The organism is Paraliomyxa miuraensis, from assembly GCF_026337845.1.
In the GTDB taxonomy this organism is placed as follows: domain Bacteria; phylum Myxococcota_A; class Polyangia; order Nannocystales; family Nannocystaceae; genus Paraliomyxa; species Paraliomyxa miuraensis.
In genome coordinates this window covers 1-57,671 of the sequence record NZ_JAOVZF010000125.1, presented here as the reverse complement: position 1 = coordinate 57,671, position 57,671 = coordinate 1, and the positions used below count along the sequence as shown (strand labels likewise).

Annotated in this window: 48 protein-coding genes (1 of these 48 running past the window's edge); 30 read left to right on the top strand and 18 right to left on the bottom strand. The window is 65.5% G+C overall.

Annotated features, from left to right (window positions below; translation table 11 throughout):
* The 3 genes from OEB96_RS02325 to OEB96_RS02315 all read left to right on the top strand — a co-directional run.
* A protein-coding gene (locus OEB96_RS02325; RefSeq protein ID WP_266213757.1) for a tyrosine-type recombinase/integrase crosses the window boundary here: on the top strand, positions 1-306 show its end. It extends 822 nt beyond the left edge of the window; only the last 306 of its 1,128 coding nucleotides appear in the window; its start codon lies off the left edge, out of view; the stop codon is at positions 304-306.
* A gap of 300 nt (positions 307-606) precedes the next feature.
* A complete protein-coding gene (locus OEB96_RS02320) occupies positions 607-1,326 on the top strand; it encodes a hypothetical protein (protein WP_266213756.1) in 720 nt (239 codons plus the stop codon).
* 147 nt (positions 1,327-1,473) lie between these two features.
* Positions 1,474-1,764: a hypothetical protein gene (locus tag OEB96_RS02315; protein WP_266213755.1), complete on the top strand. Its 291-nt coding sequence runs from the start codon at positions 1,474-1,476 to the stop codon at positions 1,762-1,764.
* 504 nt (positions 1,765-2,268) lie between these two features.
* On the opposite strand, the gene OEB96_RS02310 is transcribed toward OEB96_RS02315, so the two are convergent.
* Positions 2,269-5,511: a helicase-related protein gene (locus OEB96_RS02310; RefSeq protein ID WP_266213754.1), complete on the bottom strand. Its 3,243-nt coding sequence runs from the start codon at positions 5,509-5,511 to the stop codon at positions 2,269-2,271.
* 299 nt (positions 5,512-5,810) lie between these two features.
* Between OEB96_RS02310 and OEB96_RS02305 the strand changes: the two genes are divergently transcribed.
* Both OEB96_RS02305 and OEB96_RS02300 read left to right on the top strand, forming a co-directional pair.
* A complete protein-coding gene (locus OEB96_RS02305) occupies positions 5,811-7,364 on the top strand; it encodes a serine/threonine protein kinase (protein WP_323137322.1) in 1,554 nt (517 codons plus the stop codon).
* A 283-nt stretch (positions 7,365-7,647) separates the two neighbouring features.
* The gene (locus tag OEB96_RS02300; RefSeq protein ID WP_266213752.1) at positions 7,648-8,337 is read left to right on the top strand and encodes a hypothetical protein; all 690 of its coding nucleotides are present in this window, start codon (positions 7,648-7,650) and stop codon (positions 8,335-8,337) included.
* A gap of 388 nt (positions 8,338-8,725) precedes the next feature.
* On the opposite strand, the gene OEB96_RS02295 is transcribed toward OEB96_RS02300, so the two are convergent.
* The 3 genes from OEB96_RS02295 to OEB96_RS02285 all read right to left on the bottom strand — a co-directional run bounded on the left by OEB96_RS02295 (position 8,726) and on the right by OEB96_RS02285 (position 17,974).
* Positions 8,726-9,835, bottom strand: coding sequence for a tyrosine-type recombinase/integrase (locus OEB96_RS02295; RefSeq protein WP_266213751.1), 1,110 nt, complete (start codon positions 9,833-9,835; stop codon positions 8,726-8,728).
* An 812-nt stretch (positions 9,836-10,647) separates the two neighbouring features.
* Positions 10,648-13,929, bottom strand: a complete 3,282-nt coding sequence (locus tag OEB96_RS02290; protein ID WP_266213750.1) for a serine/threonine-protein kinase — start codon at positions 13,927-13,929, stop codon at positions 10,648-10,650.
* A 64-nt stretch (positions 13,930-13,993) separates the two neighbouring features.
* Positions 13,994-17,974 carry an SUMF1/EgtB/PvdO family nonheme iron enzyme gene (locus OEB96_RS02285; RefSeq protein ID WP_266213762.1) on the bottom strand — a complete coding sequence of 1,327 codons (3,981 nt, stop codon included), beginning with the start codon at positions 17,972-17,974 and terminating at the stop codon, positions 13,994-13,996.
* A 204-nt stretch (positions 17,975-18,178) separates the two neighbouring features.
* Between OEB96_RS02285 and OEB96_RS02280 the strand changes: the two genes are divergently transcribed.
* A complete protein-coding gene (locus OEB96_RS02280; RefSeq protein WP_266213749.1) occupies positions 18,179-18,841 on the top strand; it encodes an RNA polymerase sigma factor in 663 nt (220 codons plus the stop codon).
* On the opposite strand, the gene OEB96_RS02275 is transcribed toward OEB96_RS02280, so the two are convergent.
* Complete coding sequence (locus OEB96_RS02275) at positions 18,812-19,093, bottom strand: hypothetical protein (protein WP_266213763.1); 282 nt, start codon at positions 19,091-19,093, stop codon at positions 18,812-18,814. The genes OEB96_RS02280 and OEB96_RS02275 overlap by 30 nt on opposite strands.
* On the opposite strand from OEB96_RS02275, the gene OEB96_RS02270 reads away from it, so the two are divergent.
* From OEB96_RS02270 to OEB96_RS02200, 15 genes are all read left to right on the top strand, one after another.
* Complete coding sequence (locus OEB96_RS02270; protein ID WP_266213761.1) at positions 19,010-21,280, top strand: tetratricopeptide repeat protein; 2,271 nt, start codon at positions 19,010-19,012, stop codon at positions 21,278-21,280. The genes OEB96_RS02275 and OEB96_RS02270 overlap by 84 nt on opposite strands.
* Before the next feature lie 269 nt (positions 21,281-21,549).
* Positions 21,550-21,879, top strand: coding sequence for a hypothetical protein (locus OEB96_RS02265; protein ID WP_266213748.1), 330 nt, complete (start codon positions 21,550-21,552; stop codon positions 21,877-21,879).
* A gap of 87 nt (positions 21,880-21,966) precedes the next feature.
* On the top strand, positions 21,967-22,503 hold the full coding sequence (locus OEB96_RS02260; RefSeq protein WP_266213747.1) for an RNA polymerase sigma factor: 537 nt from the start codon (positions 21,967-21,969) through the stop codon (positions 22,501-22,503).
* A 418-nt stretch (positions 22,504-22,921) separates the two neighbouring features.
* Positions 22,922-23,452 carry a hypothetical protein gene (locus OEB96_RS02255; protein WP_266213746.1) on the top strand — a complete coding sequence of 177 codons (531 nt, stop codon included), beginning with the start codon at positions 22,922-22,924 and terminating at the stop codon, positions 23,450-23,452.
* Complete coding sequence (locus OEB96_RS02250; RefSeq protein ID WP_266213745.1) at positions 23,440-23,877, top strand: hypothetical protein; 438 nt, start codon at positions 23,440-23,442, stop codon at positions 23,875-23,877. The genes OEB96_RS02255 and OEB96_RS02250 overlap by 13 nt, the downstream gene beginning before the upstream one ends.
* Positions 23,878-24,436: 559 nt before the next feature.
* Positions 24,437-25,873: a hypothetical protein gene (locus OEB96_RS02245; RefSeq protein WP_266213744.1), complete on the top strand. Its 1,437-nt coding sequence runs from the start codon at positions 24,437-24,439 to the stop codon at positions 25,871-25,873.
* A gap of 265 nt (positions 25,874-26,138) precedes the next feature.
* Positions 26,139-26,531: a hypothetical protein gene (locus tag OEB96_RS02240; protein WP_266213743.1), complete on the top strand. Its 393-nt coding sequence runs from the start codon at positions 26,139-26,141 to the stop codon at positions 26,529-26,531.
* 220 nt (positions 26,532-26,751) lie between these two features.
* Positions 26,752-28,059, top strand: a complete 1,308-nt coding sequence (locus tag OEB96_RS02235; protein WP_266213742.1) for a carboxypeptidase-like regulatory domain-containing protein — start codon at positions 26,752-26,754, stop codon at positions 28,057-28,059.
* A 182-nt stretch (positions 28,060-28,241) separates the two neighbouring features.
* A complete protein-coding gene (locus OEB96_RS02230; protein ID WP_266213741.1) occupies positions 28,242-28,577 on the top strand; it encodes a hypothetical protein in 336 nt (111 codons plus the stop codon).
* Positions 28,578-28,582: 5 nt separating this feature from the next.
* Positions 28,583-30,379 (top strand): membrane dipeptidase, encoded by a 1,797-nt coding sequence (locus OEB96_RS02225; protein WP_266213740.1) that lies wholly within the window; start codon positions 28,583-28,585, stop codon positions 30,377-30,379.
* A gap of 208 nt (positions 30,380-30,587) precedes the next feature.
* A complete protein-coding gene (locus OEB96_RS02220) occupies positions 30,588-31,268 on the top strand; it encodes a hypothetical protein (RefSeq protein ID WP_266213739.1) in 681 nt (226 codons plus the stop codon).
* Positions 31,269-31,399: 131 nt separating this feature from the next.
* A complete protein-coding gene (locus tag OEB96_RS02215) occupies positions 31,400-32,356 on the top strand; it encodes a hypothetical protein (protein ID WP_266213738.1) in 957 nt (318 codons plus the stop codon).
* Positions 32,353-34,464 carry an SUMF1/EgtB/PvdO family nonheme iron enzyme gene (locus tag OEB96_RS02210; RefSeq protein ID WP_266213737.1) on the top strand — a complete coding sequence of 704 codons (2,112 nt, stop codon included), beginning with the start codon at positions 32,353-32,355 and terminating at the stop codon, positions 34,462-34,464. Before OEB96_RS02215 ends, OEB96_RS02210 begins: the two co-directional genes overlap by 4 nt.
* Positions 34,465-35,281: 817 nt before the next feature.
* Positions 35,282-36,343, top strand: a complete 1,062-nt coding sequence (locus tag OEB96_RS02205; RefSeq protein ID WP_266213736.1) for a radical SAM protein — start codon at positions 35,282-35,284, stop codon at positions 36,341-36,343.
* A complete protein-coding gene (locus OEB96_RS02200; protein ID WP_266213735.1) occupies positions 36,297-37,250 on the top strand; it encodes a ribosomal protein L7/L12 in 954 nt (317 codons plus the stop codon). The genes OEB96_RS02205 and OEB96_RS02200 overlap by 47 nt, the downstream gene beginning before the upstream one ends.
* Before the next feature lie 27 nt (positions 37,251-37,277).
* On the opposite strand, the gene OEB96_RS02195 is transcribed toward OEB96_RS02200, so the two are convergent.
* Together OEB96_RS02195 and OEB96_RS02190 are read right to left on the bottom strand one after the other, a co-directional pair.
* A complete protein-coding gene (locus OEB96_RS02195; RefSeq protein ID WP_266213734.1) occupies positions 37,278-37,706 on the bottom strand; it encodes a helix-turn-helix domain-containing protein in 429 nt (142 codons plus the stop codon).
* A 144-nt stretch (positions 37,707-37,850) separates the two neighbouring features.
* Positions 37,851-38,051 carry a hypothetical protein gene (locus OEB96_RS02190; protein ID WP_266213733.1) on the bottom strand — a complete coding sequence of 67 codons (201 nt, stop codon included), beginning with the start codon at positions 38,049-38,051 and terminating at the stop codon, positions 37,851-37,853.
* Positions 38,052-38,210: 159 nt separating this feature from the next.
* Here OEB96_RS02190 and OEB96_RS02185 point away from each other — a divergent pair, with 159 nt between their 5' ends.
* The 4 genes from OEB96_RS02185 to OEB96_RS02170 all read left to right on the top strand — a co-directional run bounded on the left by OEB96_RS02185 (position 38,211) and on the right by OEB96_RS02170 (position 40,324).
* A complete protein-coding gene (locus OEB96_RS02185) occupies positions 38,211-38,441 on the top strand; it encodes a hypothetical protein (RefSeq protein ID WP_266213732.1) in 231 nt (76 codons plus the stop codon).
* 488 nt (positions 38,442-38,929) lie between these two features.
* A complete protein-coding gene (locus OEB96_RS02180) occupies positions 38,930-39,286 on the top strand; it encodes a hypothetical protein (RefSeq protein WP_266213731.1) in 357 nt (118 codons plus the stop codon).
* A gap of 154 nt (positions 39,287-39,440) precedes the next feature.
* A complete protein-coding gene (locus OEB96_RS02175; RefSeq protein WP_266213730.1) occupies positions 39,441-39,797 on the top strand; it encodes a hypothetical protein in 357 nt (118 codons plus the stop codon).
* A gap of 20 nt (positions 39,798-39,817) precedes the next feature.
* Positions 39,818-40,324: an HNH endonuclease gene (locus OEB96_RS02170; protein WP_266213729.1), complete on the top strand. Its 507-nt coding sequence runs from the start codon at positions 39,818-39,820 to the stop codon at positions 40,322-40,324.
* A gap of 100 nt (positions 40,325-40,424) precedes the next feature.
* On the opposite strand, the gene OEB96_RS02165 is transcribed toward OEB96_RS02170, so the two are convergent.
* Positions 40,425-41,486, bottom strand: a complete 1,062-nt coding sequence (locus tag OEB96_RS02165; protein ID WP_266213728.1) for a site-2 protease family protein — start codon at positions 41,484-41,486, stop codon at positions 40,425-40,427.
* 172 nt (positions 41,487-41,658) lie between these two features.
* Between OEB96_RS02165 and OEB96_RS02160 the strand changes: the two genes are divergently transcribed.
* Genes OEB96_RS02160 through OEB96_RS02145 form a run of 4 tightly spaced genes read left to right on the top strand, consistent with a single transcriptional unit; the run spans position 41,659 to position 48,989 of the window.
* Positions 41,659-42,999 (top strand): hypothetical protein, encoded by a 1,341-nt coding sequence (locus OEB96_RS02160; protein ID WP_266213727.1) that lies wholly within the window; start codon positions 41,659-41,661, stop codon positions 42,997-42,999.
* Positions 42,999-45,056 (top strand): phospholipase D-like domain-containing protein, encoded by a 2,058-nt coding sequence (locus tag OEB96_RS02155; protein WP_266213726.1) that lies wholly within the window; start codon positions 42,999-43,001, stop codon positions 45,054-45,056. The genes OEB96_RS02160 and OEB96_RS02155 overlap by 1 nt, the downstream gene beginning before the upstream one ends.
* On the top strand, positions 45,053-48,595 hold the full coding sequence (locus OEB96_RS02150; RefSeq protein ID WP_266213725.1) for a helicase-related protein: 3,543 nt from the start codon (positions 45,053-45,055) through the stop codon (positions 48,593-48,595). The genes OEB96_RS02155 and OEB96_RS02150 overlap by 4 nt, the downstream gene beginning before the upstream one ends.
* A 52-nt stretch (positions 48,596-48,647) precedes the next feature.
* Positions 48,648-48,989 (top strand): HAD family hydrolase, encoded by a 342-nt coding sequence (locus OEB96_RS02145; RefSeq protein WP_266213724.1) that lies wholly within the window; start codon positions 48,648-48,650, stop codon positions 48,987-48,989.
* A gap of 310 nt (positions 48,990-49,299) precedes the next feature.
* On the opposite strand, the gene OEB96_RS02140 is transcribed toward OEB96_RS02145, so the two are convergent.
* Positions 49,300-50,448 carry a tyrosine-type recombinase/integrase gene (locus OEB96_RS02140; protein WP_266213723.1) on the bottom strand — a complete coding sequence of 383 codons (1,149 nt, stop codon included), beginning with the start codon at positions 50,446-50,448 and terminating at the stop codon, positions 49,300-49,302.
* A gap of 261 nt (positions 50,449-50,709) precedes the next feature.
* Complete coding sequence (locus OEB96_RS02135) at positions 50,710-50,976, bottom strand: hypothetical protein (protein WP_266213722.1); 267 nt, start codon at positions 50,974-50,976, stop codon at positions 50,710-50,712.
* Between the two features lie 651 nt (positions 50,977-51,627).
* Between OEB96_RS02135 and OEB96_RS02130 the strand changes: the two genes are divergently transcribed.
* Entirely contained in the window at positions 51,628-51,843 is a 216-nt protein-coding gene (locus OEB96_RS02130) for a hypothetical protein (protein WP_266213721.1), read from the top strand.
* A 40-nt stretch (positions 51,844-51,883) separates the two neighbouring features.
* On the opposite strand, the gene OEB96_RS02125 is transcribed toward OEB96_RS02130, so the two are convergent.
* The 8 genes from OEB96_RS02125 to OEB96_RS02090 all read right to left on the bottom strand — a co-directional run.
* Complete coding sequence (locus tag OEB96_RS02125; protein ID WP_266213720.1) at positions 51,884-52,978, bottom strand: hypothetical protein; 1,095 nt, start codon at positions 52,976-52,978, stop codon at positions 51,884-51,886.
* Positions 52,979-53,132: 154 nt separating this feature from the next.
* Positions 53,133-53,759, bottom strand: a complete 627-nt coding sequence (locus tag OEB96_RS02120) for a hypothetical protein (protein ID WP_266213719.1) — start codon at positions 53,757-53,759, stop codon at positions 53,133-53,135.
* Between the two features lie 112 nt (positions 53,760-53,871).
* Positions 53,872-55,197: a hypothetical protein gene (locus OEB96_RS02115; RefSeq protein ID WP_266213718.1), complete on the bottom strand. Its 1,326-nt coding sequence runs from the start codon at positions 55,195-55,197 to the stop codon at positions 53,872-53,874.
* Positions 55,197-55,868: a DUF6484 domain-containing protein gene (locus OEB96_RS02110; RefSeq protein WP_266213717.1), complete on the bottom strand. Its 672-nt coding sequence runs from the start codon at positions 55,866-55,868 to the stop codon at positions 55,197-55,199. The genes OEB96_RS02115 and OEB96_RS02110 overlap by 1 nt, the downstream gene beginning before the upstream one ends.
* Complete coding sequence (locus OEB96_RS02105; RefSeq protein ID WP_266213716.1) at positions 55,865-56,236, bottom strand: hypothetical protein; 372 nt, start codon at positions 56,234-56,236, stop codon at positions 55,865-55,867. Before OEB96_RS02105 ends, OEB96_RS02110 begins: the two co-directional genes overlap by 4 nt.
* A 106-nt stretch (positions 56,237-56,342) precedes the next feature.
* The gene (locus OEB96_RS02100; protein ID WP_266213715.1) at positions 56,343-56,987 is read right to left on the bottom strand and encodes a hypothetical protein; all 645 of its coding nucleotides are present in this window, start codon (positions 56,985-56,987) and stop codon (positions 56,343-56,345) included.
* The gene (locus OEB96_RS02095; RefSeq protein ID WP_266213714.1) at positions 56,984-57,427 is read right to left on the bottom strand and encodes a hypothetical protein; all 444 of its coding nucleotides are present in this window, start codon (positions 57,425-57,427) and stop codon (positions 56,984-56,986) included. Before OEB96_RS02095 ends, OEB96_RS02100 begins: the two co-directional genes overlap by 4 nt.
* A 19-nt stretch (positions 57,428-57,446) precedes the next feature.
* Positions 57,447-57,671: hypothetical protein (locus OEB96_RS02090; protein WP_266213713.1), on the bottom strand; the 225-nt coding region annotated here is incomplete at its 5' end.

Below are 57,671 nucleotides of genomic sequence, written 5' to 3'. Positions count from 1 at the left end.
CTCCGCACTCGAGACTGCGAGTCGAAATCCAAGGCGGTCAGGGACGACGGGCCGCTGGCGAAGGTGTGCCGCAAGGCCGGGCTGCGCCCGATCGGTTGGCATGGTTTGAGGCACACCTATGCGTCGCATCTGATGATGAAGGGCGCCAAGCCGGTGGAGGTGCAGGAGCTACTCGGCCACGCGTCGATGTCGATGACGAATCGGTACACCCACCTGTCGCCGATCGCCCGGAGGGCGGCGGCGGAGCTGCTCGACGACGAACCGCCTGGGCTGGATGAAGTGGAAGAGGAAGAAGGGCGCAGGTGACGGAATGGATCCAACCTGGCCCTTGCCCTCAGAATTCAGTGTGGACCCGCGGCGCCTTCACCACGACGCGCTGACGGGTCTGCAAACGCTCAACGTGCCGGTCGGTCGAGCACCTCGGCGCGGGCATGGCGGCACTGGCCGTTGGGTCGTGGCGGTGTCGGCGTGGGTGTTCTGGCTTGGTGCCGTGGTGGCGATCGTTGGTTGGCAACGACATCTCGTGTGTCAGATCGTCGGAGGTTTGGACCTCGACCACGACGATCCTCACCAAGGCCCCGGACCGGGGCTCGAATGGAGACCATCATGAGCGCGCGCGACACCCTGACCACCATCGCAGTCCTCTCCACCTTCCTCTCGGCCTGTGCGGAAGAACCGCTGGACGATGATCTCGCCTTCCTCCACGAACACGACGAGGAGTCACTCGCCGAAGAACAGGATGGTCTGCGTCCCTTCCACGTCGCCGTCTTCGACCACGAGCCGACGGAGGAGGAGATCGAGGCGGAATTCCGGGAATTCCAGGCATCCATCGGCGACCTCGTGGCCGAGAACGACCCCGTCGGAAGCGTCAATCCCACGGGCTACGTTGCTCCCGGGGTGGGTCAGAAGCTCGTTCGGCTGGACGCACTGACCTCGAACATCCCGGACGCGGGGACCGATGCCAAGGGGGCGATCCGGTTCACGGGAAGGTGGGACACCAACGTCGGCCCGGAGTATATCGAGACCTTCATCATGGACAATCCTGGCGTGGACGATCTCAACCGAAATACGACCAGTGTGTTCTATTATCTGATGAACCTCGGTGCCTACGTCGCTGGGACAACCCAGGACAAGTTCCTGCAGGGCCAGATCGCCAACGTGAGCACCGACGGGTGGCACTGCAGCCAGCTCAAGGTCAGGGACTACAACCGCTTCCTGTCCTCGCGGCTCCAATCGCTGGCATTCAATCAGTGGGTGGACTCGCCGACGGTTCCGGAGTCGGTATGGCTGCCCGCGACCGACTCGAGTTGGAAGAGCTACAACTAACGAGGTCACTGTGAACCGACGCTTGCTCGAGGTCCAGAGGATGGAAGTCCCTGGGCCTGTGCAAGCACCGCAACACACCTCCTCAGCGGCTGGGCGGCGAGGGTGACAATCGCCTCCATGATGGGCATCCGTCCTCATGCATCGCTCGTGACCTTCAACGACGAAGGCCGCCGCGACGAGGACGACGCCGACCTTGAGCTCCGCGCCGCCGTCGGCGGCCTCGGCCTTTCCCATCAGCCCTCGAGCTCCGGGCTGGTCCTCGCGGCCGCTCACTTCCTGTCCGCCGGCTTCCGCTGGAAACCCACGTGGACGGACATCGAGGCTGCGCTCGCGGTCCACCGCCTGCACCACACCGGCCACTATCGACGCTCGCCGGCCCCCCGGATTCGTGTCACCCTGCCCTCGGGATGGGGACGTTCAGCAAGTCCTTGTTCATGATGCTCGAGGACGAGCCGGACGTCTTCCACAAGCCCCCCGATGCTCCCGATCCGCTGGCCCTGGGCCTGCGGGTCGGCACCCACGATCGGCCCATCATCGGTCTCGATGGCGGGGACGGTGGCTCGCCCGTGATGGGTTCGTCTTCCATGCGAGCAAGGACTACGAGCCCGGGGTCGCCTACCGACTCAACTTCGCCCAAAACGAGCGCCCGAGTCTCGAGCGCTACCCCGAGCTCGACGCATTCGTCGACCGCTCCCTCCTCAACACCAACTGCGACCTGACCAACCCCGCGCTCATCCGCTACTTCCTCGACCAGCGCCCCCCTGTGATCGGCCGCTGCCCGTGAGCACGGGATGTGGTGGACACAGGCCCTACGCAACGAGCACGGCGTGCTCGAGCTGCCCTCCGGTAGCCGGGAGTACCTCGACGAGATCCGCCGTCCGTACCGCACCGGAGGGAGCTGACCCATGGCGCAGCGTCCATGGCTGGTTTCGGTCAAGACCATCAACGGTGGCAGATCTCGAACGCGGCGAGCACTCGCAGGCGCCGACCAGCCAGCGCTCGTGCATCGAGCCATGAGCGCACCAGCGCGTCGACCTCTGCGTCTAATGGCGTCCGCGGGTCGAGCACCGGGCTCCCGGGCTTCACACGTATTTCCATGAGCAGTTGCTCATGGGAGCATTCGCGGGGGGCCTCTCGCCAGGCCAACTCCCCCTCCGGGCGAAACAACGAGGTGGCTCGCCCCTCGTGCCTCAGCAGCACATAGAGCCCGGGTCGGTCCCCTGCGATCCGCGCCTGGATACCATCGGGCAGCGCCCTCGCCCGCTCAAGGGCATCCACGTCCGCGCTCCACAAGCGCTCGAAGAGCGTGGTGGGAGGCATCTGCGCCGTGGCCTGCTCGTACAGCCCCTTGGTGTCCAGCTCGCCCCGGTACAGGGTCTCCATTAGCTCGATGTCGGCTTGCGCCAGCTCCGTCGAGCGCCGCACCCGATTCCCCACGACGTTCGTTCCAGAGAACATCTCTTGCTGAGACGCACGTTCTTCGAGGCGGCCCCAGAGATCCACGATCTGCTCGTAGCAATCATCTCCCGGGAAGAAATTGCGGACCTTGACCCAACGCTTGTGGGTCGTGAACCGATCGACCCGGCCGACCCGCTGGATCAGACGTAGCGGAGTCCAACTCACATCGTAGTTGATAACGATTCTCGCATCCTGGAGGTTCTCTCCCTCCGCGATCGCGTCTGTCGCGACCAGAATCTCCACCGAAGCACCCGCCAGAGGCTCCTCGACCCGCTGAGCCATCGGGGCAAATCGGCGAAAGAGAGACTTGCGGTCGGCGTTGCTCAGCTCGCCCGTGATGAGGCCGACGAGGCGCGGCTCAACCAATTCGCCAATCGCGTCGTGCAGCAGCTCGGCAGTGGCACGATACTCCGTGAAGATCAGAATCTTGTCCCCCGGCCTTCGACGTCGTATCAAGTCCATTAGCTCGTGGAGCTTGGGATCCTTTCGGATGTCGACGGCTCGCATGGAAGCGACCAGTTCATCGAGCTGCGCCTCGAATCGAGGACGATCGACCGGCCGCAAGCGATGCTGGGCCAGCCCTTGCCGCAGGGACTCGAGTGTGCGGGAGAATGCGCTCGGGCTGCTCTCCGCGCGGCGAGCGAGCAGGGCACGGATCACGCCGTGACGGCCGCCGAGATCCTCGACGTCGTCATCCCCGACCCCCAACCATGCATAGTCCTGACTATCCCGCGCTAGCGAGAAGTCCATGTCGGCCAGCGCCCTGAAAATGGTGCTCATACAGGATCGATAGTGAACCGTGCGCACTTCTACATGAGGAAAGTAGCGCCACACTTCGCCGAAGCGCAGACGGATCCATCGTCCCTCCTCGACACCGAAGTCGCGCAGAATCGGCCCCAGGGCGATATTGACAATCCCGTCCGCGACCGCGACGTCCCCAAGCGCCTCGATGGAGTCGTCCCCGACGAGCGACGCGAGGGTCTGGAGGTTCTTGAGCCCGGTGCTGATGGGTGTAGCCGTCATCAACAGCGCCCTCGGCCCCGTCACGTCGGGGCGAGGACCGGCCAGGAACCTCCCGAGAGCTACCTGACGTTTCGCGGCGCGGCGCCGGAAGTGATGGCACTCGTCCACGATGATGAGGTCGCGCTCGTCGAGCGAACGAAAAAGCGAAGTAAGGTCGTCGCTGCTCCCTTCCCCTGGCTCTCCACCGTCTCGGGTCCGCTCCAGATCGTAGACCCGAACCCTATCCGCGGAGATGCCGAAGCTACGCAGCGCCTCTTGCCACATCTCGAATATCGAGCCGTTCTTGCAGGCAATCACGACTCGGCCAATCTCTCCTCGCTCCATCAAGGCGCGCGCGACATAGCCCGCCATGATCGTCTTGCCCATTCCAGTCGGTGCGATCAGCATCAGCCGCCGCCGACTCTCCAACCGGGCAAGCAGGGTCGCCACGATCGCGCGCTGGAACTCGGCGAGATCGTAGCGAATACGTTTAACCCTCGGAAGGTGGCCAAAGAGCGTGTCGAGGATCTTCAAGAACACCAGGTGAGGATCGCCAAACCCCCAGAAGGCCCACGAGCGCTCGATCTTGGCAATGATTGGTTCGCTCAGCGGCCGTGCCCGCTCGAAGTAGTGCTCGAAACGGCCGTGAAGATACCCTGCTTCGTCCGCATCCATGACCTGATATCCGCACTCGATATTGGTCCGCAGTCCACCCGAGGTGAGGTTTGAGGAAGTCACGTATGCCCGGTTTCGATCGAAGATGAAGACCTTGGCGTGGAGGCTCTCCAACTCCCTCGGCTCAAAATAGCGAACCCGGACGCGACCACGCACCAACTGACGGTGGAGGCGAACGGCGATCCCTCGCATCTGCGCCAGGCTCAGCTCGAAGTTTGCCTCGAGACTAGCCGCAAAAACCCGAAGTAACTCCGCGAGTTGGTCGCGTGCCTGGTCGTTGGCCCCGATCAGCAGACGAAGGTCGGCGCGCTCCAACTGCGACATCAGGTCGTGGTAGCCGTGCAGACTGAAATAGGCTGTGGCGACGTCGACGTGCGAAGCTCCCTTCGACAACGCCCGCACCACCGTCAGGGCAGTCCCGCGATCCAGCACGGCCGTTGTCGCGTGCGGTGGTGTGGGGAGCGGGGACTCACGGTGCGGCGGGTCCTTGAGAAGTCCGTCGTGCTGACGCCGGCACTGCTGAAATCGCTCGCACCAGAGACGAAGGGTCGTCGTTCGTCGCTTCCAAGTCGCGTTGTCGCTCTGGCCCTGCTGCTCGCGGATGTACGTCACGAATGCGGGTGCGCTCCCCGGCTCAAGCTGCTCTAGACGCGTCACCCTGGCCCACTGCATCCAGGCCCGGCCGACGTCAGAGCCCTCGAAGGCGTGCGACAGTCGCATGATCTTCTCGTCCGGGTCGAGACGCAGCAAGGCTCGGCCGGCGGGCGTGGGGACGTCGTTGTCGTCTGTCAGACGAAGGAGCCTCGCGTTGCGGCGGTAGTACATGACGTTGCGAGCTGTCGCCTCCTGCTTGGGACGTGCCCCCAGGCTAGCGATAGCTCGGCCGAGACTCACATCATCGAGGTGGGCCAACTCGACAACTCGAACGACCTTGCTCAGATCCTCCTGCTGAGGAAGGGAAATCGCGCTGACCTCTTGTCGATGCCTCGATCGACCGCGGCGGGGCCTTTGGATCTGCTCCCACGTCTCGTCTGCGGTGTCGTCGGTCATTGCGTCACCCAACGCTACCGGAATACGCGGCGCGCGCGACGGCGTGGCCGCTGCGGGCACCGAGGCCCACGATATGGGGGCCTACGTGGTCGACGGCCGACACGTGGGCCCGCTCGTGGTGGTGATGATCGCGAGCCTGCTGGGCCAGAACCTGCTGCCAGACTCATCGTCGGCGGCATTGCCCGCTGCGAGCCTGCCACGACCGCCGTTCGAACGTGAGCCCGCTTGGCCGCCGGTGGGCTTCGTGGTGCTGTTCTCGCACCGTGACCGACCGAGCCAAGTTACCATCGATCCTGCTCATGTCGCGCGAGGAAGATCCCCACGACGTCGTCGGCAAAAACCTTGAGCGCCTCGTCGAGATCATGTGCAGACGAGCTCCCGGCCAGCCCAGGGAGGCCGACCCATGGGCGGCGACCGACACACCGTCGGGGTCCGGAGCACGAGTCGATGGCAGGCTATTCGAGGTCCCGCGCCTGGGTACCGTGGTGCGCGAGATATGGGAGCTCAGGAGCGTCCTGGGGAAGGGGACCTTCGGTGTGGTCTATGGGGCGTGGCATCGAGGGCTGAGGCGAGAAGACGCAATCAAGGTCTTGCACCCTCACTTGGCCGACGACGATGAACTTCGCGAGCGCTTTCGTCAGGAGGCGATCGTCATGGCCAGGTTACGCGGGGAGCACCTGGTCCGTGTGTATGACTGTGGCGAGCACGCCGGCCTGCCGTTCCTCGTGATGGAGTACCTGAATGGGGAGACCCTCCACGATCGACTGCGCGTCGCAGGGCCGCTGGAGTTCGGGAGCTTTCGCCGAGTCGCCATGGGGCTCACCCGAGGTCTCACCGAGGTTCATGGCTTCGGCATCCTTCACCGCGACATCAAGCCCGCCAACATCTTCGTGCAGCGGGGATCGGACGAGGTGAAGCTGCTGGACTTCGGCCTGGCGAAGGGTTCGCTGCGGCTGACCGCGCGGGGCACAACGCTGGGCACCCCGCTCTACATGGCGCCCGAGCTCTTGGTATCGACGGGAGCGACCGCTTCGGAGTCCACCGACGTGTACTCGACGGGGGTCGTACTCTATCAGATGCTCACGGGTCGGCTCCCGTTCCAACTCCATCACGAGGAAGGGCTGGACACGCTCGTGCGTAGGATTCTGGCGGGGATCTTCCCGTCTCCGCGCGCCCTTCGGGGGGAGATTTCCCCGGGCCTGGACCGGATCGTCACCTGCACCCTCGCGCGCGATCCCAAGCAGCGTCCAGCCACGGCACGGGCGCTCTTGGACGCACTCGAGGCGTGCTGGCGCGCTCCTGTCAGTCGTTCGGCTCGTCCGGCCTACGATGTCCACCCTCCAGATTCTCCTCCTCGCGTCGAAGCGGAGCACCGCGCTCGGCAGGAGGGCGCCGCACATCCCCTCTTCGAGCTGGTCTGGAACCGGCTCGACGCGGATCTCCAGGATGCGTTCATGCTGGCGGCGACGGCCGCGCTTCGGGGCGGCAAGGACTACATCTCCACCACCACGTTGTTCGCGGCGATTCGGCGCCTGAGCCCCGAGCCCATGCCACGCCTATTCGAGCAGTTGCCACCGGCGGCGGTCGAGGACTCGATCCCCACTAGCCTCGATACCGACGCGGGGGCTCTTGGTGGCATACGTTCGTTCTCGCCGTGCGTGGACACGGCCCTCGAGCAACTGTCTCCGCTCGCCACGTCGGAACACCGGATCACGACTGAAGACCTCTTCCTCGACATTGCTCGGTATGGGACCGGCAAGTCGACCATGAGGCTGCGGACCCATGGAGTGAGCAGGGATCGAATCGACGAGATCATTCGCCAGTTGGGCTGGGTGATCTTGGAGCGCGCGTAGCCACGACGTCCCGCGGCGATCAATCGGGCCACCGTCGGAACCGGACCTACGCGATCACTCGGGGGCGGGTCGAAGCTGCTCGTGATGGACGAGGTGGTCGCAGAACGTGGAGAGACGGAGGCGCTCGACGGCCACCGCGCTCTCACCCGAGCGTTGCTCAACCCCTTGCGACGTAGCGGATCACCCAAGACTCGGACTCGTTACCCGGGATCGCCACGAACAGCGAGTCGCCCTTCGGGCTCCAAGACAGGCTGGTCGGAATATCGTCCAGGTCGATGCGAGCGTGTCGGATACCGTCTGGCGCGTAGACTTCGATGCGGTCAAGATCGATCGCGACCGTCGTGCGGGCGCGGTACCACGACGTTCCGATCGCGATCCAGCCGCCGGCTCGGCAGGTGGCGAAGCGGCCGAGGTGGTTGCACCACGAGTAGCCGTCGAAGCGAACGCGGCCGTCGATATCGAGGATGCGTGCACCAACGACCCAGCGGCCGTAGGGGATCGCGGCAAGCTGCTCGTCGCCAAAGGCCGCTCCCTCGAAGCGCTGAACCTCGCCCGTGTCGTCGTAGACGACAAGCCCGTGATCGATGGCACCGATCCAGCCTCGACCATCGTCGCCACCGGCCAGCGTGTATCGGGCTCGAGCACCACCAAGGGCTCGGAGGCGGCGACGGCAACGGGTGCGCCGTCGTCCGCAGGGCGATCCGTCGCGTCATCGGGCTCGACGACGAGGGAGGGCTGGTCCGTGCTTGCGGGGCTCGTGACCGCACCATGCGGCTCGGTCGCGATGGGTTCGGGCTGCGCGATGCCAACGCGACACGCGGCAAGCAGCGCCATAGTCAGCCCGATGCGTCCCCTCGCCGATGATCGACGCATGAGCGCCGACCATGAGTCGAGCACCGCTACGATGGCTCTGCTCGACCATCCCGACGTCGTCTGGGTCCGGGGCATCGGATTTGAGATGGTACGTCGGTAGCCCTTGTGCCTTGTGCCTGCGACCATCGCCACGGTCCGCGACATCGAGGCGTTCCTCGGCGGCTCGCTGGCCCTCACGCTGGCGTGGCGCAGCTCGTGACCCCGCGATCTCTGGCCTTGATCCTTGATCCCACGTCCGGGCCCCTCGTGGAACCACCGATCCTGCGCCCCTGCCCTGCTCTCCGGGACCGCCCACGACCCCCAACCATTGCCGGCAATCTGTCGCGCGAGCGAGGATCCGAGCCGATCCCGGCCCTCCCCCGCCCGCGCCAAAACTCGAAGAAATCCAGGAAGGTGGCGGCCAAGTGCTCGTCCCGTCGAGTCACGCCACCCCCCTGAGGTCAGGTTCGATTCCTGTGCGCCTCCGCTGAATTATATTAGAAATTTCATCAAGTTACGTCTTTGGGCGATCTCGCGGTGCCGCTATGGTGCCGCGTCGGTGCCGCGTCGAGCAGCTTGGCCGCCGCCCGGCGGGCGCTTGGCGAGAGGTGCGTGTACCTCATCGTCATCGTGAGCGACTCGTGGCCGAGCAGCTCCTGAACCTCGGCAGGCTTGGCGCCGAGCATCGTCAAGTGCGACGCGTAGGTGTGCCGAAGCGTGTGCCAGCCGATCCGCCGAAGGCCTGCCTTGCGGGCGACCTCGACGAGTGGGCTGTCGCCCTCGGGCTCGGTCGACTTGGGCAGGCACTGCCAGCGCTGCAGCATCTCCCCGTCCTCATGGCAGAACACGTACGGGCCGTGCTCGTGCCGGTGCTCTCGCAGCAAGTCGACCGCCTTCTGGGGTAGGTCAACCACCCGAGGCTGGCCGCTCTTGGGCGGCTGCAAGTCGCCCGCGTCATCGACCGCGCGACGGACGTGGAGCACGCCGGTCACGGAGTCGAGGTCATCCCAGCGAAGGGCCCGCAGCTCGCCGATCCGAAGCCCGCTCCACAGGGCGAACGGGATCATCGCCCGCCAAGGGGCGGGTGCCTCCCGAGCCGCGTCCTCGAGCCGGATCGCTTCGTCGAAGTCGAGGAAGTCGAACGACGGCTTTTGGACCTTGAGGCGGCGGATCTTCGGAGGCGGCGTGGTCAGCTCCCCGATCTCCTCGGCGTACCCGAGGATCTTGGAAAGGATGGCGAGCTCCTCGTTGATCGTCTTGTTCGAAACCCCGTCCTTCTTGCGCCGGGCCTTGAAGGCTTCGAGCTGACGGGGGCCGATCTGATCGAGGCGTAGCCGCCCGAGCTGGGCGAGCATGCCCCGGCCGAGCGTGCGCCGTTTTTCACGGACGGTGCTGGGTCGGTTGTTGGTGGTGGCGTAGGTGTCGATGAAGTACGTGGCGAACGACGCGAGCGTCGGCACCACGGGCTGGTTGTCCTCCTTGCTGCTGCGGACCCCATCGAGCAAGGCCGCGCGGACCTCTCGCTCGTAGTTCTCCGCACCGCGGCGGGTCGGCACGGGGCTGACCTTGCGGATGCGGGTGATGGACCCGTCGGGCATGGTGATTTGGATGTCGATCATCCAGCGTCCTCGATGGCTTCGTCGGACGGTCATGGCGTTACCTGAGTGCTTTCCGGGTAACGCGGTGTTGGCGGGGGAAGCATAGCGCGGGATGGGGAGGGGGCGAGGGTTCGCTTAGTCATGCGGGTAGGAACGGGCAGCGTTCGAGGCGGAGGACAGTGACATCGTAGGGGGCGACAGGATGCCCGCCGCGCTCGCGGCGGAGATGTAGATCTCCCTCTACGGGTGGCCGCCGGCGGACCATCTTGACCACCCGTGTCCCTCCTCGCGCGGACCACGGCACGGGCTTGCCACGTCTCCCCGCAAGACTTGCCCGTTGTTCATGGCCACGGAAGTCTCGACGAACAACGCGAACGTCGGCATCGAGCCCTCGACCTCCCCCATCCCCACCCTGTACATCCCCCTCGCACTCGACACGTCGCGGCGGATACTCTTCCATCCACGCCCATTTCGTCCCCACGCGCCATGGGCGAAGCCACCATGGATCCCAACGGAACCGACGGGGCGGGAATCGGACGACAGTGAGACCCATGCTCGATAACGTACCCGTTCAGCGTCCCGCGTCGTGATTCGCCGAACGGGTACCCCCCTCAGGCGTCCGGAGTTCTCCCTGGTAGGTGTTTAACAACAACCGCATCTACCTACTCCGCGGCGGCGAGATGCGCAATGCCTTCCAGGGCGCTGGCATCAGGTCCGGCGTCCGGCAGCTCAACGCCACAATGCCGACCGCCGAGGCGAGGCAAAACGTCGGTAAAGTACTCCACCGGGTCGACCTCGGCTAATGAGCAGCACGCCGGCATCGTGTAAGAGGATCAGCGCACGCGGTGCTCGCGGAGCCACTGCTCAACCTCGGCAAGGTGAGTGGCTTCGACCATGCCGACTTCGGCGTAGGCATTTCGCGCCTTCTCGGCCAATGACAGTGCACGTACCCGCTCGCTCCGGCTGCCCCACAGCGCGCGGGCGAGTACGAAGCGAGCCTCGGCGAGCTCTTCTGGTGCCACCTTGTTTGTATCGCAGATCGAGACCGCACGCTCGGCATGGAATCGGGCGGCGTCAAAGTCCTTGTCGGCCAGCGCGACATTGGCCAAACCAACAAGCGGGGAGAACACATCAGGGTGGTCGGCTCCCAGAGCTTTTTCTATTATCCGTAATGCTCGCTCGTAGTGAGGCTTGGCCTTCTCGCACTCCCCATTCGAACAGAACGCGTTGCTCAGGTTGAGCAGGCTGTAGGCCACTTGGAGGTGATCGGTTCCCAGCGTCTTCTCCCATATCCGCAATGCTTGTTCGTGGTGAAGCACAGCCTGCTCGTATTTCCCTTGAATATTATCCATGACGCCCAGATTATTATGACTGAGGGCCACCTGGGGATGATTGGCTCCCAATGCTTTTTCATTTATCCGCAACGCTTGCTCCAGGTGAAGTTCGGCCTGTTCGTACTCCCCTTGCGCATGGAGTACACTGCCGAGGTTGTTGTGGCTGAGGGCCACTTGGGAATGATCGGCTCCCAACGTTTTTTCATTTATCCGCAATGCTCGCTCCATGTGGAGCCTGGCCTGCTCGTACTCCCCCTGGTCCGCGGCCACGCGGCCCAGGTTGGCGAGGCTTACTGCCACGTTGGGATGCTCAGATCCCAGTGCTTTTTCATCGATCCGCAATGCTCGCTCCAGGTAGAGCTTGGCCTGCTCGTGCTGCCCTTGATCTTGGAGCACGACGCCCAGGTTGACGAGGCTCACAGCAAGGCTGGGATGGTTGGCTCCCAGCGCCTTCTCTTTTATCCGCAACGATCGCTCGTGACAAGACTTGGCCTGTTCGATTTCCCCTTGATCCCGGTACACGATGCCCAGGTTATCCAGGGACATGGCTACGTGAGGATGGTCGACTCCCAGCGTCTTCTCCCGTATCAGCAATGCTTGCTGGTGGTAGGACTTGGCTTCCTCGTACTCCCCTAGGGCATGAAGCACGATGCCCAAGTGCCCCAGACTTTGGGCAACCTTCGGATGCTCAGCCCCTAGCGCCTTCTGCCATATCTGCAACGCTCGCCCATGATGCAGTTTGGCCTGCTCGTACTCCCCTTGGTCCATGAGCACGTTGCCCAGGTTGTTCAAGACGGTGGCTACGTTGGGATGGTCGGCTCCCACCGCCCTTTCCCAAATCCGCAGTGCCTGCCCGTGGTGGAGCTTGGCTTCCTCGTACTCCCCTTGGACGCGGAGCACCCCACCAAGGTTGGTCAGGCTGTCGGCAAGGTCCACGTTCTCTCTGCTGCGCTTGGCCTGGGCCAATGCTGCCAGTCCCCACACGCGCCCTTCTGTATGTCGCTCTTGGTCGGTGCCCACTACGACGGTCAGCCCCTGTATCGTATCGAGCGCCACCTCGTCATACCGATGCTCCATCGCTATTTCGTGGGCATCCAACAGGTCCCGCTCTGCCTCGACATACCCGCCGTTGTCCTGTCGCAACGATCCTCGACGGAGCTTGGCCTCAGCCACGAGCGGCCCGTACCCCAGCTTCTCCGCTCGTTCCACCACTGACCCTACCTGCTCCAGCGCGTCGATGTACCGGCCGGCTTCCTCTTCTGCGTAGAGTTCCTTCAATCGCCCCCCCATTTCCTCTACTTCTCGTGCCACCTCTGGGTCTTCAGGTGGCGGGACATCGGCACTCAGCGCTTCCAGATCGTCGCACCGCGCAAGCCCCGGCAGGCCGATCACCAGCTCGATCGCATTCTCGACCACCGTGGCGTCTGCGTCGGCGAGCACGCCCACCGTGGCGCGTAAGGTCTCCTTGCGGTCGTGCAGACACCCCATCCGCAGGGTCATAGCATCCTCGGTCTGCTCCTCGCTCACCCGAGTCGCTTCGCATACCTCGGTGTGCTTGGTGGTCCAGTCCTCGGCGTAGTCGTCCAACCGCCATTTCACGCGGTCCCAGGTGCCTGGTGCATAGATCAGGTCCGTGCCAAGGATAGCGGCCTCTACCTCCTGCTTGCGCGTCTCGTCCCACACCCCTTCGAGCTGCGCCTCGGCCCCCTCGCAACGAAACCCCACCTCTGCGTATTGTGCAATACCCAACCCGATTGCCATCATTCCTCCCGCCACCCCCAGTGCCAGCCATCGCCGCGTACTCGGAGCCACCAACCGTCGCAACTCCACGAGCAGCATCTCCATCGACGCCCAACGCTCTCTCGGCTCCGCCGCCAATCCTCGCAGCACGATCCTCCGCAACCGCTCCGGAACCGCACCCCCTGCCGGCAACCCAGATCGAACATGCCCATCGAGAATCGCCGTTGCTAGTTCGCTCACCGTCCTACCTTCGAACGGCCGTTCACCATATACTGCCTCATACAGTGACGCACAGAAGCTGAACTGGTCGCTGCGCGCATCGACCTCCTTCCCCTCCATCTGCTCCGGTGACATGTAGCCCGGCGTCCCCAACACCGCCCCCGTATCGGTCAGCGATTGGTCCAGCGCCACCGACTGCCGCGGTTCGGTCCGTGCCCGCTGAAGCACATCCGGCGGCTTGACGGCATCCTCTTCATCGGTCCCTCTCCGCACCAGCCCGAAGTCCAGCACTCGCACACGCTGCTTGTCATCGATCATGCAGTTGTCGGGCTTGAAGTCCCGATGCACCAAGCCAGCGTCGTGCGCCGCCGCAAGCCCGCTGCCTGCCTGGAGATACATCTCTACGCACGACCGCCACCCTGGACGCGGTTGCTGCCCCTGCCATGCCCGTAGGGTCCTCCCTTCGACCCGCTGCATTGCGACGTACGCTTGGCCATCTACCTCTCCCACCGCGAACACGTTCACGACGTTGGGATGATCGAGCGTGGCCAGGGCCTGGGCTTCCCGCAACAGCCGGTTCATCTTCGGGCCCTCGCCACCACGATCTTGCAACAACTTGATCGCGACCTCTCGGTGCAACTCCGTTTCATAGGCAAGGTACACGGCACCGATGCCTCCCTTCCCCAACAGACCGAGCAACACGTACCCGCCGAACCGCCGGGGGAAGACCTCCACTTTCGGCCTAGCGCTCCGCAACGCCTCTCCGACCCACCCCTCGCTCGGACTGCTGCTACTCCCGCTCACTTCACCAGATGGACTCATACAGGGCGGAATCGTACCGCAGTGCCAAGCGGCGCGCATCCTCATGAGCATCGCGGCCTCTTTATTAGGGATGACTCTTGGCCGGCCGAAAACCCGCGGAGACGCCGGCGAGGCTGGGCTGGGCTTCGGCCCGGCCGCCCGACCGCGCGAGGCGGGCCTCGTTGTTGAAGCTGCTGCCGCGGAGGACCCGGGACCGATCGCCGACAGGCTCGACTCTCAAGCCGTCTCCAGAACGAGGACTGGTTGTGTAGCTACCGTAGGCATCGAGGACCCACTCAACTGCGTTGCCGGACACGTCGTAGAGCCCATACGCATTGGCGCCCTTGGTCCCCACCGAATGCGGGCGTTCCGCCGAGTGCAATACGTCCCCCGAGTTGGATCGGTACCAGCCAAAGCGCTCCAGATCCTCCAGGTCGTCCCCGTCCCCGAACCAGTAGGCCGTCGTCGTCCCCGCTCGCGCTGCGTACTCCCACTGCGCCTCCGTTGGCAGCACCAGCCCCGCCCAGTCGCAGTACGCCTTTGCGTCGTGCCACGATACCCCGCCGACTGGTTGCTCGGGCTGGTTGTAGCGCTCGTCCTCCCAGGATCTTGGTTTCTTCGCCATGGGGTTCGCCTCCAAGTACAGGGCATACTGAGCGTGCGTCACCTCCGTCCGCGCCAGGTAGAAGCTGTCCAGCGTGACCTCGTGCTGCGGTCGTTCGCTATCCGCCCCCACGCCCTCGGGGGAGCCCATCGTGAACGTACCCCCCGGAATCAGCACCAGTTCCACACCGTGCACCATGATGACCTCCTGGGCATCGACGTCCTCCGCGGTCGAGACCACCGGCTCGGCAAGCGACCTGGACGACTCGAACTCCATGGTCGTGGCATCGGGAGTAGTCGGTGAGCACACACCACGGGTGGTGTCAGTGTGCGCTTGCCTTTGGTCGAGGACCGAGCATCCCCACGCGAACCAAGGGCGAGGCTCGAGCGTCCACAACTGCGCGACCTTCTCCGCGCTGGCGGTCGCGATGCCAGTGCCGTCGGGCGAGAACGCCACGTCAAGGACGGCGCGCTCGTGGGGGAACGCGATGAGCTCCACACCAGTGGAGGCGTCCCACACCCGAGCCGTACGGTCTTCGCTGGCGGTGGCGATGCGCTTGCCGTCTGCTGAGAACACCACCACCAGGACGGCGGCCGTGTGGCCCTTGAAGGTCGGGCCTGGTGCCCCGGAGTCGGCGTCCCAAGAGCGAACGGAGTAGTTCTTGGTGGCCGCCGCGATGGTCTTGCCATTGGCGGAGAAGGCCACGGCCGTCACGGGACCCTCGTACGGGAATGTGGTGATCGGTTGGCCGGTGGCCACGTTCCAAAGGTGGGCTGTGTCGTCTGCGCCAACGGTCAGAAGTCGCTCGCCTTTGGGCGCGAAAGTTGCGTCGACCACGGGACCCTCGTGCGCCAGAGAGCAGAGCTCTTCGCCGGTGGAGGCGTTCCACACGCGGGCCGTTCCGTCTGCACTCGCGGTCAGCAGGCGAGCACCGTTGGGCGAGAACGCTACCGTGTAGACCGGGCCCATGTGCCCCTCGAAGGTCCGTTCCCACGCACCGGAGTCGACGTCCCAAAGCCGAACGGTACCGTCCCAGCTGGCCGTCGCGATGCGAGTCCCATCGGGCGAGAATGCCACTGCAAGAACATCGAGCCTGTGACCTCGCAGCACTGCGAGCGGGCGGCCGGAACGAGCCCACACACGAGCCGTGCCGTCCCCGCTGCCGGTGGCGATACGAGCCCCGTCCGGCGAGAACGCTACTGCGTCGACACGGCTCGAGTGGCCCTTGAGGGCCGTGATGCCTCCACTGGGGGCGACATTCCACGAACGAGCGGTACCGTCCCAACTCGCGGTCGCGAGCTGCGTGCCGTCGGGCGAGAACGCCACGTCGACCACCGGGCCTTCGTGCCGGAAGTCGGTGAGCCTACTGCCCGTGATAGCACTCCACAGGTGGGCCGCATCATCGTCGAAGGTGCCGGTCGCGAGTTGCTTGCCATCGGGAGAGAAAGCTGCCGCGTAGACGACCTCGTCATGCGGGAACGAATTGACTTGCTTGCCCGTGGCCACGTCCCACGAGCGCGCTGTCTGGTCACGGCTACCAGTTGCGATGTGTGTGCCGTCAGGCGAGAATGCCACTGCGTAGACCTTGTCGGTATGGCCTTCGAGTGTTCGCAGGGGCACCCCCGAGTGGGTGTCCCACACCCGGGCGGTCTGGTCTTCGCTGGCACTCGCGAGCTGCGTGCCATCGGGCGAGAACGCCACTGCACGCACGCGGTCCGTGTGGCCGAGCAGCGGCACCACGATCGAGTCTGAGCCCATGTGCCACACGCGGATGGTATCGCCGCTGGCGGTTGCGAGTCGCTGACCATCGGGCGAGAACGCCACGTCGAGAACGGGTTCTTCGTGCAGAAGCGAAGTGATTTCCTTGCAGGTGGAAGCGTTCCACACCCGCGCAGTCTTGTCTTTGCTGGCGGTTGCGAGTCGCTGACCATCGGGCGAGAACGCCACCGCGTAGACCTGGCCCGCTTGGCCTTCGAAAGTCCGCAGGGGCTCCCCCGAGCGCGCGTTCCACAGCCGTACGGAGTTGTCTAGGGAACTCTCTCGGCCGGCGGCGGTCGCGATAAGGGACCCATCGGGCGAGTACGCCACCGCAACGACCCTGTCGGTATGGCCCATCAGAGTAATCCCCGCCTGCACGCCCATCAACGCGCTCGTCAGCCCAGTGAACACCGCCGGGGAGACCGTGCCGCCCTTCGCATCCAGATCCCCGAACGCCTCCACGGCCAGGCCGACCGCCTCGAGCCCGTGGCCGGCCTCCTTCGCCAGCATCGTGGCCCGCAAGCCCTTCTGCGCACTGAGCTGCTCGCTCACTCGCTGCTTCTCCTGCTCGACCCGCTCCTTCTCTTGCCGCAGCTCCACCACCTGCTGCTGGAGCTGCGCCTCCTTTTCAGTGAGCTGCTCTTCCTGCTCGCTGATCACTCCGCTCTGCTGCAGCGCCACCAGGCCTGCGATCGCTGCCAGCACCACTCCCACGCCCGCCACTTCCCGCCACCCCCGGGGCGTGAGCAGCCGCTCGAGCTCGCCGAGCAGGTCAGCCATCGAGGGCCAGCGTTCGGCCGGATCGGCCACCAACCCGCGCAGCAGTACCTTGCGTAGCGCGACCGGGACCTTGCTGCCCCTGGGCGCCGGTCGGACCTCGCCGCCCTGCGTCGCGAGCATCAGCGCAGCGAACGTGCTGCCCTCGTATGGCCGCTCACCATAGACCGCCTCGTAGAGCGACACGCAGAAGCTGAACTGGTCGCTGCGGGCATCCGCTTCGTTCCCCTCCATCTGCTCGGGTGGCATGTAAGCCGGGGTACCCAGCACGGTCCCGGTCTTGGTCAGCGACTGCTCTAGCGCCACCGCCTGCTCTGGCTTGGTCCGTACCCGCAGGAGCACGTCAAGTACACCATCGTCGTCGTGGGCCTCGTCTTCTTCACCGCCGCCCCGTCGTACGAGCCCGAAGTCCAGCACCCTCACCCGGTCCGTGTCGTCGACCATGCAGTTGTCGGGCTTGAAGTCTCGATGCACCAAGCCGGCCTCGTGGGCCGCCGCAAGCCCGCGGCCAGCCTGGAGGTATTTCTCCACGCACGACCTCCATCCAGGCAGTGGTCGCTGTCCTTGCCATGCCCGCAGGGTCCTCCCCTCAACGCGCTGCATTGCCACGTACGCCTGACTATCCACCTCTCCCACCGCGAACACGTTCACCACGTTGGGATGGTCGAGCGTGGCCAGGGCTTGGGCCTCTCGCAACAGCCTGCTCGTGTTCGGGCTCTCGCCGCCGCGACCTCGCAGCAGCTTGATCGCAACCTCTCGGTGCAGATCCTCTTCATAGGCAAGGTACACGGCGCCGATTCCCCCCGTGCCCAACAGACTGAGTAGGACGTACGCACCGAAACGCCGAGGCAAGACCTCATCGTCCGGCTTGGCGCTCCGCAACGCTTCGCCGATCCCCCCGTCGCTCGAGCTTCCGCTGCTCCCCATTTCGATCATCTCGCTGGGTGTACTCATGCAGGGCTAGTAACGCAGGGCCAGGCCGTGATTGCAGCATTTTTCCACACGGCAGCACCAAACGCCGTGCAACTCCATGAGCTTCCCAACATACCCACGCCAACGCTACCCGAAGGTGCCCCCGCGGACGAAACCGCCTTGTACACGGGGACCCCGCCGCGGTTACCTGGAGTCGCTATGGCTCCGTTCGATCACACCCCTCCTGAACCGACGTTAGACGAGGAACTTCTCCGCCGCTGGCACGCAGGCGATCAAGCTGCTGGCGTGGAGTTGTTCGAGCGTCACTACGACACGCTCGCACGCTTCTTCTGCAACAAGGCCCATCAGCCCGAGGACCTCATCCAGAAGACGTTCCTTGCCTGCGTCGAGCACCCCCACCGCTTCCGCGGCGAAGCCAACGCCAGCTTCAAGACCTACGTCGTAAGCATCGCCAACAACGTGCTGCGCAACTACTACCGCGACCTCAACGGACCCCGAAACCACGCCGCGCTACCCAGTACCTCGGCCGCCGATCCAGCAGCGTCGCCGTCGGCGATCATCTGCGAGCACGAAGAAGAAAAACTTCTGCTGGCTGCCCTGCGCAGCCTGCCATTGGACCTCCAGGTACTGCTCGAGCTGCACTATTGGGAGGGCTCTACCATGCGCGAAATGGCCAACGTACTCGGGCTCTCCATGGCACAGGTCAAGAACGGCCTACGAAAGGGCCGCCTGGAGCTCCAGAAGCAACTCGCCCGGCTCGCCAGCTCTCGCCGCGTGCTGGAGAGCACCTTGACCCAGCTCGACGACTGGGCCGCAGGGCTGCGCGACAAGTCACACAAGGCCGGGAACGGAGGCGAGTAGCTCATGCTCGACGATGCAGAGATCGCGGACAGGCTCGCCAACGTACAACCAGGCGGCCTCAACTATCACCATCAGAAGGAAGACGTACGGGCGAGGCTGTTTGGGAGCGAGGCGCCGCCCCGCACGATCCGGCGCTTCGTCCTCAGCGAAGTGCTTGGCCAGGGCGGCATGGGCATCGTCCACGAAGCGCACGATCCAGAGCTCGGTCGACGAGTCGCGATCAAGCTGGTCAGGGCGGGTGGAGACCAACAACGCCTGCGCCGAGAGGCGCAGGCCCTTGCGCGGCTATCCCACCCCAACGTGGTCCAGGTGCACGAGTGCGATATCCAAGACGACCAGCTGTTCATCGTGATGGAGCTCGTGCGTGGCAAGACGCTCGACCAATGGCAGAGCCGCGTTCGCCCTTGGCGCGAATGCATCGAGGTCTACGGCCAAGCGGGTCGAGGCCTGGCCGCAGCACACGCGGTCGGCTTGGTGCATCGAGACTTCAAGCCGAACAACTGCGTCGTCGACGAGACCGGACGGGTCAAGGTGCTCGACTTCGGCCTAGCGTACCTGATGGATGACCATGTGCACGAGCCGACTGGTCAGACTTCGCCCGACACCGGGCTCGGCCTCACTAGCCCGGGGACCACACCACGGCGAAGGCTGACCAGGACGGGCGGGGTGTTGGGTACCCGGTCCTATATGGCCCCCGAGCAACTCGACCGGCGCGAGGTCAGCGCCCGCAGCGATCAGTTCAGCTTCTGCGTGGCCCTCTACGAGGCCCTGCTGGGCCAGCCTCCGTTTGGTATCGACCCGGGGCCCGTGCTCGAGCAGATGGCACGGGGCTCCTTTCACTCACCTGCCCCACCGCCGCGTCGTCGCCCTCTGCCCCGGTGGCTGCGGCGGATCGTGTGGCGCGGCTTGTCGGCTCGTCCCGAGGACCGCTGGCCTTCGATGGCTGATCTGGTCGATGCGCTGGAGCGCGGGCGGAGGATCCACGATACGACGCCCTGGCTGACCCGTGGGCTCGTCCTGGTGATGGCAGGCACCCTCTGGTTCCAGGCTCCCCCCGAGACTCCAGCTCCGCCGTCGACACCGTCCGAGCTCCTCCCGGAGACGAAGGAGCTCCGAGAGCAGATGGAGCGCACCCGAACGATGGCGATGAATGGGGAGTACCGTGCTGGTCTCGAAGCCATCGCGGCCATCATCCTGGGAGCCGAGCAAGCCGGGGACTCGAGACTGCTGGCCGACGCCCTCGTGCTCCAGGGAAAGCTCCTTGTTGGGGACGGACATCATGACGAGGCCGACCAGAGCTTCCACATGGCCATCGACCTCGCCCGGGCTCAGAGTTTCGCCGAACCCCACATCCAGGCACTGGCCGGCCGGATTCACATCGTCGGAATCGAACGCGCGCACACCGAGGCCGCCCTGTGGCTCGGCCGATGGGCGGAGCTCCTCGCCAATCTGTATGACGTCGATCCGGCCCTTCGTGCCGAGGTGCTCACCGCGATTGCTCAGGTTCGCACTTCGCGAGGTGAGTACCCGGAAGCGGAGAAGCGCTATGCAGAGGCCGCCGAGCTCGTCGAGGAGTATCGCGGCGCAGGGCACATCGAGATGGCCGAGATCCTCGACAGCTGGGCCACGACGGCCGAGAGGCAGGGTGAATGGACACGGAGCGAAGACCTCTATCGGCGAGCGGTCCAGGTGCGAGCCAGCTGGCAGGGGATCGACCACGAGGCGACGGCGTCGCTTCGCTCCAACCTCGCCGTCGTGCTCCATCACCAGGGCAAGTCGGACGAGGTCATCGATCTCTACCAGCACGTGCTCGACGTGCTCTACGAGTCGGCTCCACCCGATCCCAAACGGCTTGCTCATGCTCATGCCAATCTCGGAGCCGTGCTGGGTGAGCTCGGGCAGCTCGCTGAGGCCGAAACGCATGCTCGACGCGCGATCGAATTCTGGACGCAGGCTGGTCGCGGCGCTCACCCGCTCATGGCCAGGGGGCAAGCCAATCTCGCATGGATCCTGAAGCAACAGGGACCCGCACGCCATGCGGAGGCCATCGAGACGTACCGCAAGGCGGTGACGATCCTCGACGGCCATGAGCCCAACCCCGACACCGACGAGGTGATGCTCACGGCCCTCGATGGTGCGGGGCGTCTACTGCTGGCCCAAGGCGATGCCGACCAAGCCGCACAGCTGCACCGGCGAGCTCTGAGCATCCATTGGCTTGGAAACCGGCCCGAGGTCGAGCGTGCCCACACGCTTCGATTTCTCGCGCGCGCCCTGATGGCGCAGGGGCGTCTGGAGGAGGCTCGACAGGCCCTCGAGCAAGCGCTCGACATCTACGGCCGAACCGAGCCCTGCGACGCGCTTGACCCGCGGCACGTCGCTGATGCAGAACGGCGTCTAGCAGACGTTCTTGAGCGAATTGGCGTCCTGCAGCCCGTTTAGTCCGACACGCTAAGCACGCGCTCGCCTCACACGGCTTGGGGCGACCCACTTTTTTGCCCCCGCCTGCAACAGTTGGGGACTCCCGCTGAACGTTCCCCGCGAGGCCGCACCGTTCCATCACCTAGTCGCTGTGAGTGGAGTGCACGACCGACCACTGGTCGATGCACGAACCCACAACGAGCTGGGGGTGGTGCGCCAAGCCAACCGGAACGAACATCATGCACCGACACCCAACCCCCCGTTCTTTTCTCGCAACTCTCACCCTGGCCGTGGCCCTCTGGGCCCCGGCCTGCGACCTTGAGCCGGACGATGAGGATCTCGAGTCCTTCCGCGACATGCCTGCGCTCGACTCCTTCGCGCTCAGCGACGCCATGGCTTGCGTCGCAACGAACGACCATGCGTGCGCCGAGTTGGAGCCCGGCGTCATCTCGTGCTGGCACAAGAGCCCGGAGCAGCAGCTCAGCGATGGCGAGGATGTCGTGGGGGGCGATGACGAGTCCCCCACCACCATCGACCGCGGCGCCATGGACCTGACCGACGAGCCCAAGAAGATGCCGGGCGAGGTGGTCAACGTCATCCTGGTGAAGGACTACGACTGACCCGTGGCAGCCAGTAGCCGAGAATCCGGCTTCCCTACCGACCTGCGGCCCCTCAAGGGGGCCGCAGGCGGTATCCTAGGTGGCGTGATGCCCGATGACGAGCTGCTCGCGACTTGGCGTGGGGGAGATGCCAAGGCCGGAAAGGAAATCCAGACGCGCTACGGGGGTCCCATCCGCCGCTTCTTCGCCAACAAGGTCACCGAGGACATCGAGGATCGTGTCCAAGAGACCTTCCTCGCCTGCCTTCAGGGAACGAACCCCGTCGAGAACCTGCGAGGCTATCTCTTTGGGATCGCATACAACGTGGTCAGACGTCACTTCATCCACAAGAATCGGCTTCGCGAGGAAGAGCTCGACTCCCGCTCCGTCGAGGACCTCGCGCCCGGGCCCAGCACCATGCAACGCGAGCTCGAGCAGAAACGCAAGCTGCTCGAGGCCCTGCGCAAGCTCCCCTTGCCCGAGGTGACCGTGCTCGAGCTCAAGTACTGGGAGGACATGAGCAGCGCCGAGATCGCGGAAGCCCTTGGCATGCCGGCCTCGACGGTCCGCAGCCACCTCAAGCGTGGACGAGACAAGCTCGCCAGGCTCCTCGAGCACGAGCCCCCCGATATCCACGAAGACTGACCTCGTACCGCTGCACCTCATCCTCACCGCGAAGGTTTGCGCTCACGGCCCGTTCGTGAGTGACCCGCAGGGCCGACCGGACGCCTCTCACGCAAGTGCCGGCTGTGTTCTTGGTGAGAAGGCGATCGTTCCCGCTTTGCGCGCAACACGCACGCAGCCCGCTGGCGACAGGTTCGATGACGTAGGCCGCATCCCGCAACCGGGCACGCCCTCGTCGACTCGCCCGGCGTCGGGGCCAGCCAATGGCACGGATGCCGGGAGAGCCGAAGGTGTACTTGGCCGCAATCAACCTCCGCGGCTCCGTTACCAAGCTTTCGCAAGGTCCGTTTCTCGAGCTCGCCCATCCCAACCGGAGGCAGCCTCCACTCCGACATGCCTCGGAGCGGTTTCCCACACAACCCGTCAAGGAACCTCGCGCATGCGACCCCTGGCCCCTCTGCTCCTTTGCCTCCTCGGAACCAGCGCGACCGCGTGTGCGTACGATTCGAGCGCCACCGCCGGACGTGTTCCCAATCCGGTGGCGCTCGGACCCGTCACCCAGATCGGCGCCACCGGTTCCCCGCGGGACGTGGTTGGCAGCACATTCGATTCCAAGATCGATCGAGCCTTCACGGTATCCACGTCGCCCTCCGACAACACGACCACGGTCACCTACGTCTCCACTGGGGAAGGCAAGGTCGACGCCGACCTTCGTAGTGCGGCCAATGGTATGACCGACCGGATCATCCGAGTCGATAATGTGCGCGTCAACGCGTACAGCGGGTTCTTCTACTCCGCCGCCTGGATCGTCACTAGAGTCCGACTCAAAGGACACGTGGGGTACCGAATCCCTGGAACCCAAGAGCATTCGACACCGCCGAGCACCACCGCCGCACCACGTGCAAACAACGCCGCGGTGCAGACTCCACCCCTCAACACAAATGGAGTCGTCGACCCATGGTCCCGCTGATGAAAGTCGGCCTCTCGAGCATCGGCCTCGCCATCCTCATCGGCTGCGCCGGGGGTCGAACGAACCTGCAATTCAATGAGGCCAAGTATCCGATCTCTCTGTCTCCGACGGTCCTTGGTCGGGACGGATTGGTGCTGTTCCCCGATGAGCGAACGGTCGTGGGACAGCTACACCTCGAGGCCAAGGCATGGGGCATCGCTTGGGCGGCCATCCCCCTCAGGCCCAATACGGATCTCTCGAAAGAGCTCAACTCACAGGTGCACAAGGTCGGCGGCGAGGCCGTGGTCAACCTACGCATCACCTCTCGCCAGTGCGGAATCAACCACGCATGGATCCTGAGTACGATTCCACTGTGGCCCGGCTGCAGCCGAATCACAGTGCAAGGCGACATCATTCGCGAAGGCGCACTGCCGCCCAAACAATGACGCGAATGACCCACGGCAGGGTATCGGCGCATCCTTCAAGGAACGCGACCTCGAGTCTCGCGGCTCCCCCGCTCGGCATCGTCGTAGCTCCCCCGGTCACACCGCCACCATAGATCGGGCATCGGCCCGACACGAGCACGGTCGGTGACCGCATAGTCCTCGCAGAGACGACTTGGCAAAAGCATCGAGGCATGGGCCCGATGCTCTGCCTCGCGCGTCACCTGATCGAGAAGAACCCACGGCGCCCGAACCCCGCCGACGGGAGCGATCGGAACAGACCGCTTCCGATTGGGTTCATCACCGCACTTCTTCCATACCGACCACACGATCGCATACCCACGCGATGCATATGGAACGAACATCGGACCTCAACCACCCCATCTCGGAGACAACTCCTCACCGGCAAACAAGGACATCGGCCATGCTCGAAATGATACTACACAATCACCACCTCCCTCCACCCCCCGGTCGGGTCCATCGCAGGACCCCGAGCCCCCGCCGACTTTGGTCGTTCGCTCGAAGCCTCGGGACGATCGGAACCTGCGCGGCACTCTGGCTCATGAGCACCGTCGCGTCGGCAGGTGGCCGCAGCGTTCCCTTCGACCCCAAGATCCACGGCTTCAATTTCGCCAACAGCTTCCAGAACGACGTCGTCAAGGAGGTCGATCTCCGCACCGGTGGCCTGTGCGGCGGCATGGTGTATACGGCAACCGACTACTATCTGGCCAGGAAGCCGGTCCCACGGCAAGACTACCGTCCCGCGACCAACACGGCGCTCCAGAAGTACATCTACTCCCGACAGGTCCAATCGCTGCTCCCGAACCTCGACAAGTGGACGGAGCGAGAGGTCAACCCCTTCGGCTCGCGAGACAAGGAGTTCTTCCGGTGGGGATTGTCTACCGAATTCGACAAGCTACGCAGGTCGATCGACACCGGGAAGCCAACCCCGCTCGGAGTGATCGACACGGAGGGCAAGGCCAAGCACCAAATCCTGGCAATCGGCTACACGACCGACAGCAAGAACAAGCTCGAGTCCATCCAGGTCTACGACCCCAACTTCCCCAACAAGACGACCACGATGCGACCGAACCTCGCCAAGAGCTGGTTCGAGTACGACGGTTCGTCGAAGAAGTGGAGGACCTACTTCGTAGACACCAAGTATCGGGCCTCTGCACCTCCTTCGATCGTCACGCCGAAGCACGCTGATGATGAGAAGATCCGCGAGCTCGTGGTGGAATTCCAGACCGGCGACGATGATCTCCGTGGAGGCCAGGACAACGTAGACCTGATCCTTCATCTCCGCAACGGCAAGACCATTCGGCGCTCCAAGATCAACCTCGGCGCTCGCTGGCTGACCAACTACACCGAGTATGCCAGCGTGGTACTCCCCTCACCGATTGCTCGCGCCGACATCGCAAAGGTGGAGTTCGTCACCTCCTTCCGCGGGGGGATCTCCGGCGACAACTGGGACACCAAGAAGATCAACGTGACGTACTACGCGGGGGCGAACCGCCGCACGCTCGTCGCGAGCTCGTCCTTCTTCCGCTTCACCGGCGATCGCCGCTCGCTCGTGCTCACCGTTCCGGCAACCGACACCCCCGTCGCCAAGCCCGGACAGGTGACTCGGTTGAGGGTGACGATCAAGACCGGCAACGATGATCTTCGCGGAGGCGGAGACGATGTCAACATCAAGGTGCTGTTCCGCGACGGCAGCCACCAGATGTTCCGTACCGTCAATCAGCGCAAGCGCTGGGGCGACAAGGAGACCCATGACGTGTGGCTCGACCTCCAGCGCCCCCGCGACCGCGCCGACATCATCGGGATGACCCTGACCACCACGTTCAAGGGAGGAGTGTTCGGGGACAACTGGAACATGTCTCAGCTCCGCGTCACCCCGCACGAGGGCAAGAAGGGGCTCGATGCGTACACGAATCTGACCGGAAAGCCGCTGAAGCGGTTCACGGGAGACAGCCAGAACTACACCGTGCGGTGGTAGTCGAGTCACTACCGTCACTTTGCAGGGCTCCGAGGACTCCTCGGGGCCCTGCGTCGTGCATGTGAACGACGAGCGGACATCGGCTGCGCTCGAGAGGACCGTCGCTCCCAGGGTGAACAGGCGAAAGAGCAGCAGCCTGCAATCAATCCGCCAGAGTCCGTTACCAACTTGATGCAAGGCAGCGTGCTCGAGCCCACCAACCGTCCGACCGTGGACGGTCTCGAGCGGAGAGCCCGACACAGCCATCACAGACGGAACAGCCATCATGAAACTCAACAAGCTCCTTCCAATCCTCGCCCTCTCCGCCGTCACCGCGGGGGTCGCGATTCCCGCTGTATCCAACGCATCTCCAACCGACGACCGTGCTGTCTGGTCCTTCGGCGGTCTCTTCGTCGAAGCCTACACCATGAAGGCAAGCGGCGAGATGCATGTCACCTTCAAGGACAAGAAGGGCATCCAGTTCAAGAGCTGGAACGACAAGGCGGGAAAGAACCAGTGCGGCAACAAGGCCGAGCTCTACATTCACCCCAAGACGCCGAACCGAGAGGACCTCAAGAAACTCGTCGTCACCGCCGGTCTGGCACAGAAGCAACTGCACGTGTGGTTCGAGCCCATCAGCGGGCAATGCTACATCAAGTGGATGAGCGTGAAGATCTAGTACATTCCGGCGTTCTCGGTCGACACCAAACCGGGGACGTCGGAATCACCACGAGCAACCACTCCGTCAACACCCGCATCACCACCTGAACCAGCAGAAGATCACCATGCCACACCAACGAGCGGCTACACGACGCCAACTACCAGTCTCCAGGGGCGTCGCCCTCTGCGCCTTGGCCCTGGGATTGGCCTCCGCAATCGCCATACCGACAAACGCCAGCGTGGCGGAGGTTCGAGGACGAGTACTGGACACTCGAAACCAGCCGGTCGTGGGGGCAACGATCAGGGTCCTGGACCAGGACAACGGCAACCAGCGAGAGATCAAGCGCGGCACGACGAACTCGAGCGGCTACTTCTCTGTCCCGCTCCCCTCCTCTTGGAAGGATGCGGACGCCAACATCTTCGGAGGTGGAAATCCCGACATCCACGTCACGGTGGAGGTCGAATCTCACTACTCCACCGGGAACTTCGGCCAACCCAATCCCGCAAACAAGGACTTCAAAACCACCGTGACTAGCGATGCTGTGGGCAAGACGACCAAGATCTACGACTGGCCGGGATTCAAGAAGAATCTACCCGATCACGACATTCGAAAGAGCATCGACACGGGCACGCTGAAGGTTCCCGAGGACAAGTGGGAAACCGTCCGAACCTCCTTCGACGTGGCTGTCCACGGCTTCCCCTTTCGGAACACCAAATTCAGGGGGCTCTGCGTGGCCACGGGTTGCAAGGGGGATCTCTTGAAGAAGCTCAACTCAACGCAAGCCCTTTGCGGTGGCATGTCACTCTCCGCACTCGAACGGTACATGAGTGGTCGTTGCGATGCGCACGAGGAAGCCATCCCAAAATCCAACGAGCTTCCTCCTGCCCTCGAGAAGGAGATCCTCGGGAACCAACTCGAGACGTTCTTTCTGTGGAGGTACGATCCTGGCCCATCGCAGATCGGCAAGTACGACTCGATTCTCCCTGGCGCGCTCTCCATGTCGACGCCAGCTTGGAGGTTCTTCGAGTGGCAGGCCAAGACCGACGAACCCAACAAGCAATTCGGGAACACGATCGGGGCGTCCACCAAGGAAGAATGGCCGAAGATCCGAGACGCTCTCAAGAGCCGCAAGATCCCCGTGGTGCTCGGCCTGATCAAGACCACGACATTGAACTTCGACGTCCGGGACTGGTCGGCCATCAGCAACAATCACCAAGTACTCGCGATTGGGTACGACTACAATCCCCGCTACCAGACGGGGACCATCTATCTCTATGAACCCAACAAGCCTGGGAGCGTCGTAGAACTCCGTTTCAAGGATAAGTTGGTCAAGAGCAAGATGTACATCGACTACTCCCACGGCAGCAAGCCGCGCGGGTTCTTCCTCAACACTCAGGCTCCACAGGGCCTCAAGCCGCCCACTTCTTGCGGGGCGACCAGCAGTGGCAGCAGCGCGCCCCCTTCTGCCACGCCATCGGCTCCGTCCCCCCCAACCCCCGGACGATGGGCCATCCCTCCAGCACTCTTGGATATCCTCGTGCTGTAGCCGCATGTTCGTCGTATGACGGCATCTGCCGTCCGAAGTCTCGAGTTGCGCGTGCGCGGCGGCGCACGCCGCTCCTCTTCTCGATATCGAGACAATAGTCGGCCTACCGTGACCCCGCTGCCCTGGGCCGAGCGTCTCGCGCGGCCGCCACCGTCAAACGGATCTTCCGAAGAGATCGAATCATGACCCTCAAGCTTTCCGCGGCGTCACTCGTACCCGTCGTGATTCTCGCCGCTTGCGTCCACAACCCGCCCCTCGTGCTCGACGATGCGGCCCGTGCCGTTCACGTCGTGAACTCGACGCAGGAAATCGCGCTGAGAATTGCCAGGACGTGTGCGCCCGTTGGCGTCGTTTCGGGGAAAACTGAGCCCTACCTCAGAAGACATGCCGTCGAGCAGCATGCCAACGTAGTCGAAGTTCTCTACGACAAGACTCAGCATGCCGTGCTGCACAAATGCCCGGACGACTTCGATCCACGAGTAAGCGATTTGCCCAACCCCTCACCCCAACCGTCGTAGGCACCATGCTCAGAACACACGGACATCGATCACCACGCCGTTGGCTGGCTTGCAGTTCCCTGGCCTTCGCGCTGGTGGGAGCGACTTGCATCGGAGACGCCGAGGCAGCCACGACGAGCGCGCGCTCGCCAATCTTCGAAGGACACATCAACGCCAAGGGCAAGCCGCTTCGCGGTTTCGTTGACCTTCACACCCACCCCATGGCGCACCTCGGCTTCGGTGGCAAGCTCCTTCACGGCGCCCCTGGCATCGACGTACTGATGCTCAAGGGTACCATCCATCCCTGCAGCGACAAGGACAGGCGCACGAGGACCGTGGAGGATGCGCTTGGCTCCTGCTATGCAACCCATGGAGGTTGGGACCTGTTCAAGAACGGCTGTGGCGATCACATCCGAAGGAAGGTGCTCGACGGTGTCGAGGAATCTGGCGAGACCCCCAAGAACCACCCACACGACGAGGACCATCCGCCGGGCTACCCCACCTTCAGCAAATGGCCCAAGCACAATGACCTGCTACACCAAATGATGTATGCGGACTGGGTTCAGCGCGCCCATCGGGGAGGTCTTCGCGTGATGGTCGCGCTTGCCGTCAACAACATGACCCTTGCGAAGGGGCTTCAGGTCGATTCATCGTATGATGACAAGCATTCCGGGGATCTGCAGATCAAGGAGCTCAAGCGGTGGGTGGAACGGCACTCCTTCATGGAAATCGCATACTCCGCCGATGATTTGCGGCGCATCGTGGAAGCAGACAAGCTGGCCGTAATCCTCGGAGTGGAGCTCGACGACCCGGGAAGCTTCGTCTGGAATCGCAAGCCCCCGAGCGAAAAGCAGGTGCGCGAAGAGGTGCAACGCCTCCACGGGCTGGGGGTAAGATACATGTTCCCGGTACACATCATTGATAATTACTTCGGCGGAACAGCCATCTACGAGGGGGCGTTCTCGCGAGCAAACCGCTACCATTTTGGCGAATGGTGGAAGCTCGAGTGTGCGCGAGCTGACGACGGGATCTCGAAGAAGATCGAGTCTGGCTTCGATCTATTCGCCTCGCTGGCCCTGGGGGCCGCCGGTGGCAATCAACCCACGCCCAACTGCGCCCATGGGTTCGTCAACGCACGTGGTCTCACCTCGCTTGGTCGGGTAGCGCTCGATGAGATGATGCGACATGGCATGCTCATCGACATCGACCACATGTCCAAGAAGACCGTCCGTGACACCCTCGAGTATACGAAATCGACTCAGTACCCCCTGGTATCCGGTCACAACGGCCTTCGGGAAAAGTCGGGCAATGAGAACCAACGGACGAAGGCGGAGTACCAGGAGCTCGCTCGGCGGGGAGGGATTGCTGGAGTCGGATGGGGCGAGATGGTCGCCGGGGACTGGCTCCGCTCGGCGACGACGGTGTCCTCTCTCGGCGTGCAGGTGGCGTTGGGATCGGACGTCAACGGCCTCGTGGCCATGCCAGGGCCAGCGGCGCAATGCTCGAAGACACCGTGCGTGGTCTACGACGCCACCTTGCCACGGCCGACCTTCGGGAAGAAGACGTGGAACTACAACCAGGACGGAGTTGCTCACTACGGGCTGGTTCCGGACTTCCTCAGAGATGTCGAGCGCCGGCAGGATGGCCGTAAGGTCGTCGACACATTGTTCAACGGAGCGGAAGCCGTCGCGACGATGTGGGGGAAGGCCGAAGACATCAGTGAACAGATGGGTCGACCCTCGACGGGTGGTGGCTCGAGCACACCGATCAAGGTCGACGCAGCTACCATACTGAAGATCGTCGTGCAAACCGTCCTCTGGTAGCGAGCCATGCGTTGGCCGAGATCTCGCCGGTCGTCATCGCAGTCGCGCCGCACCCGGTTAACGCCACGTTCTCGTCAACGCCTCAACGTAGATGCACTCTCACTCCGACAGCCAACCCCTCATGCGACGCAAATCTCGCACTCATGAACGACTCGCCCGCGGCACCAGCCTCCGAGTTGCTCGAGCCGTCTCCGCACTGATCGTCGGCATGCTCATCAACCCCGCAACCGCCCTTGCTGCCAAGGAGAAGAGCAAACCCAGCCACATCGACCGCAGAGGCATGGTCTGGACGATCGCCGGGGGCACCACCGCGTGCATCAGCGGCTACTACCCCTGCTATGCCAAGCGGTCGGCGTACTCGTCCATCACAACCCCATTGGCCGGTACCAGCGCGGCAGTTGGGTTTCGACCCAATCCATTCGTTGCGGTGCTAGCGACCTACGACTTCCTGTCACTCGGCGTATCCAAGGGCGATGGGAAAGCCTACGCCAACTATGCTCACTTTCACTCTGCAACGGCCAACCTCAGGGTGATGTTTCCCTTCGGAATCTCCGAATTGGGCGCCGAGGGTGGCCTGGGTTGGGGCCACTGGTCCTATGGTGTAGGCACGGGCGAGACAACCAACGGCATGGGGTTCGTGGGACGCCTGTCGCCTACTCTCGACTTCCATGTACGGCCCCGGCTCTTCGTTGGGTTCGGCCTTGGTCTTTTCCTCAATGGCTTCGAGCGTCGTAGCTGCAAAGAGCAGATCCCACGCGAAGAGAACTGTCCGCAAGTCGTGGATTCGGACTCCACAGAAGCCAAGACAGACTATACAAAGTTCAAACAAGGACTTCCCCATCGCAATGCCATCATGATTGGCCTCCGTGTGGGAGGGACCCTCTTCTGAGCTCGAGGCCCCGCATGTCGGCAAGGAATCGCTCACGCCTGGCGTGGATGCTCGGCGTACCACTGGCGTTGCTCGCTTGTCATCCCAGGTGGTCGGGGTCCGGACGGGGCGCGACCAATGATGCCCCGGGGATGCGACACGAGGAGCACCTGCTCCTAGTGCCATCCGGAAATCCCGAGCGGTTGCTCGGACGGGAGGTCCGAGGCAACGACGAGCAAGGTTGGACGGTGGAGAAGGAGAGACGCCCCGGATGTACCGTACGCACCTGGGAGGAAGCGGCGAGCTGGAAGCGCAGCTTTCGGGAAGACATTGGCCATGCGGCCGACATTGCGCTCGGCCACCAGGAGCTCGGAGGACTGGTCGCACGCTTCGGGCGAGAGATCGTCGTGCAGGCCACGATCGAGAACCAGAAGACCTTGCATGCCGATCTCAGCGGTGACTGCGGTCAACAGGTCATCGACGCGGTACACGTTGGCGTCGGGCATCGCTCGCTCCGTCGCGGGAACGCGGGCGGCGTGATGGTGCAGGGACCGGTGGCCGTCTCCGCTGCGCGCGGCGGCGTGGGAGCACATCACGAAGTGGAGAGCGAGTTGGCGTGGCAGACGCCGCAGGCGTGGGCGTTTTCGGTGACCGAGCTTGGGGACGTCGCGCGACCCGACGTTCACGTGAAAGCTCCGACTCGCATGTCATCTCACGAAGAGGTTCGTGTGAGCGTGCGAGCGGATCGCACGGTCTGGCTCGTCGTCGTATTTCGCTCGGATGCAGGCGACGTGGGCGTGCTCGTGCCCAACGAGCGGACCGAGGAGCTCGTGTCACGGGAGGGAAACCCCGTGTCATTGCCTGCCATGGAGGCCGTGCACTCTGGGCGCTCTGATGAGCCAGAATACGAGACATTGGAGGTCTACGCGTTCTCCGAGCGAGAAGACTTCCAACGAATCCGACCACCACGCGGCGTCTCCAACCCTCAAGACGCTGCTCGATACGTGCGCACGCTGGAGGCATCGCTCGACGCTTTACCCCTCCGGCGCTGGAGCAGGAGCACGCTGCGCTACGAGATCGCCCCTGAACCCAGAGGAAGGACGCCATGAACACACTCACACGTCGGCAATCGGCCTTGGTGACCTTGGCAAGGCTCGGTCTCGTCTCCACGCTCATGAGCTGCCAGCCAGAGCGGAGTGAAACCCAAGCGCCCGACAACGGAACTCCGGCAGAATCGGTAGTGACGGTACAGGGGCGCATGCCGCTGCCATGGCCTGATCTATCCGAGGATGCCCCGGTTCTAGGCGGAGGCGAGGAGGATGTAGCCCTCATCGTCGCGATCCAAGACTACGACTATGCGCCCAGCATCCCAGGCGCGATCGACAACGCCGAGAGTTGGCACCGTTTCTTCACGCACACCCTGAAGGTACCCGCCACGCGGGTGGCGCTGCTCGAAGACGAGCATGCAACGCGGGAGACCATCCGTCAGTCGTTGGGCGACATCGCCAGCATGGCACGCCCCGGGCGGAGGGCATGGTTCGTGTTCATCGGACACGGTGCTCCCGCACAGAACGGCACCGATGGATTGCTGGTTGGAGCCGATGCACGTCGAACTCCCGAGAGCCTCGAGAGCCGCAGCATGCGGCACAGCGAAGTGCTCGAGCAACTGGAAGGAACCGCCGCGCAACCCATCGTGGTGCTCGACGCCTGCTTCAGTGGCCGACTCGGCGCCCAGGACGACATTCTGGAAGGCGTGCAGCCGCTGCGGCTCGTCGCGCTGCGGAAGCCCGAGACTGCGGTGGTGATGACTGCGGCTGGCGCCGACGAGTACGCTGGAGCACTACCGGGAGGAGCGCGACCTGCGTTCTCCTATCTGGTGCTGGGTGCGCTGCGCGGGTGGGGAGACGCAAACGATGACGGCAAGGTCACCGTGTCCGAGGCCGTGAAGTACGCGCAGGGCGCAATCTCTCCGCTGGTCCACGGGCGACGTCAGACACCTGAGTTCGTCGCGGCGCAGCCCGACCAGGTGCTCGTCACGAACGCCAAGGAAGATGGCCCCGACCTCGGAGAGATGGTCCGTTTGGCTGCACGAGGCTCGCGCCTCAACCTCAATGGCGATGGGCTGACCCTCGGTGAGCTCCCGTCGTTCGCCCTCGATGAGATCGCGCGGAGCGATGTGCTGGAGGGATCTGAGATCGGCGCCATCGACATGGAGAAGGAGCGCGAGGCAGAGAAGGTCTGGGCGCGGCTCAAGGAGGCAACCGACGCGATCGAGGTCGCCAAGCTGAGCGGCGATCCAACCGGTAGGAAGCAGGCCAAGGCATGGTGTGATCTGGCCGAGCTTCCCGATCCCAACCCTCACCGCGAGCGTGCTCACCATGCGTGCAAGGAAGCCCAGTCCTTCGTGGAGCAGCGTCGCCACCTAGTGGAAGCAATGCGGCGCGACAAGGCCATCGTCGAGCAGTTCCTCGAGCTCAAGCACCGCGGGGAAGACGACAAGCTCGAGGTGTTGAAGAGCTTCCTTCGTGAGTACGGACAGCTATCGAGGGAGCCAGAGGTCATCTGGGTAAGGCAGCGCAAGGAACGACTCTTCTCGACGGGAATGACCAAGGTCGAGGGGTACCACAAGGGAAGATGGGATCAGCCGTCCTTCTATATGGATCCTACCGAGGTCACCGTGTCGGCCTACGCCGAGTGCGTGACGGCCGGTCATTGTTCCGTGCCCCGATCGCACGATGACGACGAGAGGTGCAACTACGGCTGGCAAGGTGGGGATCGTCATCCAATCAACTGCGTCTCATTCGAAGCCGCGTCCCGGTACTGTGAATGGGCTGGCAAGGCTTTGCCGACCGAGCAGCAATGGGTATGGGCCGCGCAAGGCGGCGTGCAGGAGCGTACCTACCCGTGGGGCGGTGCACCTCCCGACTGCACGCATGCCGTCATCGGTGTCGGCGGCAAGCCAGGGTGCGGTGAGGGACGCACTTGGGCCGTTGGCAGCAAGTCGGACGGAGACAGCAAGGATGGAATCCACGACTTGGCCGGCAACGTCCGAGAATGGACTCAGGGGGAGGACCAAGTGGTGACGCATGGTGGCTCCTGGGAGTTCTTCCGGCTCGGTGAGCTTCGCAACCGAGCCAGCGTGGCGATCGGCGCCGAGGATGCGAGAGCCGACGTGGGGTTCCGCTGCGTCAGCAAGGAGCGGTCAGAAGAGCTCTGACGATGGGGCCGAGCTTGCGCCGGCTGCAGTCGGCTACCCTGCTTCCTGGCCACTCGCGCATTAGGCAACGCGGTCCGACGCGGTGTACGAGGTCGCCCTGACCCGGTGCACCAGAGGTCGGGCACGCCTGCAAGACGGGTCAGGGTGAGCCTCTACGCCGACTCGCGCCGTGCGGGGGTTGGGGGCCAAGACCGGCGCCCTAAAACGACCCTACACCGAGACCCAATGTCGGGATGATGCCCACGCGCGAGCTCCGTCGATGACGACGAATCTCAAGCGAAGCTCAAGCTCGGAACCGAGCGTAATTGTCAGGAGGGGGCCCTCGGCGATCGGTGCATTCCCGCGGGCCTCGACCTTCGAAAGGCAATAACCGCCGCGGTTCCGAATCAATTGGGCAACCACCTGTAATCAATTCCAAATAGATTTGGCTGCCGGAATTCGCGAGATCAGCGGGTTCCTCGCACTTTTGATGGCCTCCTGCTGCTTGCCCGCGCGGCGCGGCAAAGCTGATCGGCTCCGTTGTCAGCATCGACTCGAGGATTAACGCCTGGGGTGCAGCGAGTGATGAGGGGGCGGGCGTGGATTCCGAGACAAAGGCGGCACTCGATGCTCTGGCCGACCTCGCCCCTGAGCGCATGGTCGTCACTGCGGTCGCCCAGCTCGACGAGGCCCGTTGCGCGCGGAGCGTCGGCCTAGTGATCCCCCATCTCCTCCCAGCGCTTCCGGGAACCGTTGACCTCGAGCACCAACGCAGCTCGCCCCGGTCGCGGGCGCGGGACGATGCCCCGTCGCCCTCGCCCGCGTGCAGCTTTCCCCGATGTCTCCTCCGTGGGACCCTTCGACGGTGGTCGAGCTGCCGCGAGCCCTGGCGTCGATGCGCCGCTTCGAGCTCGACGGCGCGCTGCTGCTCTTCGATCGCGACACCGGCCTCTGCGCGCGGTGTGATGGCCCTGAGACCGCCCACCTGCGGCAACGGGCCCCGCGGTTCGTCCAGTTGGCGATCACCAACCGCTGCAACCTGGCGTGCGCGTTCTGCTACCGCGACCGACGAGCCAACAGCGCCTGGACCCCCGAGTCGGCCTTCGAGTTGCTGCGCGATCTGGCCGAGGCAGGGGTGCTCGAGGTGGCGTTCGGAGGCGGAGAGCCGTTCGCGTTCCCCGGGATGGCCGAGCTGGTATGCCGGCTCTACGAGCAGACGCCGCTGGCGGTCAACCTCACCACCAACGGCCTGCTGCTCACGACCGAGATCCTGCGCCAGATCGCGGGCAAGATCGGGCAGCTCCGCCTGTCGCTCTACGAGGACAACGACTGGCCGGCCACCGTGGCCCGCTTGGTCGAGCAGCGGACGCGCTTCGGCATCAACTACCTGGTCACGCCAGCCCGGCTGCCCCGGCTCGAGGTCACGGTGCTCGACTTGGTGGCCCGAGGCTGCCGCGACGTGCTGCTGCTGAGCTACAACGGCCACGACCACGCGCTGCACCTCGGGCCCACGCAGGCCCGCGATCTGGCGCAGCGGGTCCGGGAGCTGTCGCGGGCGCTACGCGGACGCTGCGGCCTCAAGCTCGACGTGTGCTGGGGCGAGCGCATGGAGACGGTGCCCCGGCTGCTCGACCCGGCCGACTGCGGAGCCGGAGTGGAGTTCGTGGCCCTCACCAGCGATCGCATGCTGCGGCCCTGCAGCTACCATCACCTGGCGTTCCCCATCGAGTCGGCCCAAGACGTGCTGCGGCACTGGAGTCACCGACGAACGATGCTCACCGCGGCCCGCGACCCCGGCTGTGCCCGACTCGCCCACGCTGGGCTCGGGCCGCCCCCGCCCCATGGAGCACTGCATGCGGATTCGCTTGTGGAACGCCTTCGCCAGCAACAACAGCGGTAGCTACACGATCGTGGGCCGCTTCCGCGAGGCCACCCAGGCCGAGGCCACGGCGGCGTTGCTGCGTCCGGTGCTGGCCGAGCACTCGCAGTGGCGCGACGGTCCCGGCGAGGGCGAGCCGCCCCTGCACCGCTTCCTCGCCGAGCGGGGCCTGACCCTCGACGACGAGGTGGGGCTGAGCGACGACTGGCCGCAGGACGAACCGCCCCCGCAGGTGGTCGCGATCGGCCACCAAGTGCTGGTGCACTGCGACTATACGGTCACCATGCCGCGGTTCATCGGCGAGCTGTTCTACGCCGAAGGCGGGCGGGTGGAGGTGGAGCTCGACCATGCGCACCACGCCACCGTGGTGCTGCTCGACCTGTGGATCCCCTGGCAAGAGGCCCACGACAAGCCGGAGGAATCCCGGGAGGCGATGGCCCAGTTGATGGAGCGCCTGTGGTTGGGGCCGCTCTCCACCCACACTAGCGAGCGCGTGCCCGCAGCGTGTCGTCCCACCGAGTGGGGCGTGGGGATGGAGCTCGGCGTGGTCTTTGAGGATCTCGTTGCTGGCGTCGCCGAGGTGCAAGCGCTCGTCGCCGAGAACCCGGCACAGGTGCGCGTGCGCGTGTTCGAGGCCACCGACGAGGGCAGCGATCCGCTGGCGTTCCTTCGCGGGCAGCGTTCCACCGTGCCGGGCGAGCACCAAGTGATCCTGTGGCAGGCAGGACCCGACCGTGCGACGACGCTGCGAGCGATCCGACAGGTGATCGGACAGGGCCTGGGCGAAGCTCGGGCCCTGCTCGACGATCTGCCCGCGGAGCTGCTGACCAGCGCCAACCGGCACGATGCCGAGGAGGCGCTGCGAGTGCTCACCGAGGCCGGCGCCACCGCGGAGGTACTGCGCCCCGAGGACCGGCGACCGCGCTGAGCATCGCGACGCGTGACGTCGCCCCCGCTACGCAGGCACCAATGCGCCCCGGGGCGGCTCCTCGTCCGCCCCCTCCCCTGCCGCCTGCTTCTCCAGCACACCGACCAGCGCCGTCACCAACGCCCGCTCCTCGGCCTCGAGCAGCCCGACGCGGGTGCTCAGCCGCCGCAGCTCTTGGCGCATCGATCGCCCGGCCGGATCGGCCTCGTCGATGAGCTCGACCAGCGACAGGCCGAGACCTCTCGCCAGCCGCACCAGTGTGTCGAGGCGCAGGTCGTGACCCAACTCGACTTTCTTGATCGTGGCGACCGAGAGCCCGCACCGGGTGGCGTAGCTCGGTCGTGTCAGTCCCAGCGATTCGCGCGAGCGCCGTATCGTGCGCCCGAGGTTCTCCAACACCTCATGGGGTTCCATCCGCTTGCTCTTTTCGTCGATCCCGGTTTGCGGCCGGGGCATGCGGGCGCCGTGGTGCCGCAAACACCACGGCTACGACCGGGGCCCCGACTTTCACCCCGACGGCCAGGCCCGACCAAAGAGCGGGGCCGAACCCGGCAAGCGACCTTGCCCTTTCGCCCGTTGCGGCGGGCGCCAGACGTTAGCTCATTTCTTGCCCAGGTACTCCCGCAGCGCCGCCTCCATGATCAGGGACATCTCTGTCTTCTCCATGACCGCGCGAAGGCGTAGCTGCTGGAGCACATCCGATGGCAGCAGCACGGTCGTCCGCTCGCGCTTCGGCGCCTCGTCCGACTGCGCAGGTGCGCCGCGGGAGGTGCCTCGCTTCGTCGTGCGTCGACCAGCCATCGTCCGTCGGATCTCCGACCGGGAGGATGGACGCTTTTCGCGCAGTCTTCAATGGGACGTGCCGGCCTCGCTGGCGGCATACAGACATACAAGCATACAGCGGCCGAGGTGTCCACTGACAGGGCGGAATCTCGATCTGGACGGAGCATTCGCGAGCCATTGCCCGTCTGGAGGCACTCGTTGCCGGGCTACCGCAAACGCAGCGCGCGTCTCGTGGTCGAGCACGACGTCGGCTTCGACGCACGGGTGACCTCGATGATCGAGTGGCTCAACGTCGTGACCTGCGGTCAGGTGGCCGACGTGCGAGCGCACGACGCAACTCGAGCATTCCGTGCTCGCACCCTCGTCTGGATGATCGATGGTGAGCAAAGTTCCGCGGGCATTCGGTGACCAGTGGTTCATCCCCGAGAGGACCTTCGCGGACCACCGGCCGATCGCAGCCCGGCCCTTCGTGACCCCGGACGGCTCGCAGCGTAGCCTTCTTGGACGCCATGAGCCTTGCAGGCGGTCTGGAAAGGCACGTTCCGCTCGGCTACGCCGAGACCAGTTGGCTCGGCGTCGAGCCCAAAGAGAGGTGCACGATGAACGGTGACGGAGCAAGTCATGAGCGAGGTGGTCACACCCAAACGGGCGCTCGACCAGCATTGGAGAACAGTGCGGGCGGTGGTGCTCGCGACCACGAGGAACCGGGCCCTGCCAGTGGTACCCGTGCGGACCAGGACGATTGCCCTACAGAGGGCAACCGAGCACGTCGCGGCAACCTGACGCTGGCGCGCCAACTCGAGGACGCCCGCGAGCAACGAGGCTCGCGTTCGTTGTGGGACGCGGTTTCGGACCGCTTCGACTCGGAGGAGCGCCAACGCGACGCCGTGGCGCCGATGCTCCGCCTCCTCGACCAGATCCGCGAGCGCGTGGACGATGAGACATGGGGCTTGATCCTCGACTTCGAACGGCGATCGTCAGGCGAGATCATGGCCGGCATCGAGGTCGGGCTCGAGCTGGGCTACGCGAACGGTCGCGCCACCGCGCTCGTGGAGGCTCAGCACGCCCCGGGTCACGCGGCCAAGATGCTCCAGGGTAGGCTGGCCGATCTCCTCGGGGACACCGAGGCCGAGCACTTCGACGTGTTGCTCGCGTTGCTCGCCACGCTCCAGGCGACGGTGGTGATGGCCCGCGGTGGTCGAGCGATGGCCACCTCCCCAGGGAGCTCGACCTCTGCGTCGACCGGCTCGTGACCATCACCAAGGCGAGCTCACCGCGTCGGCGGGGCCATCGGTGCCCCGCCGGGCTTCTCCGACCCATCGCCCACCGATTCGCACGCTCGCCCCGCCTTCGGCGCCACTGGCGAACACATTGGCATCCTCGCCGTCATCTGCCATGCTCGAACCCATGCGGTGGTCCAACACCGAGGCCGCGCGCTTCCAGGCGCTTCGAGAGCGGGAGGCTCGGGGTGAGCTCTCGCCGGCCGAGCGCGCTGAGCTCGATTCCCTGCTGGCCGCCCTCGACGCCGACGAGACCAACGCCCTTGCTCCCGCCACGCAGCGCCTGCGCGCCGATGCCGAGGCCATGGCCAAGGAGACCGCGAGCCTCGACGCGAAGGCCCACGAGCTACTGCGGATCGCCGAGGAGGAAGAGCGCCTCCTCGCCGACGCTCGCGCGACCCTCGAGCGACTGCGCCAGCGCAGCGCCGCGTTGGCCGAGGATTACCTGCGCGTGATGGGCCACGAGCTCGTCCCCTCCCACTGAGCGCGAAGGCGACGCCTCGGATGACGTCGGCCCGAGATCGTGCTCGCGAGCGGTTCGGGGCGCGCTGTGGGTACTGCGGAGTGAGCGACGTGGACATCGGTTCCACGCTGACGGTCGATCACCACCGGCCCCGGTCGCGGGATGGTCGTGACGACGACGAGAACCTGGTCTACGCGTGCCCGCGATGCAACGAGCACAAGGGTTCCTACTGGCACGAGGATCATCCGCCGCACGTGCCATTGCTCCACCCGGGACGCGACGAGCTCGCGCGTCATCTCCGTGAAGGCACCGATGGACGCCTTCAGGGCCTGACGACCGAGGGCACGTTCTTCATCGAGAAGCTACGCCTCAACCGTGCGCCGCTCGTCGCCCATCGCATCCAGCTTCGCGCCGCAGCGACGCAACGCGAGGCGCTCGACGCAGCTCGAACACGGGTGCGCGAGCTGGAGCAGCGGATCTCCCGGATGCGCTCCGACTTCGATTCGACCGTCGAGGAGATCCAGCGGCACACGAGCTCGAAGCGGTGAGTCGGTGCGCGACCGAAGGGCCCCAGTACTCGACGGGCTCGATCTACTGGCCCTTTGTGTCGCGGAGCCATCGTGACCCGCAAGGCCCGCGGTTGCTCCGTCACTGTACGAGCCGCACCAAGGCCGCCGGCACCAACGCAATGGCGCCCACGTACGCGACCAACAGGGCGAGAGTTCGATGCACGGGGATGGGTGCTACACGGTGGATCTGGCCCCATGCGGCGGCAATGGTGATCGCGTAGGTCTTGGGCTCGATTGTATGGGTCACCTTCGCGAAACGACGTCGGTTGGCGATCGCCATCGCGATGGGCACGAGACGGTCGGGCACCGTGATGGAGAGCTCCTCACCGGGGTGAACGTGCTCCGGTAGCTCGGCCGTCGTGCCATCGAAGAGGAGCGTAAAGGCGCCGAACAACAACAACGCGCCGAACCCGAGCAGTATCCAGGAGTCGAGCCACCGTCCCACTCCGATGAGAGCCACGGCGTTGATCAGGCGGATGACCCATCGAACCGAGGGCCAGCGCGCAAACAAGGTCCAGTGGAGGAATGCGCCTCCGTCGAGAGGTAGGAGGGGGAGGAGGTTGAAGGCATTCACGACAAGGGCGAGCACGACGACATCGGCGAGGAACTGGCTGTCAAAGGGGGCCAGGAACGAAGCCCCGAACGCGAGCACGATGCCAGGGAGCGGTCCCATCAGCGAGACCAACGCGCGCTGGGTGGGCGTGGCGTCGATCTTGCGACCGCTCGCGGCAGCGCCGATGAAGGGGATGAAGAACACCTTGAGGTCCGTGAACCCGAACGCCTTCATGGCGATGAAGTGCCCCCCTTCGTGGACCACTAGCACGAGCACGAGCGCCGCGATCCAACTCCCGGTTCCTCCGGTGCTCGCGCTCTCCGAGGTCCAGAACAAGAAGAGACTGACGAGCAGCAGGACAAGCGTGTGACCGAGTCCCTTGCTCGGTTTACCGGTCACACTGGACGCCAATGCCTCCCGCACGAGCTGGACATCGGCGGGATCATCGGGGTCGAGCAGATTGCCGCGGTCGTCGTCTTCATCCTCGTCCTCTTCGTCATCCTCGTACTCCCCGTCCTCGTCATCCTCGTACTCCCCGCCATCCTCGTCTTCGAGCTCCTCTTCCCTCTCGTAGTTCTCGTGTGCCATGGTGGACTGCCCTCAGGACCGGCCGTAGCTGCGTAGCACGGGCGACATCGAGGCGCAGCCTCCGGACAGCAATGGCACGAACGGGTCATTACGGGGCTGACGGCCATTCTGGACCGCCTCGCAAACCACCGAGCTGGCCTATGGCAACATTGCCTCCGCAAGTGAACACCGAGTGAACGCCCCCTTCCTCACCGACCTCGACCCCGAGATCGCCGTCAAGGGCTCGATCGACCCCCTGGGCCTGCTGCCCCTGTGGGGCCGCTATGGTCGAGGGGTCGTCGGCAACCTCTCCCTGGTCGCCTCCTCAGCTCGCGGCTTCACTACGCTCTTGCTCGGCTATCACCTCGCCCGCCGCATCATCGACGAGCAGGAGCTCCCCGAGTCCCGCCTGGTCGACTTGTTCCTGACCTTCGAGCAGATCGCGGCCTACAGCCGGCTCGCCGCAGCGCAGGATCGCGACGCGCCCGACCCCGGCATCCTCGGGCTGCGTCGCGTTCGTAGCCGCCTTGCGGCCGGCAAGCGGGTTCCGCTCGGTGGGGGCCGTGACGCACAGATCCTCTCCAACCAGCGTGCCTACGGCCTGTGGACTTTGTTCTCGGGTCCCGCTCAGCAGAGCGGCCTGCTGGTGCGCAAGACCATGCGCCTGACCGATGAAGCTGAGGACTTCGTGCGTCGTACCGCCTACCCCCGCCTCGAGCGTGCAGGCCTGCGCAACGCCAGATCGCTGCTCGATCTCATGGTCCGAGGCCGCTACTTCGAGCCCCGAGGCAGACACGCCCTCATCGCGGGAGCCGTCGCCGAGCTCCACGCCGATGAATTCTCCGCCGACGAGCAGGCCTTCTACCTCGAGCGCTTCGCCTGCGGTGGCCCCTCGGATCCGGGAGGGTGTCAGCACCAGCTGTGGGCCCTGATGCGAGCCTACAACGACGAGCATGATACGTGGCGCGAACGACTGAGCATGGCCGAGCTCGACGCGCTCATTGATGGCGCCCGACGAGAGGGCCACGCCGAGCTCGAGGATCGTCTATGGAGGATCCGTCGCTTCGAACAAGTGATCGGCCCGGCCTCGCTCCTCTTCGGCTACCTTCAGGACCATGCCGACGAACGATCCGTGACCGACGTCGCCGGGGATCTCCAAGCCACCTGGATCCATGGGCTCCGACATGTCGACCCCGAGGCCGTGGCCCAGCACCTCGAGCCTGTCTGCGAGCTGCACGGCGAGGAAGGCCAGCGGCGCTTCGAGCAGCTCGCCCACGCACTCCACAATGGCCAGTGGGCCAAGGTGATCGAGCTCGTACTCGAGCAGAACGCCGAGGTCATGGCCCGCCGCGGCGGAGGCCCTTGGATCATCTCCGACGGCGGCGTGCTGCAGGTTCGCTACCATCAAGAAGGCGGCGACCTCCCGGAGGACCCGGGCCGGCGGCTCGTCCACCCCTACTTCATCACGTCGGTGAAATCCGTCGGGGCCCAGGTCCTCGGCAAGCTCGCCGCCCGAAGCGAGGATGACGATTGATGTCGTCGGACCCACAGACCCAGGTCCTCTCCCAGGCCCTCGAGTCCGCGATCGGCGAGGCTCGAGTGCGGGTCGCGGTGTTCGTCTCGTTTCAGCTCGACCCTGCGTTCTTCGAGCACTCGATCCTCCCCATCCTGTTTCGTCGCGGATTCAGCGACAACGAGGCCGTCCGGCGGGCCCAGCTCGACGAGGCGCTCCGCGAGCTCGAGCACGTCGCCGTCTACTACGACCGCTCGGGCCTGATCACCCAGCATGGCCCGGCTCGCCTGGACTACCGCCGAATCGGGCTGTCGGTCCCCGGCGGGGTGTTGCACGCCAAGCACGTCTTCCTTCTCCTGGAGGACCCCGGTGAGCCTCCACAGCCACGCCTGGTGATGCTGACGACCTCCGCAAACCTGACCCGCAGCGGCTGGTGGTCCAACGTGGAGGTCGGCCACGTCTACGAGATCCGACCCGATACCAAGGACCTGCTACGAGAGGATCTGCTCGGTCCCGGTGGCTTGTTTGCCTACTTGCTGCGGCTGGACCGAACCGGTGGAAGCGCAACCGACCGTCATGGCAAGGACGCCAATCACGGCGGCATCGACCGGCTTCGCGCGTTCCTCAAGCAGCACACCACGGCGAGGACCCATCGTTCCCACGAGGGGCGCCTGCACAGCCGCCTTTGGCATGGAGAGGTACCACTCCCCGAATTCCTGGCCGAGCACGTGCCCGAGGGCTGTCGTCTCGAGGTGATCTCGCCGTTCGTCGATGACGTCGAGGAGACGCCTACCTTGTGCGCGCTCATCGAGGCCGTGCGCCCTACCGCAACGCGAGTGCTCCTACCGCGCGATGAGAACCAGCGTGCAACGTGCCGCAAGGAGTACGTCGAGGCGGTACGCATGCTCCCCAAGGTCACCTGGGGGACGCTTCCGACCAGGCTCACCTCGTTCGGCAAAGGAGAGACGCAAAGCCGCCACCGCTACGTCCACGCCAAGATCTATCGGCTGTTCTCTCCATCCACGAAGACCGAGCTACTCCTGGTGGGCTCGCCCAACCTGACGGGCGCAGCCCACCGTGGGGCGAAGAGCGGCAACCTCGAGACGGCCATTCTGCTGGACCGGTCCGGCGCGGCGCGCCTGGACTGGTGGCTCGAGCGGCTCGAGGATCTCGAAGGCATGGAGTTCCGGCCACTGGCCTTGGAAGACCGGCCCTTGGAGTCCGTCCTGCCGATCACGCTCCGCTTCGACTGGAAGAGTGGCGAGCTTCGCTACTACTGGGAGCAACGCCGGCAGGTGCCCTCTGCATTCTCCCTGGCGGCCGGCGGGCGCCCCTTGGCCCGGGTCGAGGGCATCGTGGTCGAGGAGTGGGCTTTGGTTCCGGCAGACGCCGACACGCTGCGCGACGTAATGAGGTCGGGCGCGTTCCTCGACGTGGCCGTGGACGAAGACCCTCCCCAACGGGTCCTGGTGCAGGAGGTGGGCATGGAGCACAAGCCGTCACTCCTGCATGATCTGACCCCCGAGCAGATCCTCGAGTATTGGTCGATGCTGACCACCGAGCAGCAGGACGCCTTCCTCGAGCGCGAGATCTTCCGCCAGGTCGGCCGCGAGGGTGATGGCCAGGCACCGCCTCCGATCCCCGAGGGCGACTCCATGTTCGACCGCTTCGCGGGGATCTTCCACGCGTTCTCGTGCCTTCGCGAGCATCTCGACGACGCGCTCGAGCGACATGACGCGAGCGGCGAGCGACAAGCCATCTATCGCCTCTTCGGTCGCCGCCACGACTCCCTGCGGTCCCTGGTCGACAAGCTGGCCACGAACGCCGACGGCGATCCGGTGCTCCTCTACATCAGCCTTCTGTGCGCCCAGGAGGTGGTGCGGTGGGTTCGGACCGAGCACCCGACATTCGCTTCGACTCACGCCGACGACCTCGACGAGCTCGAGCACGCACTCCAGGCAAGCCACTCGATCCGCGAGCGCTTCTCCTTCGGTGAGGCGGCAGATCGCGAGCGCTTCCTCGACTGGCTGGAGGAGATGTTCTTCCTACCCATCCGCGCCCCGGAGGCACCGGAGTGATCCCACTCAGCCCCATCGGGCTTCGGACAGCAAAGGCCCTCATCGACTTCGGTGGGCGCAGCGCGGCCGCTCGCACCTTCGCGAACGATCAGCTCGAGGGGTCCGTCGCTTTGCACAACATCTTGGCCGAGCGCGGCTTCGCCTACCTCGCCGACGAGGTGGGCATGGGCAAGACCTACGTCGCTCTGGGGGTGGTGGGCCTGCTCCGCCACTTCCACCCCGGCCTCCGAGTGCTCTACGTGGTCCCGCGTTCCAACCTCCAGGACAAGTGGCGCAAGGAGGCACGCAACTTCGCGGCCAACAACTGGAAGTTACCGGACCTGCGGGTCAAGACCCTCCAGGGCACTCCCACGGTCGACATGGTCGTGTGTGACAGCCTCGACCACTTCGTTCACGAGGCTCATGCCAACGCCAACCGCGATTTCGTCCTTCGAATGTCCAGCTTTAGCCTCGCGCTGCGTGGCGATGCGGCCGGCTGGAAGAAGAAGCGCCGTACGCTGAGGAAGCTCTTGCCCTGGCTACCCGCGAGCGCGTTCGACCTGCGCGACAAGACGCGCTTCAAGCAGACCTACGCCCGGGCCATCAATGCTGCGATCCCGCGCTTCGATCTGCTGGTCGTCGACGAGGCGCACAACTTTCGGCACGGCTACGAGCACGGCTCCACACGCAACCAACTGCTCGGCTTGGTCCTTGGCATCGAGGACGAAGACATTCCCTACATGCGTGGGGGAGGACCCCGCGTCGACCGGGTCCTCGCGCTGTCGGCCACCCCTCTCGAGACCAACTACCTCGAGCTGTGGAACCAGTTGTCGTTGTTCGGTGCATCGAGCTTGGCGCCGGAGCTGAAGGATTCCGAGTGTCCCGCAGACGAGCAGCAACGCGCGGCTCAGCGGTTCATGGTGCGGCGCCTGACCGGTCTCGCGTTGGGCGAACACCGCTACACCAAGAACATGTACCGACGAGAGTGGCGACGAGGCGGGGTGGATACCCACGGCGAACCCCTGCGCATGGCCGACGACCGAGAGCGCCTCGTGGTCGCCCTGGTCCAGAAGAAGGTCAGCGACGTACTCGCCCAGCTCGGTCGGGGTAGTGGCCGAACCTTCGGGCGTCGCTTCCAGATGGGGATGCTCGCCTCCTTCGAGAGCTTCCTCGAGACGGTGAAGCTGGCCGGCACCGAGGACGACCCAGCATTCGATCAAGCGGACCAGACCGACGACGAGCTCGAGCGCGAGGGGGTCGACGCCGTCTCGATCGCTCACCTCGCGCGGAGCCATCGCGAGCGATTCCAGGAGCCGCTGCCCCACCCCAAGATGAACGCGGTAGCGTCGGCACTGGCCGAGGCACTCGAGGGCGGGGAGAAGACGCTGGTCTTCGTCCGCCGGGTGGCCAGCGTGCCCGAGCTCGTGGCCAAGGTGGCGCAGCGATACGATCGCTGGCTCTGCGAGAAGCTCGAGCGCAGCGCCCCTGGTGTGGCGGACCAGATCCGCCGGCAACTCCGGCGCTATCGGACCGCCACGAGCCGAGCCGAGGGATACGACGAGCCGAGCGACGATGATGAGCTTGCATCCGAGGACGATGACCTCGCGGAGGTCATCGCCGATGATACGGGCTCGGACTCGTTCTTCGCGTGGTTCTTTCGAGGCGAGCGCAAACTCGGGGTGGCCTCGGGTGGTTGGTTTCGCCGTCGCCGTCTGACCGACGAGAAGGAGGAGCTGTCACTCCTGCTCGAGGACAATTACCTGGGATGGTTGCTCGGGTTGGCCCAGCCGACGCTCGAAGATCTGGCCGCGGTGGTGGGCGTGGAGCCCGGAGCGCTCGGCGAGCGGCTCCGCGCGCGTGCCTACGCGATCTTTCGCGAGGCCTCCAAGCAGACGCGCTTCCCGATCCGCCGGGTATTTCGTGCCTACCAGCAGGCCGCGCTCGCAGAGATCGGCGGCAGCGAGCACGACCTCGCGGCACGGGCCCGCAGTATCGCACGACAACGGGGCTGGACCGTGGTCATCGCCAACGAGGGCCCTGTGCCCACCGACTTTCCCGACCCAGGATCCCACCTCGGCCGCCAGACTCTGTTCTCGATCCTGGGTGGGCACCCTCTCGGCCAGGACGAGCTTCGGCTGGATGGCCATGGTGCCCGGTCGATCCCCATCGCAGAGCTCCCAGACGCCTTCCGCCGCCGCGAGCTCCTCCGAGAGCTCCTGTCCACTGCGCTCTCGCTCGGCCACCCGTTCGTCGAGCTGTGGGCTACCTACGTCGCCCTCCGCGGAACGCTACAGCGCAGCGCCCCCATCGAACCCAGCGTCGAGCAGCTCGCGGGCGCGTTCTTGGACCGGCTCTCCGCCCAGCCCCATGACTCCACCGGTGCGCGTCAGGAGCTGGCCGCGTTGGTGCAGCACTTCGACCTCATCCTCGACGTCAACTTCCCCGATGCCCGCGACAAGCCCCTGGCCGAGATCCCCAAGTACTACCAGAGCGCGCTCTCTCGCCAGACTCCAGTGGGTGGAATGTCAGGCCGAATCAACGCCAGCATGGTCCGGCAGTTTCGAATGCCGGGGTACCCGTACGTCTTGATCACCACCGACGTCCTCCAAGAGGGCGAAGACCTCCACACCTTTGCGTCCCGGGTGATGCACTACGGGATCACCTGGACCCCTTCGGCCATGGAGCAGCGTACGGGGAGGGTCGACCGGATCGGCTCCCTGACCCACCGGAGGCTCACCGAGCGCGGCGCGCCGGACCCCCGCGAGTTTCTGCAAGTGCAGTTCCCCTACCTCGACTCGACCATCGAGCTCGTTCAAGCCCGGCGGATCTTCCGGCGCATGGATGACTTCGTCGCGCTGCTCCACCAGGGGCTCGGCGCCGACGAGGCCAAGCAGAGCGCCATCGACCTTGCCTCGGCCATCCACGAACGAACCCCGATCAAGGAGCCCAGCACCAGTGCGCTGCAGAGCCCGTTCGATGTCGACCGGAAGCTCTTGTACGCGGATCGGCCCCTGACGCTCGGGGTGTCCGAGGCGCAGCTCGACGCGTACGACCGCCACCTGGGACTCCTCGTCACGGATCTTCCCCGCCGGGCTCGGGTGGAGTGGTCGCCGGACCAGCCGAGCTACGGACGCCTCGGAACCGCCTGGATCGACGATGGCAAGCTCATCGTCGCCGACGAGCCCGTGAGCTCGGCACGCCAACAACCGTTCGCTCTGTATCTTCGCGGTGGCTCGGGCTTGGTCCTGCTCCAGCTCGTCTCCCCCGTGGGGGTGTGCGCCATCGACGACGAAGCCACGATCGCTCGCCTCTTCGAGCTACAAACCCACTTGGTCACCGCCAAGATCTGCGCCGTCGTCGACGACGTGCCCAAGACCTACAACCTCACGGTCGAGGTCGAGGTGCCCTTCTCTCCCGAGACATTCCAGCTCGAGGAGGCTCTGTCCGCACTGGCGCGCTGCGTGGCCGCGGCCGACGTGGTCGAGCGCGAGCTTCTGGGCACCGACCAGCCCTTGTCGGTCTTCGCGGCCGACTTGAGCAAGGAGATCGGCCGTGGATGAGCTCTACGCGATGCTCGACAATCTCCCTCGGGAGCTCGACTGGAGCGCTCGCTTGTCGGTCGAGGACGGTGTGATCACGGTGGGCTTCGACTCCGGCAGGGCCCAGCGCATCCATCTTGCAACCCGAGACGATAACTACGCGTTCACGTCCAGGATCCTGGGCGCTCAGCGGCTCGACCAATACAGCTGGACGCAGCTCGCACGTATCGTCTGGCTCCGAAATCGAAGAACACCGCTGGTCACCTTCATGCTCGATGAGCGTGGCCGACTCGTCGGTCGCGTCGAACACCCTGCGGCAACGCTCGACCCGGACGAGCTCCGGACGATCCTCCTTCACCTGGCTCGGGAGTGCGATCGGCTCGAGTATCTACTCACCGGGCGCGACGAGCAGTAGCCGCGCTCTGGCGTTGGACGCCGATCCGTGCCGAGATCGAGGCCGCGACCGCCCTCCACCGCCTCCACAACGACCAGTTGAGCCACCTCGGCGACCCCTCCGCTACCCCATCCGCGGTGCCGCGCGGATCGAGCTTCGCCGCAAAATCGGCCGGATCCTCGACCTTCGACTCGCTCAGCAAGAGCGCCAGGAACCGAACCATCTCGGGGACTTGGGCGGCCAACCCCGCGCTACTCAGTGCGTTCGCCGGACCCCATGGGCAGGTTCGATTCCTGTGCGCCTCCGCGACTAACTTCATGAATTTATTGAACTAATCCCGCGAGGGGTCATCAGCGATGCCCCTATGTTGCCCCTCCGGTGCCCCATCCGCCCCGTCGAGCAGCTCGACGGCCTTCCGCCGGGCGCTCGGGGAGAGGTGGGCGTATCGCATCGTCATCTCGAGCGATGCGTGGCCGAGGAGCTCCTTGACCTCGAGGAGGTTCGCGCCGCTCATGACCAGGTGCGACGCGTAGGTGTGCCGGAGCATGTGCCAGCCCACTCGGCGTAGGCCCGCCTTCCGGCTGACCGTGGTGATGGGGCTGTCGTGCTTGGCGTCCTTGGACTTCGGCTCGCAATCCCACCGGGGGAGCATCGAGCCGTCCTTGCGGCTGAACACGTAGTCGCCGCGCTGGTGCTGCTGGTGGTCGCGGAGAGCTGCGACCGCCTTCTTCGGGAGGTCGACGATCCGCGGCTGGCCGCTCTTGGGCGGGTGCAGCTCGTTCTCGTCGTCGGCCGCCTGGCGCACGTGGAGCCGTGCGGCCACGAGGTCGACGTCCTCCCAGCGGAGAGCCCGGAGCTCGCCGAGGCGTAGGCCGGTCCACATCGCCGTGGGGATCATCGCGCACCAGGGCTCCGGCGCACGACGGGCCGCCTTGATCAGGCGCTTGCCTTCCTTGAAGTCCAGGAAGTCGAACGCCGGCTTGGGCACCTTGAGGCGCCGGATCTTCGGAGGGGCCTTGGTGAGTTCCCCGATCTCCCCGGCGTAGCCGAGGATCTTCGAGAGGATCGCGAGTTCCTCGTTGATCGTCTTGGGCCCCACCCCGTCCTTCTTGCGGCGAGCCTTGAAGGTCTCCACGTGGCGGGCGGTGATCTGGTGCAGTCGCAAGCGCCCGAGGTGCTCGAGCAGCCCACGGCCGAGCGTCCGCCGCTTCTCGCGGACGGTGCTGGGTCGGTTGTTGGTGGTTGCGTAGGTCTCGATGAAGTAGCCGGCGAACTCCTTGAACGTCGGCACCAGATCCTCGTCCTCCTTGCTCCCGTACGTCCCCGCGGCCAGGGCACCTCGAACCTCACGCTCGAGCTGCTCCGCACCCCGCTTGGTCGGCACCGGGCTGACCTTGCGAATGCGGGTGAGGGATCCGTCGGGCATCCTGATCTTCACGTCGATCATCCAGCGTCCCCGCTGGTTCTTTCGAATGGTCACTGCGTCACCTTGTTTCGGTTCGGCGACGCGGGTTGGCGGGGACATGATAGCGCGCGGTGGGGCGACATGCAGGCCGGGGCGGCCATTGCTGCGTGAGGGGAATGGGGAGCGCCCTCTGACACGGATGGGGGTCAGCTCTCGAGCGAGACGGTCGAAGGACGAGCGCTCGATCGAAGTCGCCCAGCGCGACTGCCTCCCGGTTCAAGAGTCGGGCCGCGACGTGGACCTGCCTCCGGGAGGCTCGTGCCCTCGCGGCGCTCGTCAATCCTCGACCGGACGAGGATCTTGGGCCAGCTCCACCAGCGAGTCGGACACGAACCGGCCGGGCAACAGCACGACCATCAAGAACATCAGGAACCGGTTGATGTCGTCCGAGTACCGGAACGGGTTGTCGATCAATCCCCCGAGCCAACCGATGTTGTCGAAGTCCGGTCGTGGCCGGATGAAGTAGGCCACGAGCAGATAGGCGAGCAGGATGCCCGAGGTCCAGCCGAGTGCACCCCAGGTGAACGCGACGTTCAGGAACACTCCCGCGAAGACTCCTCCGATCAGCGATAGCGCCACCACACCGCGGGCGATGGTGGCAGGCTTCGAACGAGTGGGCCGCCACTCGTCGTGGGACGTGATCGAACCGACGTTGCCAGGGTCGTACGACTCTCCCAGTCGCTCGAGAAGGCTCATCCGACAAGCTCCGATCGCGGCCGCATGGAAGCCGTGCCCCGCCGGACCGACGCCGGTCGCGCTTCATTCCACGTGGCCCCGAACCGGCGCCTGGCTACCTCGTTCGTGAGACGACAAGCGGGAATGACGCGGGGCCCAGGGGGTTCGACAGCGGCCGTGCGTCGCCACCTGTTCGTCTCGTTGCCTCCGGCCGAGGTCATGGCAGCCCTCCGATCGTCCGCCGCCATCGCCGGAGCACGGCGCGACGGCGTGGTCGCGATCGGCCTTCGGTACGCCACCGAGATGGTGTCTCGCGAGCATCGAATCTCGCTATGGGCGCAGGAGCCCCATCGAACTTGCCGCCTGACGCGGAGCTACTTTCTGCACGTTCAGGCCCACCCGCATGAGCATGGCTCGCTCGTCGTGCTCGAGTCGGCAAGCGATTGGGCTCGTCCCATGGCGATGGCCATCATCACGGCCATCGCCGTAGCCCCTTGGATGGCTTTCGTCCCGGTCGCGATGGCGTTGTCGTGGTGCCTGATCAACCTGGCCCTGGTCGGGCTGTCGTTCCAGGCCCGTCATCGTACGCAAGCGATCCGACTGGCCCTGACCCATGCGGTATGGACGACACTCGCTCCGTACGAGCACCACGAGGCCGCACTGCCCTACCGCGGGGTGGCGTTGCCGAGCGCGGCTGCGTTCTCGGGTTCGGCGTCCTCGCTCGCATCGACGTAGCTCCGTTGCGAGGTCACGTGGTCGAGCCGCAGACCGCAGATCATTCGGTCATCAGCGGGAACACCCGCACCAACTCCTCGGCCAGCCCGGGCGAAATCTCGCCGAGCCGGTGGAGGGCGAAGCCCACGAAGGTGTGGATCTGCTCCTCCTGCAGGCGGTCGCCGAGGTCGTACTCATCGTCGCAGGCATCGAGGGTGATGCGGCACCACCAGGCGAAGGAGCCGACCGCCCGGGTGGACATGGGGTCCACGTAGCCCTGGGCGAGGGACGGGCGCGTGCTCGGGTCGAGCATGGTGGCCCGGGCGAGCAGCAAGCCAAGGCAGCCGTCGAGCTGGCGGCACTCGAGCACGCGGTTCCAGGTGTCGCGCACGCCCTGGTGCTCGAAGGGCTCGAAGCGCTCGGCGAGGGTGAGCAGGTGCTCGTGGAGCGGTGCGTCGAGAGCTTCGGTGTAGTCCAGCAGCATGCAGCGCCAGCAGGCAAGCTCGTGGCGCATGTCGGCGTCGGGCTCGGCCACGTCGAGCAGCTCGTAAAGGGCGTGCAGGGAGAGCTCAGCGCGGGCCTGGTAGCGCTTCATCAAGTCCACGAAGGGGGCGAAGGCTTCCGCGAGTGCCTCCAAGCCCTGCTCGGGAGGGTCGTCGATGCACGCCTGCGAGAACGCAGAGAACGAGCGGCGGAGCCAGTCGAAGACGCGGATCGAGAGCAGCTCGCCCAAGAGGCGTGCGCGTGGGACGGGCGGGTGCTCGACCAGGGCACTCAGGCGATCGTCATCGATCGCCCAGGGGCGGCGGAGCATGAAGACGGTCCACACGGTCTCGACCGCGATGGCGCGGTCTTGAAAGAGGGTCGGTGGGCAGGGCGGAGGATCGCAGCCCCAGTCGATCGCAAGCACGCGACGGTCGTGCTCGTCGAGCATGGGGACGAGCTGCACGCCGCGAGGCAAGCGGATCTCGTGCGTCCGCCAGTAGTCGGCGCGCTTGGCCAGGGCCTGGGTGAGGGCGAGCTGCTCGGCGTAGCGGTCAGGGTCGGTCAGGCGTAGGGAGGCAAAGGCAGTGTCGAGCTGTTCCCGGGCGTCGCGAACGTGCTGGGGCACGCGCTTGGCGGTGTGCCGGGATGCATGCTTGGGACGACGGGACAAGACGCGGGCGACTGTAGCAGTGCGGAGATGAGTGGGCGTTGGCGCCCCATGGGCGGCGCGAGAGCGGGAATTGGCGGTGGTGGTACCGGGGGTACCGGGGGCAGATGGGGCCGTCGGAGAACGACCGAGGCGGGCTCGACTCCTACCTACCCGCTCAAGGCCGGGCGGTGACGTAGACGTGCTTCCAACGCTTGGCCCGAAGCGCGTGAACCCATGTCCACGAGCCCTCGCCGCGCAGCCCTGGCGGGATGTTGGGATTGGTCTGCTCGAGGTCGAAGGTCACCAGCGGGGAGGTCATGCTTCCGAAGGTACTCAGCGCATCCAGGGCCGCGTGTGCGGCCACGAGGGCCTCGGGGTCCCGATGCTCCTCGCTGATCTTCAAGTCGAGCACGAAGACAGGATCCCCGCCGACCATCAAGCCGAACTCGGTCTCGTACCAGTCGTAGAAGTCCTCGTCGTAGCCGGTGCCATCGAGCAGCGCGGCCGCGAGATAGTCGTGGTCGCTGGTCAACGCATCCATCTCCATGTTCGCGTCCACTTGGTCACTGAGGAAGGGCTTGGCGATGCGGATCTTCCCGACCTTCACGTAGTGCGCGTCCTCGTCGCTCTCGTCGCAGCCCGCGGGAAGCTCGTCGCGCCAGACCATGATCGTGCCGATGGCGCTCACGACTGCGACCTCGAGCTCCCGCCGGGCCTCCCACCGCACCATCACCGGGGAATCCGCGTACCAGAGGGGGTTGCGTTGATCGGGCGGGAACACGACGAGGTCGCTGTCGCTCATGGCGGGCTACGATAGCGCAGCCTCGGGCTTGGACCGCTCGACGGTGAAGGTTCGAAGTGTTGCCCGGGAAAGGATGACCTGCTGGGCCGGTCGACGCGGAGCACGGTCGCGATCACGCCTTGGGTCGCCCCGAGCGCCTCGGTGCCGCCGCCCCTTCGATCGGGGCGAGCCGTCCCTGGAAGTACCACTCGCCCTCCACGAACCGCATCCGAGGATCATCCAGCCGCGATCGCACTTGGTCGATGATCTCCCGCTGCTGCACCACGGGTAGATCGGGCTCGTAGCTCCACTGCACCCCGTAGCGGATCACGAATTCGTCCGCGAGGCACCGCCGCAACCACAGCGGCAGTGCCATCGACAGCACGTCGAGATCCGTGTGAGGTCCTGCCAGCCTCCCGAGCCGATACCGTTGCCCTGGACGCAGGCGCTCGCCGTTTTCCGCGAGCCACCGTTCCCATACCACCGGCTCGGTGCTGATCCCGGAGCCCTCCAACGCCGTCCACGCTCGTTCGTCGATCGCCTCGGTCTCCGCGTCGTCCTCCATTTCAAGCCGCGCCCCGGTGATCAAGAACAACCCGAGAGCTGCCTCCTCGGCGTGCGCCTCCGTCCGAAGCTGCTCGACCAGCACCTCGAGCCCCCGCGGATCCCCGAACACTCCCAGCGCCAGCAACGCCTGCACCGGGTCTTCGCCTCGCGCGGCCTCCATCAGCCAGGCCCCCATCGCCGGTCCGCCGCCCATCGCCACCGGCAGTATGGCCCACGGCGCGCGCTTGCGATGGGCGAGCCGATCGAGCACCGACGCCTCCCCGCTCCGCAGCGCGGCCACGGCCGCCGCTCGAGCCACGACAGGATCGCCACAACACACCTCGGCCAGCACGGCGCCCGGCACCGTCCCGGGTAGCTGCCCCAACGCCCGCAGCACCGCCGCTCGATCGGCGCACTCCCGCCCCGCTGCATCCCGCAGGTCGTCGGCCGCCACCGCCCACCCTCGCGCTCCCACGCACGTCGCCAGCACCGACACCACGTGCGGCCCGGCGTCCCGCAACGCCTCCGCCACGAGTTCCGCCGCATCGCCGGGCAGTTGGTGCACCAGGGCATCCGCCACCGCCTGCCGCAGCGAGGCCGCAGCCCGCTCGTCGGTCGGCTCCCCGCAGTGCTCCTCCACTTCGAGCAACAAGACCCGCACGATCGAGAACCGGTGGAGCCGACACGCCAACGCCACCAGCGCGTAGAAGGTCCACGGTTCCTGGGGGGCCGCCTCGATCAACGCCACCGCCAGCGCCGCCTCCCCACCGCGCCCGAGCGCCTGCAGGTGCCCGTCGATCCGCGCCTCGGCCTCGGCCAGGTCGTCGAGCGTGGCCTCCCAGTCGCACAACCACTCCCACCGCAGGTCGTACAGCTCGCCCACCATCCGCAGGTGCTCGCGATACGGCTCCACTATGGTGTCCCCTCCCCGTGCGACCCCGGACGGCTCCGCTCGGCCTCGTGCACCGATGGTGCTCCGACTTCGCCTCCCGCTCGCCGCTGGTCGCGGGTGCGCGGCCCCTCTGCCTGCGTCGGTCGCATCTTGGTCCTCGACTCGCGCCGCCTGCCGTCCAACGCCTCGAGCACGGGGGCGAGACGGGGGTTGTTCCGCTTCCATCGATCGACGTACTCCCGGACCGACTTGCGGCTCATGCCAACGTTCTTGGCGCCGTACGTGATGTTCCCTGCTGCATCGAGTAGCGCAGCCGTGCATACGAGCGATCGGGTCTCGCGGAGCAGCTCGGCGAGCTTGCGCGGGTCCGCGTCGATCGACAGCACCTTGCGGCCGAGCGCATCCCACTGCGCCCGAAGCTCCGCCCGCAGGTCGACCAGCCTCGTGATCACCGGCCGGTCCAGGTGCCCCTCGATGAACGTCAGCTCCACCGGCTGCCCGACCATGCCGGGCTCGATCGGGATGGTCGCAAGCGCCCTGGCTCGCAGGCATTCACCGCTGGGCGCGACCAGTTTCACCACGACCTCGAGGTCCTGCGAGACCTCGACCACGGTGCCCATCAGCGGCTCGAATCGGAGCGAAGGGTCGAACTCCCTCGCGGCGTCCGGATCCTCCGGTGCCCCTGTGTTCATGCCTCACCTCCCTTGTTCTTCGACCAATGCAGGAAGACCGCGGCGGGCATCGGGATCAGCGTGGGGTTCGACTTCAGCCACTCGTGCAGTAGCTTGCGAATGCTCCGCCGGCAGCACCCGAGCCGGATCGCGGCGGCCGCCAGGTTCCCCTTGCTCTCGACCACCGCCCAAACGACGGTCAGCACCGCAGACTCGCGGACGATCTCCGCGAACGTGGCACGGCATCGGGGCTCGTGAACGAACACCCGCTCTCCGAGCGCCTCCCAGCGCCCCGTCAACTCGGCATGCCAGTCGTGCCCCAGCTCTGGATCCGTCGTCTTGACGTCCTCGCCGAGGATCTCCCTCACGGTCGAGATCGCGTCATCCAAGCTCCCATCCCCTTTCTGCTCGTCAGTCGAGCTCGATCTGCTCCGCGCCACACATGCTCATCTCGCCTGCCGTCACGATGTCGATGCGGCTGGCCGCTTCGTCGGGCTACTCCAGCGTCCAGGTGGCCAGCTCGACGGACATCCCGCCGCCGTTGCCGTTGCCGTCCGAGGAGCCCGAGCGCAGCACCAGCGTGCCCTCGGCCGGGCGATCGGCGTCATGGGAAAGCCGGACGTAGAGCGTGGCATTCGGGTCGACCGGCTCCACGCCCAGGGCGGCGAGGTCGTCCAGCTCGCCGGTCATCGTGGTCGAGCCGAATTCGTCGAAGAGCGCTCCGGCCACGATGGTCGTGTCGAGCGCCCCGTCGTCGGTCCGTAGGGCGAGCTCCAGGTCGGTCTCGACCCAGTCGGAGCAGACGACGCGATCGTTCCTCCAAGGGAGCCTCGAGTCGACCACCCGCTCGAGGTCGATCTCCTGAGCCATGGTCGGCTCGTGCACCGTCACGGTGATCCGCGTCTGTCCGGGCGGAGGCAATCCACGAATGTACGGCTCGCTCGGCTCCCACCGTAGCGGGCCGGAACGCTCGCCCACGACGGTGGCCACCATCTCGCCGAAGGTGACTCCGATGACGAGCGGCGCGTCCTCGTCGGTCACGGGAGGGTGGTCGACCTGGAAGCATCCGCCCTTGCTCTCGCAGCCAACGAGCACGGCCGTTGCCGTGAGCAGCCCGATGATGGTCGGAGACGCGCTCATGACCGTCCCGTGCCCTTGGTTGCCGTTGCCTCGACCCCGTCCCGGGCGGCACGCTCGGCTCTCTCTGCACGCAGCTTGGCCCGTCTGGCTCGGTGCCTGGCGTTGTCCTTCTCCCGAGCTTCCGCCCGCTTCGCCTCCTGTTCGTCCGACGAGTAGATCCCACGCGGTCGCTTCGGTCGCTCGGGGACGTGCCGCGGGTGCCGCTGCGCCCAGATCTTGACATGGCCGCGCAGGACCTTGCGGTTCGTGCCACGGCGTTCTGCGGCTCTCGTGATGATCCCTTGCTCGCGGTGCCAGGCCACGACGCAGGCCAGGAGCTTCAGCTCCTCGCACAACTGCGCCAGATTGCGCCCGCTCGGCTCGTGCCCCAGGACGTCTTGCTCGATGGCCTTCCACTGACGCTCGACCTCCACCCGCCACGCCTCGATCTTCGCTTCCATGTCTTGCCTTCCTCGTGTCTCAGTTGAGCTCGATCTTCTCGGTGCCACGGATCTTCACCTCGCCTTCCGTCACGATCTCGATCCGCTCGTCTGCCTCGACCCCGACGTCTCGACTCCGAACGCCGATGCGACTCGTCGCCGCGAGGTCGATGCTCTCGTTCGCCTCGATCCCGACGCGTCGACCTCGAACGTCGATGCGGCTCGCGGACTCGACGTCGATCTCGTCGCCCTTGATGGCGAGCTT

What these genes read in the sequence shown, in the direction of transcription:
- OEB96_RS02100 (WP_266213715.1), bottom strand. Translation starts at nt 56,987, where the DNA reads ATGAGCGCGTCTCCGACCATCATCGGGCTGCTCACGGCAACGGCCGTG.
- OEB96_RS02305 (WP_323137322.1), top strand. Translation starts at nt 5,811, where the DNA reads ATGTCGCGCGAGGAAGATCCCCACGACGTCGTCGGCAAAAACCTTGAG.
- OEB96_RS02260 (WP_266213747.1), top strand. Translation starts at nt 21,967, where the DNA reads ATGCCCGATGACGAGCTGCTCGCGACTTGGCGTGGGGGAGATGCCAAG.
- OEB96_RS02240 (WP_266213743.1), top strand. Translation starts at nt 26,139, where the DNA reads ATGAAACTCAACAAGCTCCTTCCAATCCTCGCCCTCTCCGCCGTCACC.
- OEB96_RS02245 (WP_266213744.1), top strand. Translation starts at nt 24,437, where the DNA reads ATGAGCACCGTCGCGTCGGCAGGTGGCCGCAGCGTTCCCTTCGACCCC.
- OEB96_RS02255 (WP_266213746.1), top strand. Translation starts at nt 22,922, where the DNA reads ATGCGACCCCTGGCCCCTCTGCTCCTTTGCCTCCTCGGAACCAGCGCG.
- OEB96_RS02230 (WP_266213741.1), top strand. Translation starts at nt 28,242, where the DNA reads ATGACCCTCAAGCTTTCCGCGGCGTCACTCGTACCCGTCGTGATTCTC.
- OEB96_RS02175 (WP_266213730.1), top strand. Translation starts at nt 39,441, where the DNA reads ATGCGGTGGTCCAACACCGAGGCCGCGCGCTTCCAGGCGCTTCGAGAG.
- OEB96_RS02270 (WP_266213761.1), top strand. Translation starts at nt 19,010, where the DNA reads ATGGGCATCGTCCACGAAGCGCACGATCCAGAGCTCGGTCGACGAGTC.
- OEB96_RS02285 (WP_266213762.1), bottom strand. Translation starts at nt 17,974, where the DNA reads ATGGGGAGCAGCGGAAGCTCGAGCGACGGGGGGATCGGCGAAGCGTTG.
- OEB96_RS02180 (WP_266213731.1), top strand. Translation starts at nt 38,930, where the DNA reads ATGCTCCGCCTCCTCGACCAGATCCGCGAGCGCGTGGACGATGAGACA.
- OEB96_RS02320 (WP_266213756.1), top strand. Translation starts at nt 607, where the DNA reads ATGAGCGCGCGCGACACCCTGACCACCATCGCAGTCCTCTCCACCTTC.
- OEB96_RS02170 (WP_266213729.1), top strand. Translation starts at nt 39,818, where the DNA reads ATGACGTCGGCCCGAGATCGTGCTCGCGAGCGGTTCGGGGCGCGCTGT.
- OEB96_RS02295 (WP_266213751.1), bottom strand. Translation starts at nt 9,835, where the DNA reads ATGATCGACATCCAAATCACCATGCCCGACGGGTCCATCACCCGCATC.
- OEB96_RS02220 (WP_266213739.1), top strand. Translation starts at nt 30,588, where the DNA reads ATGCTCATCAACCCCGCAACCGCCCTTGCTGCCAAGGAGAAGAGCAAA.
- OEB96_RS02130 (WP_266213721.1), top strand. Translation starts at nt 51,628, where the DNA reads ATGGCGTTGTCGTGGTGCCTGATCAACCTGGCCCTGGTCGGGCTGTCG.
- OEB96_RS02215 (WP_266213738.1), top strand. Translation starts at nt 31,400, where the DNA reads ATGCGACACGAGGAGCACCTGCTCCTAGTGCCATCCGGAAATCCCGAG.
- OEB96_RS02290 (WP_266213750.1), bottom strand. Translation starts at nt 13,929, where the DNA reads ATGAGTCCATCTGGTGAAGTGAGCGGGAGTAGCAGCAGTCCGAGCGAG.
- OEB96_RS02195 (WP_266213734.1), bottom strand. Translation starts at nt 37,706, where the DNA reads ATGCCCCGGCCGCAAACCGGGATCGACGAAAAGAGCAAGCGGATGGAA.
- OEB96_RS02210 (WP_266213737.1), top strand. Translation starts at nt 32,353, where the DNA reads ATGAACACACTCACACGTCGGCAATCGGCCTTGGTGACCTTGGCAAGG.
- OEB96_RS02225 (WP_266213740.1), top strand. Translation starts at nt 28,583, where the DNA reads ATGCTCAGAACACACGGACATCGATCACCACGCCGTTGGCTGGCTTGC.
- OEB96_RS02155 (WP_266213726.1), top strand. Translation starts at nt 42,999, where the DNA reads ATGTCGTCGGACCCACAGACCCAGGTCCTCTCCCAGGCCCTCGAGTCC.
- OEB96_RS02165 (WP_266213728.1), bottom strand. Translation starts at nt 41,486, where the DNA reads ATGGCACACGAGAACTACGAGAGGGAAGAGGAGCTCGAAGACGAGGAT.
- OEB96_RS02120 (WP_266213719.1), bottom strand. Translation starts at nt 53,759, where the DNA reads ATGAGCGACAGCGACCTCGTCGTGTTCCCGCCCGATCAACGCAACCCC.
- OEB96_RS02190 (WP_266213733.1), bottom strand. Translation starts at nt 38,051, where the DNA reads ATGGCTGGTCGACGCACGACGAAGCGAGGCACCTCCCGCGGCGCACCT.
- OEB96_RS02205 (WP_266213736.1), top strand. Translation starts at nt 35,282, where the DNA reads ATGTCTCCTCCGTGGGACCCTTCGACGGTGGTCGAGCTGCCGCGAGCC.
- OEB96_RS02200 (WP_266213735.1), top strand. Translation starts at nt 36,297, where the DNA reads ATGCGGATTCGCTTGTGGAACGCCTTCGCCAGCAACAACAGCGGTAGC.
- OEB96_RS02310 (WP_266213754.1), bottom strand. Translation starts at nt 5,511, where the DNA reads ATGACCGACGACACCGCAGACGAGACGTGGGAGCAGATCCAAAGGCCC.
- OEB96_RS02110 (WP_266213717.1), bottom strand. Translation starts at nt 55,868, where the DNA reads ATGAACACAGGGGCACCGGAGGATCCGGACGCCGCGAGGGAGTTCGAC.
- OEB96_RS02095 (WP_266213714.1), bottom strand. Translation starts at nt 57,427, where the DNA reads ATGGAAGCGAAGATCGAGGCGTGGCGGGTGGAGGTCGAGCGTCAGTGG.
- OEB96_RS02250 (WP_266213745.1), top strand. Translation starts at nt 23,440, where the DNA reads ATGGTCCCGCTGATGAAAGTCGGCCTCTCGAGCATCGGCCTCGCCATC.
- OEB96_RS02280 (WP_266213749.1), top strand. Translation starts at nt 18,179, where the DNA reads ATGGCTCCGTTCGATCACACCCCTCCTGAACCGACGTTAGACGAGGAA.